The sequence below is a fragment of the Pseudomonas sp. xss_2 genome, assembly GCF_043104195.1.
GTDB lineage: Bacteria > Pseudomonadota > Gammaproteobacteria > Pseudomonadales > Pseudomonadaceae > Aquipseudomonas > Aquipseudomonas urmiensis.
This window is the reverse complement of record NZ_JBICKL010000032.1, coordinates 56,226-97,647: the sequence shown is the minus strand read 5'-3', so window position 1 is coordinate 97,647 and position 41,422 is coordinate 56,226. Positions and strand designations below refer to the sequence as shown.

Below are 41,422 nucleotides of genomic sequence, written 5' to 3'. Positions count from 1 at the left end.
GTCCCACTAAGCCAGTCCCACTAAGCCAGTCCCACTAAGCCAGTCCCACTAAGCCAGTCCCACTAAGCCAGTCCCACACAGCCAGCTCACGCAGTTCGTGCATGCAGCCCGCTCCCACGTAGCTCGCGCACATGTCGCCCACTACCAGGCAAATCCGTTGCGGGGCGTGCCACCGTTACTTGGCAACCACCGTCATCCACCAGGGCGTATGCCGCTCGACCTTGACCGGCAGCGCCGGCAGCAACGAGGCCAGCGCCAGGTCGATGTCGGTCAAGGGGAAGCTGCCGGTCACGCGCAGGTTGGCCACTTCATCGGCTACGCCCAAGTGCCCGCTGCGATAGCGGCCAAGCTCGGCGACCAGGTCGCCCAGGCGCACGTTGTCCACCACCAGCATGCCGCGGGTCCAGGCATCGGCCCCAGCGGCCACTGGGCTGATCTGGCCCAGGCCATTGGCATTCATCAGCACCTGCTGACCTTCGCGCAAAACGCGCTCATCGCCACTGTTCGACGGCATCGCTGCCACCTGCGACTGCAACACCTCAAGGCGCGTGCCGTGTTGTTCACGCTTGACCAAAAAGCGCGTGCCTAGGGGCCGCAGCCGACCATCGTCGGTGCGCACCAGCAGTGGCCGCAGGTCCTGATGGCCGGTTTCTACGGAAATCTCGCCCTGATGCAAGACGATCAGCCGTTCGTCGCCCTCAAAATCGATATCCACTGCGGTGTGGGTATTGAGGCTCAGCAGGGTGCCGTCTTCCAGGCGCAGGGTGCGCAGTTCGCCGGTAGCGGTGCGCTGGTCTGCCAGCCAGTAGCCGGGCGACAGTGACGGTGCGCCGATTTGCAACAGCAGCGCGCCGACCAGCAGCATCCCTGCCAAGCCGCCGCCCAGCTTGCCAACCCGTCGGCGCAGGCTGACCCGTGACTGCAGCAGGGCTTTACGCGCAGGCCCAGCCGCGGCGCTGACGCGCTGATCGAGCATGCCTAGCTGGCGCCAGGCGCGGGCGTGCTCTTCGCTGGCGGCATGCCAGCGGATGAATTCGCTGCGCTCATCGGGCGAACCGCTGCCTTCGTCCAGGCACAGCTTCCAAGCGATTGCGGCGTCCAGCACCTGGTTCGAAACCGGTGCGGCGCTCACGTCGGCTCCCCATACAGGGCGATGTAGCACTGGCGCAGGCCTTGGGCCAGGTACTGGCGTACCCGCGAGACCGAAACTCCCAGGCGCTCGGCAATCTCGGCATGGCCCATGCCATCGAGGCGGTTGTGCAGGAACGCGGCGCGAGCCTTGCTCGACAGCTTGCTGAGCAATCGGTCGATGGCCTTGAGGTCTTCAAGAATCAGGTGTTGGATTTCCGGGGAAGGGTGTTCGGCCTCGGGCATCAGCGACAGCTCGGCCAGGTAGGCCTGCTCCAACGCGGCGCGGCGAAAGTGGTCGAACAACAGGCCCTTGGCCACTGCCACCAGAAATGCACGTGGCTCACGCGGAGTGCTTAGCTGATCGCGGCCGAGCAGGCGCACGAAGGTGTCCTGGCTCAGGTCTTCGGCGCGTTGACGGCAGGCGGTGCTGCGTTGCAGCCAGGCCAGCAGCCAGCTGCGATGATCGCGATACAGCGCTCCGACCAGCTCGGCGTGTGGGCTCTGCGCAGACGACAAGAAACGTTCCCCGGAAACAATGCGTTAACTAACGATAATTATTCGCGATTGTTGCAGAGGCGGGGGGCGTGGCGCAATCGACGCTTATCGGATTGCCATTACAAACCGTGACTGTGGGCCTTGCGCCGGCGCCACTGTTGCAGGCGCAGGTTGAGCTGCAAGGGGCTGTCGAGCTGCTGACGGCGGGCCTGGCTGAGCAGGATCAGCGCGAGTTCTGCGGTGACCTGGGCATCAGCGCTGGCGTTGTGGCGCTCATCGACCTGCAAGCCGAAGCGTGCCACCCAGTCGTCCAGGCTGGCTTCGCGCAACACCGTGTCGGGGTTGAGCATTGGCGCCAGCTCAGCGACGTCGAAGAACGGATGCTGGAGGCGGTAGCCGAGGCTGTCTTTCAGCGCCCTGGCCAGCATGCGCTGGTCGAAGGGGGCGTGGAAGGCCAGCACCGGGCTGTCGCCGATGAACTCCATCAAGTCCAGCAGCGCCCCGGCCGGATCGCAGCCTGCGGCCAGGGCGTCTGGTCCCAGGCCATGGATCAGCACGCTGGGGGTGGTCTTCTGTGCAGGGCGGTGCAGGGTACGTTCGAACTGCTGGCTGAAATCGATCGCGCCATCCTCGATGGCTACAGCGCCGATCGACAACACCTGGTCGCGGTTGAGGTTCAGGCCACTGGTTTCCAGGTCGAGCACTACCCAGCGCTGTTCGCGCAGCGACAGCACACTCAGGGCGCTGGGTTTGGCCAGGTTGGCCAAACGCAGGCGCAGGTCGTCGTCCAGTGCCGGCAGGGCTGGGCGTAACCAGGCGAACAGGCTCATAGTTGATACCGCAGGGCCAGGCTGCTTTGCAGACGCTGAGCCTGGCGCAGCGACTCGCGCAGGATGCGTCGGTCCAGGTGATTGAGGCTGTCGGGGTCAACCCGGTTGGAGTAGGGCAAGTTATCTCGGCTCTGGCGCTGGTGCTGCTGCATGCGGGTCTGCTGGATGAAGTGGTAGGCCTCTTCGAACGCTGCGCCATCGAGTTCATCGATGATGCCCTTGGCCACCAGCTGGCGCAGACGCTCGAGGGTGTTGCAGGCGCCAATGCCATTGGCCAGGGCCAGCAGCCGTGCGCCGTCGACGAAGGGCGTCAGGCCCTGGACCTTGAGGTCGAGGGTGGCAGCCTTGTCGTTGCCCTGGCGCGTCAGGACGAACTCACGCAGGCGGCCCACGGGCGGGCGTTGGCGCAGGGCGTTATCGGCCATCATGCGCTGGAAGATGCGGTTGTCCTGAACCTGGGCGAGTATGCCCTGGCGCAATTGCTCGCAGGCCTGTTCATCGCCCCACACCACGCGCAGGTCGAAGTAGATGGTCGAGCCCAGCAGATTCTCCGGGCTGGCCTCCCTTACGAAGCCGGCGAAGCGGCGCGCCCACTCACTGCGCGACAGGCACAGCTCAGGGTTGCCGGCCATGATGTTGCCCTTGCACAGGCTGAAGCCACATTGCGCCAGGCACTGATTGATGTACTGGGCCAGGGGCAGCAGCTTCTGGCGGATCGCCTCGGCTTCTGCGCTGTCGGCAGCTTCGAACAGGATGCCGTTGTCCTGGTCGGTGTGCAGGGTCTGTTCGCGGCGGCCCTCGCTGCCAAAGCACAGCCAGCTGAACGCCACCCCCGGATCGCCGCGCTCGGCCAGGGCCAGTTCGATCACCCGGCATACGGTGTGGTCGTTGAGCAGGGTGATGATTTGGGTGATCTGGGTCGAGGAGGCGCCATGGGCGAGCATGCGTTCGACCAGTTGGCCGATTTCGCCGCGCAGAGATACCAGCGTTTCCAGGCGCGGCGCGTGGCGGATCGTCCGTGCCAGATGCACCAGGTCGACGCGTTGCAGGGAGAACAGGTCGCGCTCGGAGACCACCCCACACAAGCGCTGGTTGTCCACCAGGCAGACGTGGGCGATGTGCCGCTCGGTCATGGCCATGGCCGCATCGAAGGCGCTCGCCTCGGGCGCCAGGTAGAACGGCGCAGGGGTCATGTACTGCGCGATCGGCGCGCTCAGCTCAGCGCTGGCATCGGCCACCACCTGGCGCAGGTCGCGCAGGGTGAAGATGCCGATCGGAAAGCGCTGTGGGTCGATGATGACAATGCTACCGACTTGCTGGTCGTGCATCAGTCGCACGGCATCACGTAATGGCGTGTCGGCGGTGCAGACCACAGGGTGGCGCATGGCCAACTCACCCAGGGGCGTGTTCAGCGAGTATTGGGTGCCCAGGGTTTCCACCGCGCGCTGGCGCACCTGCTGGTTGACCTGATCGAGCAGGCTGCTGACCCCGCGCAGGGCGAAGTCACGAAACGCTTCGGACATCGAGAACAGGCGGATGAACGCGGCCTTGTTCAGTTGCAGGCAGAAGGTGTCTTCGCCGGCCACGTGTTCAGTGCGGGTGGCCCGCTCACCGAGCAGGGCAGCCAGTGGGAAGCACTCGCCGCTGGTAATTTCGAAAGTAGTCTCCACCCCAGGCTTGGTGACGTGCTGGCGCTCGCCGACCACCCGCCCTTGCTTGACGATGTAGAAGTGCTCGACCGGGCCATCGGCGGGCTTGATGATGCTCTCGCCGCTGGCGTGGAAGCGCAGCTGACACTGCTCCACCAGGTAGGCCAGATGGCTGTGTTCCATCTGGTTGAACGGTGGGAAGCGCTGCAGGAACTGCAGGGTGCCTTGGATATTCTGCAGAACCGCAGTTCTGCCAGCCTGGCTGTAGGCGTCCTTTTTACTCATGAACTGACCGCATCGCTATGCCGATCTATATATCTCTATCTATATATAGTGATATCGGACTTTGTTGTTCTCGGTCCCCATGGTCGGCTGGCGGCCAGGTTGTGCCCATTGGACGTAAGTCTATGAGGGCATTGGGCCGTTGATACGTGTCAAGAATCCGACGAAAGGCAGGCTGCATGGCGGCGGTTTTGCGGTCCTATCCGGGGCATGAGATTTTTTTGACGAGATGACCATGGCTGAGCATGACGAGATCCTGAGTGACGCCGAGAAAGAGGCGTTGGCCATGGTGACTGCACCCCCGGCTGAAGCGCAGTTGGTGCTGGTAGTGGATGACGACCCGCTGAACAGTGAGGCGTTGGCGCTTTACTTGAAAACCAAGGGGATCGAATGCGTTATCGCTGATGGCGCGCAGGCGGCGATAGAGGGACTCAAGAAAGAGCCACGTATCGGCCTGATGATTACTGATCTGCGCATGGAGCCCAAGGGGGGGCTGGAGTTGATCCAGGAGATTCGTGGTTGGGCGGATCGGGCAGCGCTGTCGATCATCGTCGTGTCCGGCGACACCGATGTGAACGAGGCCGTGAAAGCTATGCACCTTTCGGTGGTGGATGTTCTGCTCAAGCCGGTGGATTTGGGGCGCTTGCTGAAGCTTGTGCGCAAGGAGTTGCGGATCGAGTGATGGGGGTGTTTGTTTTGACGCTATCGCGGGGCAAGCCTGCTCCCACGCTGGCCGATATAGGCTGGCCTACATCGGTAGCGTGGGAGCGGGCTTACCCCGCGATTTTACGGCTTACAGCCCGTTACGCGCCTTGAACTCGCGGCGACGACGGTGCAGTACCGGCTCGGTGTAGCCGTTCGGCTGCTGGGCGCCTTCGACCACCAACTCCACCGCCGCCTGGAAGGCGACGTTGTCGTCGAAGTTCGGCGCCATTGGGCGGTACTGGGCATCGCTGGCGTTCTGCTTGTCGACCACCGCCGCCATGCGCTTGAGGCTTTCTACCACCTGCTCCTGGCTGACAATGCCATGGCGCAGCCAGTTGGCCAGCAACTGGGCAGAAATACGCAGGGTGGCGCGGTCTTCCATCAGGCCGACGTTGTTGATGTCCGGCACCTTCGAGCAGCCCACGCCGTGGTCGATCCAGCGCACAACGTAGCCGAGGATGCCCTGGGCGTTGTTGTCCAGCTCGTTGCGGATCTCTTCGGCAGACCAGTTGGTATCAGCCGCCAGCGGGATGGTCAGGATGTCGTCCACCGAAGCCGGGGTGCGCTTGGCCAGCTCTGCCTGACGCGCTTGCACGTCGACTTTGTGGTAGTGCAGCGCGTGCAGCACGGCGGCGGTCGGCGACGGTACCCAGGCGGTGTTGGCGCCGGCCAGTGGGTGGGCGATCTTCTGTTCGAGCATTGCCGCCATCAGGTCGGGCATGGCCCACATGCCTTTGCCGATCTGCGCCCGGCCTTGCAGGCCAGTGGCAAGGCCGACGTCGACGTTGTTGTTCTCGTAGGCGCCGATCCACTTCTCGTTCTTCATGGCGCCTTTGCGCACAACGGCGCCGGCTTCCATCGAGGTGTGGATTTCATCGCCGGTGCGGTCGAGGAAGCCGGTGTTGATGAACACCACGCGCTCGGCGGCAGCCTTGATGCAGGACTTGAGGTTGACCGTGGTGCGGCGTTCCTCGTCCATGATGCCGACCTTCATGGTATTGCGCGGCATGTTCAGCACGTCTTCGACGCGGCTGAAGATTTCTGCGGCGAACGCCACTTCTTCAGGGCCGTGCATTTTCGGCTTGACGATGTACAGGCTGCCGGTGCGGCTGTTCTTGCGGCTGGTGTTGCCGTTGAGGTTGTGCAGGGCGATCAGGCCGGTGAACAGGCCATCCTGGATACCTTCCGGGATTTCGTTGCCTTGGGCATCGAGGATCGCCGGGTTGGTCATCAGGTGACCAACGTTACGCACGAACAGCAACGAACGACCGTGCAGGGTTACGCTGCCGCCGTTAGGCGCGGCGTATTCGCGGTCTGGGTTCATGGTGCGAGTGAAGGTCTTGCCGCCCTTGCTCACGCTTTCGGCCAGATCGCCCTTCATCAGGCCCAGCCAGTTGCGGTAGACCACGACTTTGTCGTCGGCATCGACCGCGGCGACCGAGTCTTCACAGTCCATGATGGTGGTCAGCGCCGACTCCATCAGGATGTCTTTGACGCCAGCGGCGTCGGTGCTGCCGACTGGGGTGCTGGCATCGACCTGGATTTCGAAGTGCAGGCCGTTGTGCTTGAGCAGCACGGCGGTCGGCGCCTTGGCGTCGCCCTGGAAGCCGATCAGTTGCGCGTCGTCACGCAGGCCGCTGTTGCTGCCGCCCTTGAGCGCGACCACAAGCTTGCCGGCTTCGATGCGGTAGGCGGTGGAGTCGACGTGGGAGCCAGCGGCCAGTGGCGCGGCTTCGTCGAGGAAGGCGCGGGCGAAGGCAATGACCTTGTCGCCGCGGACTTTGTTGTAGCCCTGGCCTTTCTCGGCGCCGCCTTCTTCACTGATGGCGTCGGTGCCATACAGCGCGTCATACAGCGAGCCCCAGCGGGCGTTGGCGGCGTTCAGGGCGAAGCGGGCGTTCATCACCGGCACCACCAGCTGCGGGCCGGCCATGCGGGCGATTTCTTCGTCCACGTTCTGCGTGGTGGCCTGGAAATCGTCCGCTTGTGGCAGCAGGTAACCGATTTCCTGGAGGAATGCTTTGTAGGCTGCGGCGTCGTGGGCCTGGCCTTGGCGCGCCTGGTGCCAGGCGTCGATCTTGGCTTGCAACTCGTCGCGCTTGGCGAGCAGGTTTTTGTTCTTTGGAGCGAGGTCGTTGATGATCTTCTCTGCACCGGCCCAGAACTGCTCGGCGACGATGCCGGTCCCCGGAATGGCTTCGTTGTTGACGAAGTCGTACAGGACCTTGGCGACCTGAAGGCCACCGACTTGAACGTGTTCAGTCATTGCTTGCCTCACTCTGCTCAGCTATTTCGCTCATCGTATTAAGCCTGTAGCGCTTCTCTAAACACGCACCAGTACATGCCCGAGGGCGGCTGGGTGCGGCCTGCCAGACCAGCCGGCGGGCAATTTGCGTATTTTCACAGGCGCCATGGCAGACATCCAAACGACGTTTTGTAGTCCGCGTCGGGGCATACTACATGAAGCAGCAGGCGAGTGAACATCAGACCAAAAGCGTCGCTGCGCGACCAATTGGTCGCATAGGGTCACGCTGGGAGCCTGTATGTTCGCAAATTATCGGTAGATTGTTCCAGATAAATCTTGAAACAGTACACGATTGGTCATGCGTATTGCCCTGCGGCAGGTTGCCGCGCCTTGCCTATACTGATTCGATCCCCAGGTTTCACGCCGCGCGCGGCGTGGCATTCAGCAGAGGAACGCGCAGTGGACCACCTCGTATTGACAGTGATCGCCCCCGACAAGGCTGGGCAGGTCGAGCGCATCGCCCAGTGCATCGCCGAACATAATGGCAACTGGTTGGAGAGTCGCATGTCGCGCATGGCAGGGCAATTCGCCGGCATTCTGCGCGTGGCGGTGCCGGCAGAATCCTACGACGAGTTGGTCGAGTCGCTGCAAGCGCTGGGCAAGTACGACATTCGCGTGCTGATTGCCGAGAGCGGCATCGAGCCATCGTGCACCTGGAAGCCGATTGCCATGGAGTTGGTGGGTAATGATCGGCCTGGGATCGTGCGTGACATTACCCGATTGCTGGCCGAGCTTGGGGTGAACCTGGAGCGTTTCACCACTGAAGTGCGACCAGCGCCGATGAGTAGCGAGCCGTTGTTTCATGCCGATGCGTTGCTGGCGTTGCCATTGACCTTGTCCCTGGATGATTTGCAGGGTCGCTTGGAGGCGCTGGCGGATGACTTGATGGTGGAGCTTGAGCTGCGGCCTGAGGATTAGTGCTCATTGGGGTCGCTGCTAAGCGGCCTCGGCGATCAGAGGTTATCCCTGATTTAAGGGGACGGCCCTGTGGATAACCTGGGGGTTCACCCCGCCAGCCCACGAGCGTCGCAGCCTCCAGCCATCTGCACAAAAAACATCCAGAAATCAGACGCTTGTGCACAAACCACGGGGACGAGAGTGTGGATAACCTCTGGAGATGTCTCTGTAGGCCACGCCAAACCTGGCCTACAGAGATTCGATCAATAATTGATCAGCTGCGTTTGCGCAGCGACAGCCAGGCATCAACGCTGTACAGCGCCAACCCTGCCCAAATAAATACGAACGCCAGCAAGCTGCTCGACGACAAATGCTCATCGAACAGCAGTACTGCCTGTAGTAACACCAGGGTCGGCGCCAGATACTGCAGGAAGCCCAAGGTGGTGTACGGCAGATGGCGGGCTGCAGCGTTGAAGCACACCAGCGGCACCAGCGTCACCGGGCCTGCGGCAATCAACCAGAGCGCTTGGCTGGTGCTGAAGAAGTCGCCTTGCACACTGCTCGCAGCCGGGTGCAGGAGCAGCCAGCCAATCGCCAACGGCACCAGCATCCAGGTTTCCACCACCAGGCCAGGCAGCGCCGCTACCGGCGCCTGCTTGCGGATCAGGCCATAGAAACCGAACGACAGCGCCAGAACCAGCGACACCCACGGCAGGCTACCGACCTGCCATACCTGCTGCGCCACCCCCACCGCAGCCAGCCCAACCGCCAGCCATTGCAGGCGGCGCAGGCGCTCGCCCAGGAGCAGCATGCCGAGCAATACGTTGACCAGCGGGTTGATGTAATAACCCAGGCTGGCTTCGAGCATGCGGCCGTTGTTCACCGACCAGACGTAGGTCAGCCAGTTACCGGCGATCAACGCGCCGCTGAGCGCCAGGATCGCCAGCCGGCGGGGGTTGTCGCGCAGCTCGCGCCACCAGCCTGGATGTTTCCACACCAGTAGCAACAGCGAGCCGAACAGCGCCGACCAGAGCACGCGGTGGACGATGATCTCGACCGCCGGCACGCTCTGGATAGCTTTGAAGTACAGGGGGAACAGCCCCCAGATGATGTAGGCGGTGAGGCCCAGGATGTACCCGCGGCGCGGGTTGGCGGCGTGCATGCAGAATCCTTGCTTAGGTAGCTAAATAAAGCGACGCCTATTGTAGACAGACCCTCGCAGGGTTCTAGAACAATTTCAGTGGTTGTTCATCCAGGGCGGCGATCTGCTCACGCAAGGCCAGAATCTGATCGCCCCAATAACGCGGCTGGCCAAACCAAGGGAAGCTGCGTGGGAACGCCGGGTCGTCCCAGCGCCGTGCCAGCCACGCACTGTGGTGTAGTTGGCGCAGGGCGCGCAGCGGTTCGATCAGCGGCAGTTCGCGGGGGTCGAAGTCGTGGAATTCGTTGTAGCCGTCGATCAGCTCGGCCAACTGCCCCAGGCGCTCCTCGCGGCTGCCGGCGAGCATCATCCACAGATCTTGCACGGCGGGGCCCATGCGGCAGTCGTCCAGATCGACTACATGGTAGGCCTCGTCGCGGTGCATCAGGTTGCCTGGGTGGCAGTCTCCATGCAGGCGGATCAGCTGATGGGGAGTACGCGCGTAGATCGCTTCGACGCGCTTGAGCAGGTCGCGGGCGACCGATTCGAAGGCGGGCAGCAGTTCCTTGGGGACGAAGTTGCCTTCGAGCAGGGTGTTCAGCGAGGCATGGCCGAAGTTGTCCACAGCCAGGGTTTCGCGGTGCTCGAAGGGCCGGGTGGCGCCAACCTTGTGCAAGCGGCCGAGCAACTGCCCGAGGCGATAGAGTTGGTCGAGATTGCCCGGCTCCGGGGCATGGCCGCCACGCCGCGGGAACAGTGCAAAGCGAAAACCACCGTGCTCGAACAGGCTACGGCCATCGTGCTCGATGGGGGCGACCACAGGCACTTCGCAATCGGCCAGTTCCGCGGTGAAGCTGTGCTCCTCATGAATCTGCGCATCGCTCCAGCGCCCTGGGCGGTAGAACTTGGCGATCAGCGGCTGCTGGTCTTCGATACCCACCTGATAGACACGGTTCTCGTAGCTGTTGAGCGCCAGTACCCGCGCGTCGCTGAGAAAACCGAGGCTCTCTACGGCATCCAGGACCAGGTCGGGGGTGAGGGTGTCGAAAGGGTGGGACATTGGAGCTCCAGAGGGGCGGCGTCGTGGCGACCATGGTATCGCATTCACCTGCGACACATGGGTAATCAGCGCCGGCCCCATCGCGGGGCAAACCCGCTCCCACGCTGCTGTGTAGAGTGTAGGAGCGGGCTTGCCCCGCGAACCGGGCGCGCAGCGCCCGGCCAGGCTACACCGGCACTCCGAGCAAAACGAAGGAGGGATGAAACTGCACCTGCAGCTCACTGCCCGGCCCAACCTTGCGCTGCTGCAGCCAATCAGCCTCAGCAAACGCACACAGCGTCTGCCCATTGCCCAATGCCAAGCGCACTTCACTGCTGCCGCCCTCGTCGACCAGCACTTCCTCAATCCTGGCGCGCAGGCAATTACTCCCTGGCTCCGGCGGTTCTTCATCGCCAAGCAGCTGCACCCAACCGGCCTTGAGCAACGCCACCACCATGCTGCCCAAGGCCAATTCCAGGCGCTCAGTGCTGTCGCGGGTAATCAATGCCTCGATCTCCAGCCCGCCGCCCAAGGCCAGGCTGACGCGATCGTGCCGGCCTTCTCGGCGTAACCCGCTGACTTCGCCTTGCAACTGATTGCGCGCACTGGTGCGCAGCATCAGCCGGCCAAGCAAGTCGAGGTCGCTGGTTTGTTCGGCCGCTTCCAGGATTTGCGACTGCAAGCCTTGCAGGCGTTGGTACAAGCGCAGCACCCGCTCGCCTTCCTCGGACAACCGAGCGCCGCCACCGCCGCGTCCGCCCGTGCTGCGTTCGACCAGTGGCCGACTGGCGAGGTTATTGAGCTCGTCGATGGCATCCCAGGCCGCCTTGTAGCTGATCCCAGCGGCCTTGGCCGCGCGAGTGATCGAGCCCTGTTCGGCGACATGCTGCAACAGCGCGATACGTTGCGGCCGACGGGCGATGTGTTGGGTGAGCACGGTGGGTAAAGACATGGGGGCTGCCAGAGGTACACAAAGTTGCTGCGACGTTGCCGCCCACGCCTTGCCGAGTCAAGCCTGGCCAGGTTTGGGAGTACGCGCCAAGCAGTAGATATCCACCTGCCGCGCTCCGGCCTGGCGCAATAGCTGGGCCAGCGCTTGGGCGGTGGCGCCGGTGGTCAACACATCATCGATCACCGCCAGGTGTTGGCCTTCGACGTCTGCCTTTGCTGCCAGGCAGAACGCCTGGCGCAGATTGCGCCGGCGCACGCGCGCGCTGAGTAGCTGTTGCGCTGGAGTATCCCGCGTTCGTTGCAGGAGTCGTTCATCGCAAGGGATACCCAACTGCTTCGACAGCCAGCGCGCCAACATCCCCGCCTGATTGAACCCCCGCTGGCGCAGTCGACGTGCGGCAAGTGGTACGGGCAACAATTGGTCAGGCTTCGCCAACCCTTCGGCGTAGCGATGCTGTAGCTCATGCCCCAGCAGTTGCGCCATTAGTCGCCCCAGTGGCCATTGGCTGCGGTGCTTGAATCGGCTGATCAGCGTGTCGATCGGAAAGCCGAAGTGCCAAGGCGCCACGACTTGGCTAAAGGCGGGCGCGCGCCGGCTGCACTGGGCGCAGGTCAAGTCCGCCATCGCTAGCGGCAAGGCGCAGCGCAGACACTGTTCCTCCAACCAAGGCAGCTCGCGCTCGCAGCTGGTGCACAGCGGATAGGCTTGATGCGCCGGTTCATCGCACAGCAAACAGCTATGATCAATATTTGTACACTTGTAAACCAGCTGCCTCATGAGTGGTTGACAGTCCATAGGCCTTCCGTAACTATTGCCGCTATCCGTGATGCGCTGGCGGCTTTGCTGTCCCCGCGCCAGTCAGAGCCTAGATAAGGAAACGCCGATGAGCGCCAGCACAACTGCAACAACACGTCACGACTGGGCCTTGGCCGAAGTGAAGGCACTGTTCCAGCAACCGTTCAATGACCTGCTGTTCCAGGCGCAGACCGTACACCGCGCGCACTTCGACCCAAACCGCGTGCAAGTCTCGACGTTGCTGTCGATCAAAACCGGCGCCTGCCCGGAAGATTGCAAATATTGTCCGCAGTCCGGTCACTACAACACCGGCCTGGAAAAACAGAAGCTGATGGAAGTGCAGAAGGTGCTGGAGGAGGCCGCCCGCGCCAAAGCTATCGGCTCGACCCGCTTCTGCATGGGCGCGGCCTGGAAGCATCCGTCGGCCAAGGACATGCCGTATGTGCTGGAGATGGTCAAAGGGGTCAAGGCCATGGGCCTGGAAACCTGCATGACCCTCGGTCGCCTCGATCAGGAGCAGACCGCAGCGCTGGCCCAGGCGGGCCTGGACTACTACAACCACAACCTCGACACTTCGCCTGAGTTCTACACCAGCATCATCACCACCCGTACCTACAGCGAGCGCTTGCAGACTTTGGCCTACGTGCGTGACGCCGGGATGAAGATCTGCTCGGGCGGCATCCTCGGCATGGGCGAGTCGCTCGACGATCGCGCCGGCCTGCTGATCCAGCTGGCCAACCTGCCAGAGCACCCGGAGTCGGTGCCGATCAACATGCTGGTCAAAGTCGCCGGGACCCCGCTGGCCGAAGAAGAAGATGTCGACCCGTTCGACTTCATCCGCATGCTGGCGGTGGCGCGCATCCTCATGCCTAAATCCCATGTGCGTCTGTCGGCTGGCCGCGAGCAGATGAACGAGCAGATGCAGGCCCTGGCCTTCATGGCGGGTGCCAACTCGATCTTCTATGGCGAGAAGCTGTTGACCACTGCCAACCCGCAGGCCGACAAAGACATGCAACTGTTCGCCCGCCTGGGGATCAAGCCCGAAGCGCGCGAAGAGCACGCCGACGAAGTGCACCAGGCGGCCATCGAACAGGCCCTGGTCGAGCAGCGCAGCAGCGAGATGTTCTACGACGCAGCGTCTGCCTGAACATGGCCTTCGACCTGACGGCGCGCCTGGCCGAACGGCGCGCCGCCGACCTGTATCGGCAACGCCCGCTGCTGCAAAGCCCGCAGGGGCCGGAGGTGGTGGTCGATGGCCAACCGCTGCTGGCCTTCTGTAACAATGACTACCTGGGCCTGGCCAATCACCCGGAGGTGATCGCCGCCTGGCGCGCCGGTGCCGAGCGCTGGGGTGTCGGCGGCGGTGCTTCGCACTTGGTCATTGGCCACAGTACCCCGCACCACCAGCTCGAAGAAGCCTTGGCCGAACTCACCGGGCGCCCGCGCGCGCTGCTGTTTTCCACCGGCTACATGGCCAACCTCGGTGCGATTACCGCGCTGGTAGGGCAGGGCGATACCATTTTGCAAGACCGCCTCAACCACGCCTCGCTGCTCGATGGCGGGCTGCTCAGTGGGGCGCGCTTCAATCGCTATCTGCACAACGACCCTGACAGCCTGGCCAAGCGCCTGGACAAAGCGACCGGCAGCACCCTGGTGGTCACCGATGGCGTGTTCAGCATGGATGGCGACCTCGCCGACCTGCCTGCACTGGCCGAGACCGCTCGGGCGCGCGGCGCCTGGTTGATGGTCGATGATGCCCATGGCCTGGGCACGCTGGGCGCCACCGGTGCCGGCATCGTCGAGCACTTCGGTCTGGGCCTGGACGACGTGCCGGTGCTGATCGGAACCCTGGGCAAGGCCTGCGGCACGGCTGGGGCTTTTGTCGCTGGCAGTGAAGAACTGGTCGAGGCGCTGGTGCAGTTCGCCCGACCCTACATCTATACCACCAGCCAACCGCCCGCCCTGGCCTGCGCCACGCTCAAGAGCCTGGAGTTGCTGCGCCGCGAAAGCTGGCGCCGGGAGCATCTGGCTGCGCTGATCCGCCAGTTCCGTCAAGGCGCCGAGCAGATCGGCCTGCAACTGATGGACAGCCCCACCCCGATCCAGCCGATCCTGATTGGCGACAGCGCGCGGGCCTTGCGCCTGTCGCGCATGCTGCGTGAGCGCGGGTTGCTGGTGACGGCCATTCGTCCGCCGACCGTGCCGGCCGGCAGCGCGCGTCTGCGCGTTACCTTGAGCGCCGCGCACAGTGAGGCCCAGGTCCAGCTATTGTTGAATGCATTGGCCGAGTGTTATCCACAGCTGGAGTCCGCCGATGCGTAACCGACTGATCCTCTTGCCCGGCTGGGGCCTGGGCACTGCTGCACTGGAGCCGCTGGCTGCCAGCCTGCGCGCCCAAGACTCACGCCTACAGGTCGAGTTGATGCCGTTGCCGGAGTTGCCCGAGGGCGATGTGCAGGCGTGGATCGACTACCTGGACCGCAAACTGCCCACTGACACCTGGCTGGGCGGCTGGTCGCTCGGCGGCATGCTCGCCAGCGAGCTGGCGCACAAGCGCGGCGACCACTGCTGCGGGTTGCTGACCCTGGCCAGCAACCCCAGCTTCATCAGCCGAGCGGACTGGCCCCACGGCATGGCGCCAGACACCTTCGGTACTTTTCTCGATGGCTGCCGCAGCCATCACCAGGTGACCCTGAAACGCTTTCGCAGCCTGTGCAGTGAGGGAGCGCAGATGCCGCGCACCCTGTTGCGCCAACTCGGCGTCGGAGTGCCGGACACCGACCCGCTGTACCTGGCCAGCGGCCTTGAGGTGTTGACCAAGCTCGATACCCGTGCGGCCCTGGAGCAGTACGCCGGCCCACAGCTGCACCTGTTCGCCGGGAGCGATGCGCTAGTGCCGGCAGAGGCGGCCAAAGCCTTGAGCGAGTTGTTGCCGGATGTCGAGGTGGGGTTGGTCGAAGAAAGCTCCCACGCCTTCCTGCTGGAATACCCGCAGGAGCTTGCGGCGGGCATCAAGAGTTTTTTGCATGAGAGTGGTGATGACTGATCTTTCCCAGCCAAGCCTGCCCGGCAGCTTGCCCGACAAGCGCCAGGTGGCGGCATCGTTTTCCAAGGCGGCAGCCAGCTATGACAGTGTCGCCGCGTTGCAGCGGGCGGTCGGCGAGGCGTTGCTCGAACAGCTGCCTGCTGATCTGACGCCGTCGAGCTGGCTCGACCTGGGCAGCGGCACCGGCTACTTCAGCCGCGCCCTGGCCGAGCGTTTTGCCGCAGCACTGGGGGTAGCGGTGGACATCGCCGAAGGCATGCTTGGCCACGCGCGCGGCCACGGTGGTGCTCATTTTCATGTAGCCGGCGATGCCGAGCGCCTGCCCTTGCAGGCAGAAAGCGTCGACCTGGTGTTCACCAGCCTGGCGGTGCAGTGGTGCAGCCAGTTCTCCAGTGTGCTCAGCGAAGCGCAGCGGGTATTGCGCCCAGGCGGTGTGCTGGCGTTCAGCAGTCTATGCGTGGGCACCCTGGAGGAGCTGCGCACCAGCTGGCAGGCCGTCGATGGCATGGTCCACGTCAACCGCTTCCGCCATTTTGAGGACTACCAGCGCTTGTGCGGCGAGAGTGGCCTGCACCTGCTTGGCCTTGAGCGCCGCGCCCATGTCCTGCATTACCCGGATGTACGCAGTTTGACCCATGAGCTCAAAGCCCTCGGCGCGCACAATCTCAACCCTGGCCGCCCCTCGGGATTGACTGGGCGGGCGCGCATGCAGGGTTTGTTGCAGGCCTACGAGCAGTTCCGCCAGGCACAGGGCCTGCCTGCCACCTATCAAGTGGTTTATGGTGTGCTGCGCAAGCCATTGCAGCCTGGGGAGTGACATGAGCAAGGCCTATTTCATTGCCGGAACCGACACCGACGTCGGCAAGACCACCATCGCCGCCGGCCTTTTGCATGCGGCTCGGTTGCAAGGGCTGAGTACCCTGGGTGCCAAGCCGGTGGCGTCCGGGTGTGCGGTGACTGCCAAGGGGTTGCGCAATGCCGATGCGCAGGCGCTGATCGACGAAAGCACGTTCAAGCTGGCCTATGAGCTGGTCAACCCGTTTGCTTTCGAGCCGGCCATTGCTCCTCACCTGGCGGCACGGGAAGCTGGAATCGCGCTTGGCGTACCTGCGCTGCTAGCGCCTATGCAAACGGTGCTCAAGCAGGGTGCAGACTTCACCCTGATCGAGGGCGCGGGCGGCTGGCGAGTGCCATTGTCTGATCACGCCAATCTGTCCGACCTGGCGATTGCCCTGAAGCTGCCAGTGATTTTGGTGGTGGGGGTGCGTTTGGGCTGCATCAACCATGCGCTGCTCAGTGCCGAGGCGATTGCTCGGGATGGGCTGCAACTGGCCGGGTGGGTGGCCAACATCATCGAGCCGCGGACTTCACGCTTGGAAGAGAATCTTGCCAGCCTGGCCGAGCGGTTGCCGGCGCCTTGTCTGGGGCGGGTGCCCAAGCTTAAGCAGGCCAGTGGTGCTGCGGTGGCTGAATACCTGCAGTTGGATTTGCTGGATTAGCTTGGGCAAGGCTAGGCTGCGGAGTTTGGCGGATATGCCTCGGGTCTATCAGCTGGCACTAGGCTATTAGGGATTTAAACGGGCCTTTTCGCCCTAGGGCTGCTTTAATGAAGCCTGTTCGTTATCCAGCGTCATTGGAGTTTTGACATGGAAATCACCGGTAGCTCTGCCTACTACGCGGGTCTCGGCGCCATCCAGGCCGGGCAGAACCGCGTCGATCAGGCCGCCAGCCAAATCGCCAACCAAAGCGTTGAGCGCAACGCCACCAGCCAGTCCAGCGACTATCAGGCCGAGCGCCTGCGCGCTGTCGATCGCAGTCAGCAAATGGATCTGGCCACCAGCACTGTGCAATTGGCGCTGGGCAAAAACGAAGTCGAACTGGGCGTCAAAGTCGCCAAGGCTTCCGATGAAATGCTCGGCAGGTTCATCGACACCTACGCCTGATTGCAGGTACCACAACTTTCTCGTGGGAAACGTTCTCGTGGGAGCGGGCTTGCCCCGCGATTGCGCCAGCCCTGATCACGTGGTCGAAGGCTCGGATGTCATCGCGAGCCAAGCCCGCTCCCATGTTTGTTTGGCCGTGGCATAAATGCCCTGTTTAGCGACGTAAATGGCACCATAGTCCCTCCTTGACATTACCGGCCCCTAAACGTAAGTTTCAAACAACTGTTTGACCGAAAGCCACCAAGAGCTGGTCGGTATCAGCGGTCACCCCACCGGACTCCTCAAGAGGTTCATCGCAATGCCTGAATACAAAGCCCCCTTGCGTGATATTCGCTTCGTTCGCGACGAGCTGCTCGGCTATGAAGCGCACTATCAAAGCCTGCCGGGTTGCGAGGACGCCACGCCCGATATGGTCAACGCGATTCTTGAGGAAGGCGCGAAATTCTGTGAGCAGGTGCTGGCCCCGCTGAACCGCGTTGGTGACCTGGAAGGCTGCACCTGGAGCGAGTCGGGCGTTAAAACCCCCACCGGCTTCAAGGAAGCCTACAAGCAGTTCGTCGAAGGTGGCTGGCCGAGCCTGGCCCATGACGTCGACCACGGCGGCCAAGGCTTGCCTGAGTCGCTGGGCCTGGCGGTGAGCGAGATGGTCGGTGAGTCGAACTGGTCGTGGGGCATGTACCCAGGCCTGTCGCACGGCGCCATGAACACCATCTCCGAGCACGGCACCGCCGAGCAGCAAGAGACCTACCTGACCAAGCTGGTGACTGGCGAATGGACCGGCACCATGTGCCTGACCGAGCCGCACTGCGGCACCGACCTGGGCATGCTGCGGACCAAGGCCGAACCACAGGCTGATGGCTCCTACAAAGTGTCCGGCACCAAGATCTTCATTTCCGCTGGCGAGCACGACATGGCCGATAACATCGTCCACATCGTCCTGGCTCGCCTGCCCGATGCCCCAGCGGGCACCAAAGGTATCTCGCTGTTCATCGTGCCCAAGTTCCTGCCGACCGCCGATGGCGGCGTGGGCGAGCGCAATGGCGTCAGCTGTGGTTCGCTCGAGCACAAGATGGGCATCCACGGTAACGCCACCTGCGTAATGAACTTCGACAGCGCCACCGGCTACCTGATCGGCCCCGCCAACAAGGGCCTCAATTGCATGTTCACCTTCATGAACACCGCTCGCCTGGGTACCGCGCTGCAAGGCCTGGCCCACGCTGAAGTGGCGTTCCAGGGTGGCTTGAAGTACGCCCGTGATCGCCTGCAAATGCGCTCGCTGACTGGCCCCAAAGCACCGGACAAGGCCGCTGACCCGATCATCGTCCACCCCGACGTGCGGCGTATGCTGCTGACCATGAAGGCCTTCGCCGAAGGCAACCGCGCGATGGTCTACTTCACCGCCCAGCAGGTCGATATCGTCAAGTACAGCCAGGATGAAGAGGCCAAGAAAAAGGCCGACGCCCTGCTGGCGTTCCTGACCCCGATCGCCAAGGCGTTCATGACCGAAGTCGGTTTCGAAGCCGCCAACCACGGTGTGCAGATCTACGGTGGCCATGGCTTCATCGCCGAGTGGGGCATGGAGCAGAACGTGCGCGACAGCCGTATCTCGATGCTGTACGAAGGCACCACCGGCATCCAGGCCCTGGACCTGCTCGGGCGTAAGGTGCTGATGACTCAAGGCGAAGCGCTCAAGGGCTTCACCAAGATCGTCCACAAGTTCTGCCAGGCTCAGGAAGGCAATGAGTCGGTCAAGGAGTTCGTCGAGCCACTGGCGGCGATCAACAAGGAATGGGGCGAGCTGACCATGAAGATCGGCATGGCCGCCATGAAGGACCGTGAGGAAGTCGGCGCCGCTTCGGTCGACTACCTGATGTACTCCGGCTATGCCTGCCTTGCGTACTTCTGGGCCGACATCGCCCGCCTGGCCGCTGAGAAACTGGCTGCTGGCACCAGCGAAGAGGCGTTCTACACCGCCAAGCTGCAGACTGCGCGCTTCTACTTCCAGCGCATCCTGCCACGTACCCGCACCCACGTCGCAGCCATGCTGTCCGGCGCTGACAACCTGATGGCGATGGACGAAGAGCATTTCGGCCTGTCGATCTAAGCCCAGCGGCTGTACGAAAAACCGCCTGCCCTCACCGGCAGGCGGTTTTTTGCTTTTAGCGCTACAAAAATCCTGTGGGAGCGGGCTCGTCCCGCGATGGCGCTTGCCCAGACAGCATCGTTGAACCTGCTGACGCTATCGCGGGCAAGCCCGCTCCTACAGGCGCTGTTGTATCTGGTAACGAGAAAACCTCAAGGAGCAGGGCCAATCTGCCGTTAAACACCCGGTGTATTCATCTATTCATGTGCGCTGCCGATGAACTAAAGGCACAATGCCATTATTGATCTGCCGGGTCGGAGATTACCCTTGTTTCAACTATCCGCTGTACGCGTGAGCCATTTCCTGCCGTCGCTGGTGTTGCTGGTGTCGGGGCTCGCGGCGGCTTACGTGCGAGACCTCAGCGTCTTCTTCACGTCGCTGTTCAATGTTCTGCCCACCTTGGTCCTGTTGCTGGGCGGTGCCTACTGTGCGGTGTACCGCCGCCAGCGGGAACTGTTCCTGATGGTCACGGTGTACATCGCCTACTTCTTGCTCGATACCCAGACCGACTTCTACCGCGATAACGGTCGGGTACGTGAAGACGCCGCCGTCATCTTCCATCTTGTGTGCCTACTGTTGCCGGCATTGTTCGGCTTATTCGCGGCTTGGCAGGAGCGCACCCATCTGGCCCAGGACATGCTGGCCCGGTTTGCCGTGCTGTTCGCGGTCGGCAGCGTAGCGGTGGCGCTTGAGCAGAGCTTTCCGGACGCCCTGCTGGCCTGGCTGGCAGAGATTCGCTGGCCCTCGCTGCATGGTCAGTGGATGAGTCTGATCCAGTTGGCCTACCCACTGTTCTTCGGCGTGTTCATCTTGTTGGTGGTGCAGTACCTGCGCCAGCCACGGCCACTGCATGCGGCGCAGATCATTGGTCTGATCGGTATTTTCTGGATGCTGCCCAAAACCTTCATCCTGCCGTTCACCCTGAACATCATGTGCAGTCAGGTGATGCTGATGATCGCGGCGGCGGTTTCCCACGAGGCCTACCAGATGGCTTTTCGTGACGAGCTGACCGGCCTGCCGGGGCGTCGCGCCCTGAACGAGCGGATGCAGCGCCTTGGCCGCAACTATGTGATCGCCATGACCGACGTCGACCACTTCAAGAAATTCAACGACACCCATGGCCACGATGTCGGTGACCAGGTGCTGCGCCTGGTCGCCAGCCGTTTGTCGAAAGTCACCGGTGGCGGTAGGGCTTATCGCTACGGGGGCGAGGAGTTTGCCTTGGTGTTCGCCGGCAAGACCGCCGAGGAGTGCATGCCGCATCTGGAAGCGGTGCGCGAGATGATCGCCAACTATGCTATCCAGCTGCGTGACCAGAACAGTCGCCCGCAGGATGATTCGGCAGGGCGCCAGCGCCGTGCTGGTGGGGCCAACAGCACGGTGTCGGTGACCATCAGTATTGGTGTCGCCGAACGCCTGGTCGATCACCGCAACCCAGAAGCGGTGCTCAAATCGGCGGATGAAGCGCTCTACAGCGCTAAAGGTGCAGGGCGCAATTGCGTGATGATGTACGGTCAGCAATCGCGGCGCGGGGCCGTGCGAATGGCGTGACTACGGCTGACTTATGGGTCATGTGATGACCCTATGTCTCGCAAAAGTTGTTCGGTTACACTGCCGTCAACCCAGTGCCGCGGTCCTGCGTGACCGCCCCGACCCTACTAGCGAGAGGTTGTCATGGCTGACTATAAAGCGCCCCTGCGCGATATGCGCTTCGTTCTCAATGAAGTCTTCGACGTGGCCACGCTCTGGTCGCAGCTGCCCGAACTTGCCGAGGCGGTCGACCAAGACACGGCCATGGCCGTGTTGGAAGAAGCGGGCAAGGTCACCAGCAAGTCCATCGCGCCCTTGAGCCGCTCTGGCGATGAAGAGGGCTGTCATTGGGACAACGGCGCAGTGCGCACTCCAGCCGGTTTCATCGATGCCTACAAGACCTACGCTGAAGGCGGTTGGGTCGGCGTTGGCGGCGACCCGCAGTTCGGCGGCATGGGCATGCCCAAGGCGATCTCGGCTCAGGTCGAGGAAATGGTCAACGCCTCCAGCCTGGCCTTCGGCTTGTACCCGATGCTGACGGCTGGCGCTTGCCTGTCGATCAATGCTCACGCCAGTGAAGCGCTGAAAGAGCAGTACCTGCCGAGCATGTATGCCGGGGTTTGGGCCGGCTCCATGTGCCTGACCGAGCCCCATGCGGGCACCGATCTGGGGATTATCCGCACCAAGGCCGAGCCCCAGGCCGACGGCAGCTACAAGGTCAGCGGCACCAAGATCTTCATCACCGGCGGTGAGCACGACCTGACCGAGAACATCATTCACCTGGTGCTGGCCAAGTTGCCAGATGCCCCGGCTGGGCCCAAGGGCATCTCGCTGTTCCTGGTGCCGAAGTTCCTGGTCAATGCGGATGGTAGCCTGGGCGCGCGCAACCCGGCCACCTGCGGCTCGATCGAGCACAAGATGGGTATCCAGGGCTCGGCTACCTGTGTGATGAACTTCGACGAGGCGGTCGGTTACCTGGTGGGTGAGCCCAACAAAGGCCTGGCGGCGATGTTCACCATGATGAACTACGAGCGCCTGGGTGTGGGCATTCAGGGCCTGGCTTCGGCCGAGCGCTCTTACCAGAACGCCGTCGAGTACGCCCGCGACCGCCTGCAAAGCCGCTCGCCCACTGGCCCGCAGGCCAAGGACAAGGTGGCCGACCCGATCATCGTCCATCCGGATGTGCGGCGCATGCTGCTGACCATGAAGGCACAGATCGAAGGTGGCCGAGCGTTCTCCACCTATGTCGCGATGCAGTTGGACAGCGCCAAATACAGTGAAGACCCAGTCACCCGCAAACGCAGCGAGGAGCTGGTTGCGCTGCTGACCCCGGTGGCCAAGGCCTTCCTCACCGACCTGGGCCTGGAGTGCACTGTGCACGGCCAGCAGGTGTTCGGCGGCCACGGCTACATCCGTGAATGGGGGCAGGAGCAGCTGGTGCGCGATGTGCGCATCACGCAGATCTACGAAGGTACCAATGGCATTCAGGCGCTCGACCTGATGGGGCGCAAGGTGGTGGGCAGCGGTGGCGCGTTCTATCGCCTGTTCGCTGACGAGATTCGTCAATTCATCGGTACTGCCGGGGCAGATCTGGGCGAGTTCACTCAGCCGTTGGGCGCTGCCTTGGAGAAGCTCGATGGGCTGACTGAGTGGGTACTGGAGCAGGCCAAGGCTAATCCGAACGAGATTGGTTCGGCGTCGGTGGAGTACCTGCACGCCTTTGGTTACGTCGCTTACGCCTACATGTGGGCGTTGATGGCGCGGGCTGCCAAAGCGGGTGAGGGGGATGAAGCGTTCTATGGCGCCAAGCTTGGCACTGCGCGGTTCTACTTTGCCCGATTGCTGCCGCGGGTTGATTCGCTGGTGGCTTCGGTGAAGGCCGGGAGTGAGTCGCTGTACCTGCTGGATGCTGCGCAGTTTTAGTTGTTTTTGGGAGCGCTGTGCGGCCCTTCGCGGGGCAAGCCCGCTCCCACAGTTACGGCACCGACCGTTAGAGCGGCGCAGCGGACCCCAAGCCAGGACTGACAATAAATGACTCACATTTGTAAGCATTCTCTTACGCAACGTGGTGACTTTTCGCCTCTTTCATAAGATTGGATCCACGGTTAATCTTTCTTACATGGACGGAGCGTAGGAAGCGCAAAGGACAGAACAGGGACACGTAGGAATTCCTGCCAGGGTGGCGGGACGATAGGGATGTCAGGGAAACAGTCTGGAAAACCCCGCTTCGGCGGGGTTTTCTTTGTGCGCGTGTTTTTATCCCAACACGTCCAATGGCGAAACGCCCAGCGCACGGGCGTCGGTTTCTTCTTCCAGCAGCGTGCGCAGCAGCTCCACAGACGCCTGCTGGCGCTGGGCATCGCGAAACACCAAACCCACCTTGAGCGGTACTCGTGGCTCGCTCAGCGGCTTCCACAGCAGCTCCTGATCGTCTTCGGCAGCATCCTTGGCCCGCCCCGGCAGAATGGTCGCCAGCGAAGTGTGCGCCAGGCTGTCGAGAATCCCGCCCATGTTATTCATCTCGGCCTGCACCTGCGGCCGCCGCCCTTGGTTGGCCAACTGTTCTTTCCAGATCTGCCGGATCTGGAACTCCTCGCCCAGCATCAGCATGGGCAATTCGGCGGCTTGTCTGATCGAGACCTTCTTGAAGTCTTTCAAGGGATGGGTATTGGGGATGACCAGCTGCAGCTCATCTTCGTACAGCATCAAACCATGCAAGCCGGGCTGTCGTGGCGGCAGGTAGCTGATGCCGATGTCCAGGTTGCCATTGAGCAGCCGCCGTTCGATCTCCAGCCCCGACAGTTCATAGATCTGCACGACCAAATGCGGCTGGGCCTTGCGTACCCGCTCGAGCAACTGCGGCACCAGGCTTGGCCGCACGGTCTGCAGCACGCCGATGGCCAGGGTGCGCAGCGACTGGCCCTTGAAGTTGCGCATGGCCTCATGCGCCCGCTGCAAGCCATCGAGCAGCGGCTGCGCATGGTTGTACAGGGTGTGCGCGGCAAGGGTCGGCAACAGGCGCTTGTTACTGCGCTCGAACAGGCTCAGGTCGAGGCTGTGTTCCAGCTGCCGGATCTGTTGCGACAGGGCGGGTTGCGACAGCGACAGGCGCTCGGCGGCACGGCCTACGTGGCCTTCCTCATACACCGCGACGAAATAGCGCAGTTGGCGAAAATCCATAAGTAACACTTATCGAAAAAGCTGGAAAAATGAAATGGCCGCTTGGCCGCTAAGCCCCTAGTCTATCGCCGTATTCAAGCGCTACACAGCGGTCTTTTGATCGATTGTTACCGCTGATGAAAAACACTTTTGATAGGCAAGGCTAAAAGATCGGTTTTGACCTGATCAATACTCTCCGGCACATGACCGGACCTTGACCGCCATCTTGCGTGATGAGTTGGAGCCCTGATGAACCTGTTCAACCTGCGCCGCTCGGCCGCTGTCGTTGCCGAGCCCAAGCGTGCAGCGGCAATCGAGCCGCAGGCGGCAGCGTTGTCTCGCGAGCGGTTGATGCCGAGCGCCGAGCGCGCGCCGCAGGTGTTCGTGCGTGGCCAGGGTTCCTGGCTGTGGGACGACGACGGCCATGCTTATCTGGATTTCACCCAGGGCTGCGCGGTCAACAGCCTCGGCCATAGCCCCAGCGTGTTGGTCAAGGCACTGGGTAACCAGGCCCAGGCGTTGATCAACCCCGGTGCGGGCTTTCACAGCCGAGGGTTGCTGGAACTGGTCAATCGCCTGTGCCAGAGCACCGGCAGCGATCAGGCGTACTTGCTCAACAGTGGCGCCGAGGCCTGCGAGGGTGCGATCAAGCTGGCGCGCAAGTGGGGCCAGCTCCATCGTAACGGCGCCTACCACATCATCACTGCCAGCCAGGGCTGTCATGGTCGCAGTCTGGGCGCGCTGTCGGCGTCCGACCCGCTGCCTTGCAACCGCTGCGAACCCGGTCTGCCGGGCTTTAGCAAGGTGCCGTTCAACGACCTGGCAGCGCTGCATGCTGCCGTCGACTCGCGCACCGTGGCGATCATGTTGGAGCCGATCCAGGGCGAGGCCGGGGTCATCCCAGCCACCCGTGAGTACCTCAAGGGGGTCGAGCAGCTGTGCCGCGAGCTGGGCATCCTGCTGATCCTCGACGAAGTGCAGACCGGCATTGGCCGCTGCGGCGCCTTGTTGGCCGAGCAAACCTACGACGTGCGTGCCGACATCATCACCCTTGGCAAAGGCCTGGGTGGCGGCGTGCCGCTGGCGGCCTTGCTGGCCCGGGGCACTGCCTGCTGCGCCGAACCTGGCGAGCTGGAAGGCAGTCATCATGGCAATGCGCTGATGAGCGCCGCGGGGCTGGCGGTATTGCGCACGGTGCTCGAACCGGGGTTCTTCGAGCACGTCCAGGACAGTGGCCGGCACTTGCGCGAGGGCTTGAGCCGCCTGGCCGGCCGCTATGGCCAGGGCGAGGTACGCGGGCAAGGCTTGCTGTGGGCGTTGCAGCTGCAAGAAGACCTGGCTCAGGAGCTGGTCGAGGCGGCGCTGCACGAAGGCTTGTTGCTCAATGCGCCGCAGGCGGATGTGGTGCGCTTCTCTCCGGCGCTAACCGTGAGCAAAGGCAATATTGACGAGATGCTGCTACGCCTGGCTCGGGCTTTCGCCCGCCTGCATGCGCAGCAGCATAACCGCCGCGAGGTGCCGGCCTGACCGGCCACCCGGGCATACAGAATTTCAACGAACCGTCTCGCGTTCCTGCGCATCGCCCTTGGCCTGCTTCATTTGGCCCGGGGCGTTTTTTTTGCCTGTCGATTGTGTGTGGAACCTCTGGGCAGGGCGGCTAGTCTCTGTTTAAACCCTTTCACGGAGAGACCTGCATGGACTTCATTCGCATCATCATCGCGATTCTTCTGCCGCCGCTGGGGGTGTTCCTTCAGGTTGGGTTTGCCGGGGCGTTCTGGCTGAATATCTTGCTGACCCTGTTGGGCTACATTCCCGGTATCGTGCACGCGGTGTACATCATCGCCAAGCGCTGAGTCAGCACGCGTGACTTCGCAGGCACAGTGCGGTTCCCGTAGGGGCTGGCTTGCCTGCGAGCAGCTGCGCAGCAGCCGCAACACCTACCAGCCCAACACCCGGCAATAAAACTTCCACTCCTCTTCCAAGGCATGCGCCAGGTTCTCGGCCTTACGAAACCCATGCCGCTCCCCAGCATAAAAATGCCCTTCAGCCTCAACCCCATTGGCCTTGAGCGCCGTCAACATATCCCGGGTTTGGGCGGGCACCACGACCGCATCCAGCTCGCCCTGGAAGAAGATCACCGGCGCCTTGATCTGATCGGCATGCAACAAAGGCGTGCGTTGCCGGTAGCGCTCGGCATCGATTTCAGGGTCACCAATCAGCCAGTCCAGATAATCTCCTTCGAACTTGTGTGTCGCCCGCCCCAATGCCAAGGGATCGCTGACCCCGTACAGGCTGGCACCGGCGCGGAATACATCGTGGAAGGCCAGGGCGCACAAGGTCGTGTAGCCCCCGGCGCTGCCACCACGAATGAACGCCTTGTGCGGATCGATCAGGCCTAACCCTGCAAGGTGCGCCACCGCCGCACAGGCATCCTCCACATCGATCTCGCCCCAGCGCAGGTGCAGCGCCTGGCGGTACGCCCGCCCATAGCCACTGCTACCGCGATAGTTGAGGTCGGCCACGGCAAAGCCGCGCTGGGTCCAGTACTGGATGCGCGCATCCAGCACGGGGTAGCACGCTGAGGTCGGGCCGCCGTGGATGAACAGCACCAGCGGCGCGGCGCCTTGGCCACGCATGGCGGGATAGAAAAATCCATGGGACTGGCCATCGCCACTGGGATAGCGGATTGGCTGAGGACGGCTGACCCGCTCGGCGGGCAGGGGTAGGCCGCCACCGGCCAGAACGCGAATCTGTTGGCTAGCCCGCTCGATCGCGATGACCGCAGGCGGGCTGATTGGCGATGCCGCGATGGCATAAAGATAATTCTCATCCATCGCCAGGCTGCGAAAGCGTGTGTAGTCGCTGGCGTAGCGCTGTACCTGATGGCCCTCTGTGCGCAACCCAAGGTGACCGAAGCCTTCCTCGAACCAGGTAGCCAGGTAGGCCTCAGGACCGAGCGCTATCCAGGTGCTGGCGCCCAGTTGCCAGGGCGCGGCGGCGTGGTCGGCAGCCGTTGCGGGCAAGGCTTGCCATTGGCCGTCGAGCTCAGCCCAGGGTTGCCAGAAACCATTGCGATCGCACAGGCAATAGAGCCGGCCTTGCCCATCGAAACGCGGTTGCTGCAGTGACTGGTCCTGGTCGCCATCACCGGCTACGCAACGAGTCAAACCCCAGCCGCCCTGGCTATCGCGCTCACGGCACATAAGCCGGGTGCGAGTCCAGGGCTGCGCGGGGCGATCCCATTCAATCCAGGCCAGGCGCTGGCCGTCGTCGCTCAAGGTCGGCGAGGCGTAGAAGTCGGCGCCTTCTGCCAACACTTCGCGGTCTTCGCCTTCGAGGCTGACCAGGCGATGCTCGACGCTTGCGGCATACAACTCCTCTACTGCCAGCAGGCGATCATCGCGCCACAGCACATCACCATAGCGACGGTCAGCCGCTTGAGTGAGTGCTCTGGGCGCCGAGCCATCGAGCGCCTGGGTATAGACCTGTTGATCGGCCTCGTTGACGAACACCAGCCCATCGCCACCCAGGCAGAAGCTGCCGCCGCCGTACTCGTAGACCCGGCTGCGCACGCTGAAACCCTCTGGAGTCAGGCAGTGGGCCTGTTGATTGCGCCAGTGCCATAGCCGGCACGCGCCATCGGCGGGGCGAAACTCGTTCCAGAACAAACCAGCGGCGCCGACCTTGAGGTCAGCGAAATCGGTACCGGCCGCTACGGCCTGGGCGGCGCTGAAGTCAGCCGCGGACGATGACACGTGAGTTGCGCTCATTGCGGAAAGTCAGCTCTTCAATGGCCAATTGGGCATGCTCGGCGTCTTCGCGTGCCTTGAGGATGATGCCGTGATCAGGCGACTTGGCGCACACCGGGTCAGCGTTGCTGGCATCCCCTGTGAGCATGAAGGCCTGGCAGCGGCAGCCGCCGAAGTCCTGTTCCTTTTCATCGCACGAGCGGCACGGTTCGGGCATCCAGTCGTAGCCGCGAAAGCGGTTGAAGCCGAACGAGTCGTACCAGATGTGCCTGAGGTCATGATCGCGCACGTTGGGGAACTGCACCGGCAATTGGCGCGCGCCGTGACAGGGCAGGGCGGTGCCGTCCGGGGTGACGGTGAGGAAGATGCTACCCCAGCCGTTCATGCAGCCCTTGGGGCGTTCTTCGTAGTAATCGGGGGTGACGAAGATCAGCTTGCACGGGTTGCCGGCAGCCTTGAGCTGGTCGCGGTATTGATTGGTGATGCGCTCGGCCCGCTCCAGCTGTGCGCGCGTTGGCAGCAGGCCAACCCGGTTGAGGTGGGCCCAGCCGTAGAACTGGCAGGTGGCGAGCTCGACGAAGTCGGCCTCCAGGGCGATGCACAGCTCGATGATGCGGTCGATCTTGTCGATGTTATGCCGATGGGTGACGAAGTTGAGCACCATCGGATAGCCGTGGGCTTTGACTGCCCGGGCCATCTCCAGCTTTTGCGCGAAGGCCTTCTTCGAGCCGGCGAGCAGGTTGTTCACCTGTTCGTCGCTGGCCTGGAAACTGATCTGGATATGGTCCAGCCCGGCTTGCTTGAAGTCAGCGATGCGCTGCTCGGTCAGGCCGATGCCGGAGGTGATCAGGTTGGTGTAGTAGCCCAGGCGCCGCGCCTCGCCGATCAGTTCGGCCAGATCCTGGCGCACCAGCGGCTCACCGCCGGAAAAGCCCAGCTGAGCGGCGCCCATTTCGCGCGCCTCGGCCATCACCTTGAACCACTGCTCGGTGCTCAGCTCCTGGCCCTGGGCAGCGAAGTCCAGGGGGTTGGAGCAGTACGGGCATTGCAGCGGGCAGCGGTAGGTCAGCTCGGCCAGCAGCCACAGCGGCAGGCCGACGGGCGGTTTCGCCGGCACCTCAGGCGAGGACGATCCAGTGTTCGGCACGGGCCACCTCCATGAACTGCTCGATGTCATCGGCGACTTCGGGCACGTCGGGGAACTGCTGCGAAAGCTCGGCGATGATCGCCGCCACATCCCGCTGGCCATCGATCAGCCCGCCGATCAGCGCGGCGCTTTCGTTGAGCTTGATCATGCCCTCGGGGTATAGCAGTACATGGCCTTTTTGCGCCGGCTCGTACTGATAACGATAGCCAGGGCGCCAGTTGGGAACCAGTTGGCGATTGAAGCTCATAGGGCAATCCCCTTGTGCCAGACCCGCTCGCGGGTGACGGAGTGATAAGGCGGACGGTGCAGTTCGTAGGCCATGCTCATGGCATCGAGCATGCTCCAGAGGATATCCAGCTTGAACTGCAGGATCTCCAGCATGCGCTCCTGACCCTCGCGGGTGGTGTAGTGCTGCAAGGTGATCGCCAAGCCGTGCTCGACATCGCGGCGCGCCTGGCCCAGGCGCGTGCGGAAGTACTCGTAGCCGGCAGGATCGATCCACGGGTAGTGCTGTGGCCAGCTGTCCAGCCGTGACTGGTGGATCTGCGGGGCGAACAGCTCGGTCAGCGAGCTGCTGGCCGCTTCCTGCCAGCTGGCGCGGCGGGCAAAGTTGACATAGGCGTCGACGGCGAAGCGCACGCCCGGCAGCACCAGCTCCTGGGAGCGCAACTGATCCGGGTCGAGCCCGACCGCCTGGCCTAGTCGCAGCCAGGCCTCGATGCCACCGTCTTCACCCGGGGCGCCGTCGTGGTCGAGCAGGCGCTGGATCCACTCGCGGCGTACTTCGCGGTCTGGGCAGTTGGCCAGGATCGCCGCATCCTTCATCGGGATGTTGACCTGGTAGTAGAAGCGATTGGCCACCCAGCCCTGGATCTGCTCGCGGCTGGCGCGGCCTTCATACATCGCCACGTGGTAGGGGTGATGAATGTGGTAGAAGGCGCCCTTGGCGCGCAGGGCCTGCTCGAACTCGGCAGGGGACATCGGCGTTGCGTCGCTCATCAGGGCCTCCTACAGCTCGATGCTCATGCCGTCGAAGGCGACTTCCACGCCCCGGCGGACCACCTCGGCCCGCTCGGGCGAGTCTTCATCGAGAATCGGGTTGGTGTTGTTGATGTGGATAAGTACCTTGCGCTGGCGGGCGAAGCCATCGAGCACCTCGAGCATGCCGCCGGGGCCGTTCTGTGCCAGGTGGCCCATCTCGCGACCGGTGCGGGTGCCGACACCGCGCCGCTGCATTTCATCATCCTCCCACAGCGTGCCGTCGACCAGCAGGCAGTCGGCGCCGTGCATCATCTCCAGCAGCTTGGCGTCGACCTGGCCCAGCCCCGGGGCGTAGAACAGCTTGCCGCCGGTGCGCAGGTCTTCGACCAGCAGGCCGAGGTTGTCGCCTGGGTGCGGGTCGAAGCGGTGCGGCGAGTAGGGCGGGGCGGCGCTGCGCAGCGGGAACGGGGTGAACTTGAGGTTGGGGCAGGCGTCGATGACGAAGCTGCCTTCGAGCTCGATGCGGTTCCACACCAGGCCGCCGTTCCAGTGGCTGAGCATGTTGAACAGCGGGAAGCCGGTGGTCAGGTCCTGGTGGACCATGTCGGTGCACCAGACCTGATGCGGGCAACCTTCGCGCAGGCTGAGCAGGCCGGTGGTGTGGTCGATCTGGCTGTCGAGCAGGACGATCGCGTTGATCCCGGTGTCGCGCAGGGCGCGCGCCGGTTGCATCGGGGCGAAGGCTTGCAACTGGGCGCGGATGTCCGGCGAGGCGTTGCACAGGATCCAGTGCTCGCCGTCATCGGACAGGGCAATCGATGACTGGGTGCGCGCCGTGGCACGCAGCGAGCCGTCACGAAAACCCTTGCAGTTGACGCAGTTGCAGTTCCACTGGGGGAATCCGCCACCGGCGGCGGAGCCGAGAATCTGGATGTACATGGCTGCTCTCTATCCGAACTAGCGGAAAAACCTGTAGTGAAAAAACGCGAACGCCCCGGCGGACCGAGGCGTCGAACCGCAAGCAGGGCTTAGCGGTTGGCGAAGTACATGGTCACTTCGAAGCCGATACGCAGGTCAGTGTAAGCAGGTTTGGTCCACATGGGATTACTCCTTCCGGATGGGTCTGGGGGTTGTCAGCTACTTATTTGGTGCCGCCTTGCGCAGGAGGTTCCATTGGCTGGGATTGCGCTATCTTACAAGAAAAATTTGTACCGAAAGGTTAATTCTTTGAAAAGCGCCCTTGCACCTCAGGTAACAATCGACCTGCACTTAGTGCCACTGCGCGCTCGGCGCCGCAGCGTTGGCCAGGCACAACCAGCCGTGATCAGCCGCAAGTAGCGCTTGGCGCAACTCATCCAGTTGCGCTTGAGTGGTGCTGAGAATAGACCTGCGGATTGCACAAAGCTCGTGCGCTTCTGTCGCCAGATAGGTCTGCCATGCCCAGTGCGCGACATCGGCGTTGGGCATGGCAGTTTCTGCGAAACTGTCGGCCAAGGCCTGCTGCGCAGGGCCATCGAGTTTCACCTCTTGATTCAGCAGTGCTAGCAGGTGCTCGAGTATCTGCGTTGGCTTGGCGTGGGGAGATTGCACGCCGAACAGAAGCCCGCCGACCCCATCGATCTGACGAAAGGCACTGAATACGGCATAACCCAGCTGCAACTCGACGCGCAGACGCTGGTACACCGGGCCTTGCAGCAATTGCCCAAGTAGTCGCCCAACACCTTGCAAGGCAGCGGGCAACGGGCAGAACAGCAGCAATGCGTGTTCAGTCCCGGCAACCTCGACCGGCACCCAACGCCGGCCACGCACGCCTCCGGCAGGCGCGGACGCAGGGCGGCACCAGGATGTGTGCTGCAGCACCGCGCCCAACGCCGCCTGCTCAGCAACGCCAAACCCTACTGCCAAACCCTGCCACTGCGCCGAATGCCAAATCTGTTCGAGCATGGCCTGATTCGGTGCACAGGCGGGTATCGGCTCCGGCTGCGCTAGCGTCAAGGCATCAGGCAGTCGCTTGAGCAGGGCCCTGATCGGTATCAAGGCGGGCTCATCCGGGTCTGGCGCTTGCCAGCTGCTTTGAGCTGGGCGGTGCAACACCTGCAACGCCTCGCCAACGGTTCGAATCACCGCCGCTGGCAGCCCGGCGCAGCGCAGTTGCCAGTAGCGTTGACTGATGCTGAAATCCAGCTGCACAGATGCGCGCTCGGCGCGTTCCGTCAAAGGCCGCAAGGCGTGTTCGAGTACTGCATGCAAGCGTGTTCGCACCGGCGAGACGATCTGCCAGCGCAGATACAGCGCTGCGAATTGGCGATCGCTTGGCAGGCTGTCACTGACGCTCAGGCCTTCAGGCAGAGGCGCGCTGGCGGCGGGAAGTTCGTCTTGCAGGAGTGGATCGGCGCCCGGCAGTTGCCAGTCTGCGTGGCTGTGCAAGGGCAGGCTATCGAGTAGTGCGGCGAAGGCTTTCAGGCCTTGCCCATCGAGTGCCTGGAAAGCGCGGCCGGTACTGTCTCGGCGTGCCAGTTCTAGGGCACCGGCGGCTTGTTCTCGGCTGCGTTGCAAGTGAGCGAACGCTTCGTTCAATGGCTGCGTTTCGGCCTCGCGCAGGAACTTCAACCAGCCATAGAGTAAGGCTCGCGCCTCATCCTGATCAGCGTCCTCGCTTAGGTGCAGACGCACATGCCACAGTAGTTGCCCGGCGAAGGCATGCAGGCTGTCGGCTTTGCATGTCTGTAACCAGCCGCGCTTACGCAGCTGCGCTAGCCAGCCGCCCTCCCGACTATCGGTCAGGCAGGCGAGTAATAGCTCAAGTGCGGGTTCCGCGCCCGCAGGCAGATTCTGGTGAGCAAATAGCAGGTCCATTTGGCCTGAGCTGGGGCGCGGCTGTCGCAGAGGTCCATTGAGCAAGGGTGGCGGCAGGGCTTGGGCGACCCGCTGGCCGCTGGCAAATATGCTGCCGAACTGCCGGCCGAGCGCTTCCAGCTCATCCAGCGGCTGCGGGCCGCTCAGGCTCAAGACAATCTGGCCAGCCTGATAGAAGGTCGCGTGAAAATCGCTGAGTGCCTGCTGAAAGGCCGGATCCTGCAAGGCCAGGCTATGCCGGTTGCCTGCGTGGAAACCACTAAGGGGATGCTGCGCAGACACTGCCTGGAGCAGGGCGAATTGCTGCTGAGCTTCAGGGTTGCGTGACCAGGCAATGAACTCGGCATGGATCACCTCGCGCTCACGGCGCTGGCGATCAATGCTCAGGTCGGGCTCGGCGAGCATCTGGCACAGACGCTCCAGGCCGCCAGACAGTGCAGCGGGCGGCACCTCGAAGAAGAAGTCGGTGGTGCGCTCACGGGTACTGGCGTTGACCTGGCCGCTGACACGCTGGACGTAGCGCATCAAGCCGTCTTGCAGCGCAAAGCGGGCGGTGCCGAGAAAGAACAAGTGTTCGAGAAAGTGCGCCAAACCAGGCCATCGTGAAGGTGCGTCATGGCTGCCCGCATGCACCCGCACCGCAGCGGCCGCGCGCTTGAGGCGCGGGGCGTGGCGCAGGGTCAGCTGCAGGCCGTTGGTGAGGTTGAGGTGGCGGGTGGCGTCAGGCATGAGGGCTCCGGTGGCGAAGCATCATGCTAGCGCATATCCATGTCATTGATCAGCAGAGGGCCGGGGGCGAGGCCCTGTGGGAGCTGGCGCAGCCTGCGATGGGCAGGGTGATTTCCCATTCAGCCCTGTCGAGGCAGATGCAACTCCCGACGCAGATCGGCCAGGTAGGGAAACGCCTCGCGTCCCTGCGCCACTCGCTCGCGCTCCAGATCCGCCAGCAGCTGGCACTCATCGCGCCCGGCCATCGCCAGCAAGCTGCCATCGGGGCCAATGATGCTGCTCTGTCCACAGTAGTGGATTTCATCCTCGGCACCGCAGTAGTTGGCGTACACCAGATAGCACTGGTTCTCCTGCGCACGCGAACGCACGGTCACCTGGCAGACGAAATCGTAAGGCGTCATGTTGGCTGTCGGCACCAGGATCAATTCGGCGCCTTCGAGCGCCAAGCGCCGGGCATTCTCCGGAAACTCGATGTCGTAGCAGATCAGCATGCCGATCTTCCAGCCGTCGAGCTCGACCACCGGAAAATGATCCGCACCGGGGCTGAACATGGTCCGATCCAGCTCACCGAACAGGTGAGTCTTGCGGTAGTTGCACAGGCTGCTGCCATGGGCGTTGATCAACTGCACGCTGTTGTAGATCGCGCCGTCTTCGCCGCGCTCTGGGTAGCCATAGGCGATGGCGATGCGATGGGCCTGGGCGATCTCGACCACGGCCATGGCCGATGGGCCGTCATCGGCCTCAGCCAGGCGTTCGACGTGCTCGCTGCCGATGTTGTAGCCGGTCAGGTACATCTCCGGGCACACCAACAACTGCGCGCCACGAGCTGCTGCCAGTTGCGCCTGGTGTTGCAGGCGCTGCAGGTTGCCGGGCACGTCCAGTGGTCTGGGAGGCCCCTGGAACAGAGCGATGCGCATGCTGCCTCCTTGTCTCAGTCGGCCAGGGCGATCGGCCCGATTTCATCGAACACGTCGCCAGGACCGGGGTTGTCCGCGTGGGTCTTGCCACCAAAGTGATTCATGATACCCCACACGGCATTGAGCGAGGTCTGCACCGCGCCTTCCACCCAGGCCGGGGTCCACGACACGTCGTCGCCAGCAATGAAAATGCCACGCTGCTCGACTGGCATCTGCGCCTGCATGAAGTGCGCGTACATCCGCTGGTTGTAGCGATAGTGGCCCGGCAGCGCGCCTTTGAACGCACCGAGGAAGTGCGGGTCGGCTTCCCAGGAAATGGTGATAGGGTCGCCGATGATATGCCCAGCGATATCGGTTTTCGGGTAGATCTTTTTCAATGCATCGAGTGCCAGTTGCACGCGTTTTTCCACCGGGTGCGGGAGCATCTTCAGCGCATCGCTCATCCACGCATAGGACAGGCAGATCACCCCTGGTTTGTCGTCGCCGTTATCGAACAGGTAGGTGCCACGGGTCAGCCGGTCGGTGAGGGTCATGCTCATCAGGTCGCGACCGGTTTCTGGGTCTTTGTCTTTCCAGAACGGCCGGTCGACCATGACGAAGGTTTTCGACGACTGCATGTAGCGGGTGCGGTCCAGGGCCATCCACATCTTCTGCGAGAACAACGACTCTTCACAGTCGATCTGGGTGGTCAGCAGCCAACTCTGGCAGGTCGTCAGCACCGCCGCGTAATGGCGGCAGTCGCCCCAGTTGTCGGTGACTGCCAGGCGGCCGTCGCTGGCGCGGGCTATGCGCTTGACGCCGGTGCGCGGAGCACCGCCGTGCAGCGAGCTCAGGCTGGTACCTTCAGGCCAGTGCGCACAACGCTCCGGCACATGGCGCCAGATGCCCTGCGGCACTTGCTCGACGCCGCCGACCACCAGGTGTTGGTGGTCGTCGCAGTTGGTCATCACCACACGGAAGATTTCCAGCATCGAGTTAGGGAAGTCCGAGTCCCAACCACCGGTGCCGAAGCCCACCTGGCCGAACACTTCGCGGTGCTGGAAACTCAGTTTGGCGAAGGCTTTGGAGGTGGCGACGAAGTCGTAGAAAGTACGGTCGTCCCACAGCGGCACCAGGGTGTTCCACAGTTCTTTCAAGCGAGGCACGTCGCGGTCACGGATGGCCTGCTGGATGTCACCGAAGCGCGCACCGCTTTCCAGGGCGTCGGCCCAGGCATCGGCAACTTCCTGGAATAGGGCCGGCAAGTCGGCGGCTTTTTCCGCGTAGTAGGTCTGGCCTTCCAGATCGATCACGGTGCTACGTGAGGCAGGGGTGAGCGGGTTGGGGAAGGGTTTGGTTTCCAGGCCCAGCTTGTCGACGTAGTGGTAGAACGCCGTGGATGACACCGGAAAGCGCATTCCGCCCAACTCGGCGATGATCCCGTCGGTGCCGTTGAAGGCCTGCGAGCGCAGCCGCCCGCCCATCTTCGACGCCTCGTAGACCACCGGTTTGAGGCCCAGCTTCATCAGCTCGTAGGCCGCCACCAGCCCGGCGATGCCGGCGCCCACGATCGCCACTTCTTCACCATGACGCGCGGCCGGGATGCTACCCAGGCCAGCCGGGTGTTCCAGCCAATCATCGAAGGCAAAAGGGAAGTCCGGGCCGAAGATGGTGATCGGTTTTTTACCGTCGGCGGGGTGGCGATTGTTGTTGTTCATGTAATGACCTTGCCAGGGGCTGCGCGAGGGGCGGAGCCTGAGTATAGGAAATGCCTGGAGGTGATTTTAGAGGGGAGGTAGTTCGTAATTAAGACTCAACATGATGTCGATATGATTGATTTATCGTCATTTAGACGTGGAATTGGTTTTAATGACGAATGTGGATGAGGGCCTTGATGGGGAGGGTTTACCTTTGGATTGCACCTTCTCTTTGCGATTCGCATTGCTACGTCCTCGTGTGCAGAGGGGGCAGGCGTAACGGCAAAATGGCCTCGAAAAATTTCCTGTTGCCCAGCTGTGCCTAGTGGTGAAACGCACTCACCTAGGAAGCGTCTTACAGACTGCAAAAAATTCAGGACGTATCCTACGCGCGCTATCGCCTCGGTCTGGCTGTGCGGGAAATGGTTCATCGCTAACTTCCTGCAGTCACCGCAAATTCGGTGACTGGGCGTGAGAAACCCATCCCCCAACTTCGCACCAGGCTTGTTTCATGGCAGCTGTGCGCGGGCAGGCTTTTGCCTGGCCGGATTTCCAAGTTGGCCGGTTTCTCACCCCGCCCATGGCTGCCACCCTTTTCCTGTGAGAAAGAAAATAGGGGCAGTTTTCCAGAACCAACTTGGAAGCTGAATAGTGAAAAAGATCGTTCCCGATCCACCCCTCAAACTCAACCCGACCACCGAACAACCTTTCAGCACCTGCGAATCCAGCCATCCGCCAGTGTTCCACGTAAGCTCGGGTATCGACGCCGCTGACGCCTTGGTCCACGCCAGTCTGTTGGCCAACGGTATCCGCCAGATCGCCGATGATTACGCCCAACACCATGCTTCCGAATCACACAGCGGCCTGATCTGGACGATCCATCATTCAGCCGAGGCGATCAAAGCCCTGACTGACGCGGTGCTCGACGCGATGGAGCGTTGATGCCCAGGCGCAATTAGTCAGCCCGGCTGCCCGCGGTCCACTTTGCTGCTGAGGATGATCGAGGTGGTGGTTTTCTCCACGCCCTCAAGGCTGCCGATCTGATCGAGCAGTTGGTCCAGTTGCTCTGGAGAATCGCTGTGCAGCCACGCCACATAGTCGAACTCACCGCTCACCGCGCACAGCTGTTGCACCTGGCCCATGGCACTCATGCGCCGCACCACATCCTTGCCCGAACGCGGCTGCACCTTGATCCCGACATAGGCCTGCAGACCACCGCCTATCAGGCGCTGGCCCAAGCGCACGCCATAACCGGTTATAACCTTGCTCTTCTCCAGTCGCGCCAGGCGCGAATTGACCGTGGTGCGGGCAATGCCCAGGTGGCGAGCGAGGGTGGCGACGCTTTCACGGGCGTTGATTTGCAATAGCGCGATGAGCTGGCGATCGATTTCATCGAGGGCGATTTGACGGGAGTCTGGCATGACGGCTCTCTGTTCAGGAGGCCATAGACTAGTCAGCCCTTTGCACCTAGAGCAAGGCGGTTGAACAGCGCTTATTGCGCATGAGTTGGCCTATCCAACGAGAAAAGTTGCTTTCAGGTCTAAGCTCAGAGGGTAGGCCTGTTTGCCACACAGGTCTTTGCCAGGGAAATCGTCGCAATGTTGCAGGCGTCACAGATGGAGTAGAACGACGCCGGCAGGCCTGAAGTTAAGCAATAAAGTGAGCAGGTCGGCTGGAGCAAACCGTGGCCCGAGGCGCTTTAGCGTCGGTAAAGATTCACCTGTTCGAGAGATGGAAGGGATGACCAAACACAAGGACCTGAGCCGTCTGCAGATCGACGGCGTTTTCTGCATCAGCCTCAAGGAACGCAGCGACCGTCGCGAGTTATTGCAACGAGAGTTTGCTGCAAGTGGGCTGGATATCGAGTTCATGCTGGTGGATCGCGACCAATACAGTCCCGAGCGCGGCTGTTTCGACTCTCACATGAAATGCGCCAGAGCGGCGCTCGACCGCGGCTACCGGCGCATCCTGATTCTTGAAGATGACGCCACCCTGCTTACCTTCGACCCGATTCAGGTCGAGCAGATCAACAGGTTTTTCCAGCGCCGCGACCCTGAGCTGTTCTACCTCGGCGCCAACCTGGGCAAGGTCTGGCTAACCTGGACCCGCGGCATCGCCCGCGTACGCGCCAGGGGCACCCACGCCTACATCCTCTCTGCCCGTGGCTGCCAGCGTCTACTTGAAGAGGCGCCGTTCAATAACGTCGCTATCGACCGGGTGCTGTCCAAACGCTTCAAAGCCTATATGGCCTTCCCCATGCTCAGCCAGCAGCAGCCTGAAGAAATCGCCTCTAGCGACATCATTGCGGTGCGCTGTCTGGATGGGAAATACCCCGATGCGGCGTACTGGCGGGATAACTGGCGCCGCCAGTACAGCCAGGCACTGCGTAACTTTGGCAAGACGCTGTTGTTGCGCGATCTTTGAGGGGGTATCAGGCACTCAAATGGCAGCCATGTTTAATCAGTCTTGCCGTTTGGAGTGGCTCGCTCAGGCCACTTGATTTGATAGCGAGTGCTGCGTCCGCCACTGGGCAGGCGGACGATGTAGCCCTTTTCCAGGAGGTCGCTTAAATGACGGGTAGCGGTGGCCTTTGAGACTTTGGCGACAGCTTGGTACTGGCCAGCGTTGATACCTCCCGCGAAGCCACCTCGTTCGTTGAACAGATCGCCATCGAGCATGCGGTTGAGCACTTTGATCTGTTCGCTGGAAAGCACTTGCTGGCGATGCTGTTGCCAGAACCGCGCTTTGCCAAGTACCCGATCTATCCGTGCCAGGGCCTGCTCTAGGCTGCGCAGCAACGTTTGCAGGAACCAAGTCAGCCACGGCGTAATATCGAGCCCATCTTTTTGGCTGTTTTCCAGTACCTCGTAGTAGCCGCGACGGTCTTCCAGGATGCTCGCTGACATGGCGTAAAAACGAATAGCCTGCTGCTCCGCCTGGGCCAATGCCAAGTCGGTAATGGCGCGAGTAAGGCGACCATTGCCGTCATCGAAAGGGTGAAGCGTGACGAACCAGAAGTGAGCAATACCTGCACGTATAAGCGGGTCGAGGCCAGGGTCTTGTGCGCTTTCTGCAAACCAGGTCAGGAAGGCCAACAGCTGTGCTTCCAGTCCCTGGCGAGGGGGCGCCTCGAAGTGCACCCTGGGGCGGTCGATGCGACCGGACACAACTTGCATAGGTTCATCGCCGCGCAAACGACCAATCCGAATCGGGGTCGCTAGGCCATGTGCATTGGCGGGAAACAGCAGTTGATGCCAATACAACAGCCGCTCCAGCGTTAGCGGTTTGGCATGTTCTTGGGTGGCGTCAAGCATGAGTTCAGCCAAGCCATCACTGCGCACGCTGCTGCGACCTTGTACATCCAGCCCCAGCCTACGCGCCAGGGACGAGCGAACAGATTCCACATTAAGCTGCTCACCTTCGATCGCCGAACTAGTGACGATGTTCTGCAGGAGTGCATCGAGGGTGTTTTGGGCTTGAGTATCGCTATCCACTACACCAGCCATCCCAACCAAACGACCTTGAGCGTTGGAGCAGGCGCGCAGGAGCGGAGCTAAAGACGCGGCTTGCCAGTGGAAGTGTGGCCAGTTGGCGTGTTGCCATATCCAGAAAGGTAGGTTCATCAGGCAGCTCCTGCTAGGTGAGCCGATTACCTATGCTAATCGGCTCATTATTTGAGCCGATTGTGTGCGTTATTCGGCTCATCGTCCATCAGTGAAGGATCAATGGGCGCTTGTGAGGAGATTGATTGATCGCAACAAACGACAAAGCCGCGCATTTGCGCGGCTTTGTCGTTTGTTTGGTGGGCCCACACGGACTCGAACCGTGGACCAAAGGATTATGAGTCCTCTGCTCTAACCAACTGAGCTATAGGCCCCAGAAGGTGCCGGGATTATAGCGAGGGATTTGAATGGGTGCCATCCGAAAGATCCGATAGTGCTATACGAAGAAAGGTCTCGGCGAACTTCTCTGGCGGTAGCGGCAGGCTGACGATGTAGCCCTGGATTTGCTCGCAACCTTCGGCTGCAAGGAAGTACTGCTGGGCTTGGTTCTCCACGCCTTCGGCAATGATGGTCAGCTGCATGCTGCGGCCCAGGGCGATGATGGCCCGGGCGATTGCGGCGTCGTGTGGGTCTTCCGGCAGGCCGCGGATGAACGACTGGTCGATTTTGAGGATATCCAGGGGCAAGCGCTTGAGGTAACTGAGCGAGGAGTAGCCGGTACCGAAGTCGTCGATTGCCAATTGCACACCCAGTTGCTTGAGCTGATGCAGCACGCTCAGGGCTTCTTCGGCCTGGCTCATGATGAAGTTTTCGGTGATTTCCAGTTGCAAGTCTCCCGCTTGCAGCTGATAGGTCTTGAGCAGGCTTTCGATGCGCTTGGCCAGGTTGGGTTGGCGCAGCTGCGCGCCAGCCAGGTTGATCGACAGGGGGCCAAAGGGCTGGTAGGTGGTCTTCCAGGTGTGCATCTGCCGGCAGGCCTGTTCCAGCACCCAATCGCCAAGCTGGAGGATGGTGCCATTCTCTTCGGCCAGGTGAATGAAGTGCTCGGGCGGGACTTCGCCCAGAGTCGGGTGGCTCCAGCGGATCAGCGCTTCGGCACCGACCAGGTTCTGGGTCTTGAGGCTGAACTTGGGTTGGTAATACAGGCTGAGCTCGTTGCGTTCGATGGCCCGGCGCAGTTCGTGCTCCAGGGCAATGCGTTCACTGGCCTGGGCGGTGAGATCGCGGGTGTAGGCTTCGACCCGATTGCGGCCTTTGGCTTTTGAGCGGTACATGGCGGCATCGGCATTGCGGATCAGGCTGGCGACGTCGCTGCCATCTTGCGGATAGAGGCTGATGCCGATGCTGGCGCTGGTGAAAAACTCATGTTCGCCGGCCTGGAAGGGGGCGTGGAAGCAGGCCAGCAGCTTGTTGGCAATGCTGCTGGCGTCACTGGGTTTGTGCAGGCCCGGCAGGAGAATGATGAACTCGTCGCCGCCCAGGCGGGCCACGGTGTCGACATCGCGCACTTGTTCCTTGAGGCGCTGGGCGATGCCTTTGAGCAGCAGATCGCCCACCGGGTGACCGAGGCTGTCGTTGATGTGCTTGAAGCGGTCCAGGTCGAGGAACAGCACCGCCCCCTGGCGGCTGGAGATCTGCGCGCAGGTGAGGGCGGCCTGCAAGCGGTTCTCGAACAGGGCGCGGTTGGGCAGGCCGGTCAATGGATCGTGGTGGGCTTGATAGTCGAGCTTGGCCTGAGCGTGCTTGAGGCTGGAGATATCGGCAAAGACGGCAACGAAATGGGTTATTTCCCTGTCGCTATTGCGTACCGCGCTGATGGTCA

General features: G+C 62.4%; 37 protein-coding genes and 1 tRNA gene (1 of these 38 running past the window's edge). 15 read left to right on the top strand and 23 right to left on the bottom strand.

The genetic code is table 11. From position 1 onward, the window contains the following. Positions 1 to 175: 175 nt before the first annotated feature. From ACF8K2_RS04780 to ACF8K2_RS04765, 4 genes are all read right to left on the bottom strand, one after another. Entirely contained in the window at positions 176 to 1,132 is a 957-nt protein-coding gene (locus ACF8K2_RS04780; RefSeq protein ID WP_392463702.1) for a FecR domain-containing protein, read from the bottom strand. Further along, entirely contained in the window at positions 1,129 to 1,647 is a 519-nt protein-coding gene (locus tag ACF8K2_RS04775; protein WP_186552727.1) for an RNA polymerase sigma factor, read from the bottom strand. The genes ACF8K2_RS04780 and ACF8K2_RS04775 overlap by 4 nt, the downstream gene beginning before the upstream one ends. Before the next feature lie 98 nt (positions 1,648 to 1,745). Further along, positions 1,746 to 2,456 (bottom strand): PolC-type DNA polymerase III, encoded by a 711-nt coding sequence (locus tag ACF8K2_RS04770; protein WP_186552726.1) that lies wholly within the window; start codon positions 2,454 to 2,456, stop codon positions 1,746 to 1,748. Then, entirely contained in the window at positions 2,453 to 4,390 is a 1,938-nt protein-coding gene (locus tag ACF8K2_RS04765) for a putative nucleotidyltransferase substrate binding domain-containing protein (protein WP_392463701.1), read from the bottom strand. Before ACF8K2_RS04765 ends, ACF8K2_RS04770 begins: the two co-directional genes overlap by 4 nt. A 232-nt stretch (positions 4,391 to 4,622) precedes the next feature. Between ACF8K2_RS04765 and ACF8K2_RS04760 the strand changes: the two genes are divergently transcribed. Beyond that, positions 4,623 to 5,069, top strand: coding sequence for a response regulator (locus ACF8K2_RS04760; protein ID WP_392463699.1), 447 nt, complete (start codon positions 4,623 to 4,625; stop codon positions 5,067 to 5,069). 111 nt (positions 5,070 to 5,180) lie between these two features. Here the strand turns inward: ACF8K2_RS04760 and ACF8K2_RS04755 are convergent, their stop codons facing one another. Beyond that, complete coding sequence (locus tag ACF8K2_RS04755; protein WP_392463698.1) at positions 5,181 to 7,358, bottom strand: malate synthase G; 2,178 nt, start codon at positions 7,356 to 7,358, stop codon at positions 5,181 to 5,183. 438 nt (positions 7,359 to 7,796) lie between these two features. Between ACF8K2_RS04755 and ACF8K2_RS04750 the strand changes: the two genes are divergently transcribed. Further along, entirely contained in the window at positions 7,797 to 8,315 is a 519-nt protein-coding gene (locus tag ACF8K2_RS04750; RefSeq protein ID WP_392463697.1) for a glycine cleavage system protein R, read from the top strand. A gap of 253 nt (positions 8,316 to 8,568) precedes the next feature. On the opposite strand, the gene rarD is transcribed toward ACF8K2_RS04750, so the two are convergent. The 4 genes from rarD to ACF8K2_RS04730 form a co-directional block, all read right to left on the bottom strand. After that, positions 8,569 to 9,456 (bottom strand): EamA family transporter RarD, encoded by an 888-nt coding sequence (rarD, locus tag ACF8K2_RS04745; RefSeq protein ID WP_186552721.1) that lies wholly within the window; start codon positions 9,454 to 9,456, stop codon positions 8,569 to 8,571. A gap of 64 nt (positions 9,457 to 9,520) precedes the next feature. Further along, positions 9,521 to 10,495: a serine/threonine protein kinase gene (locus ACF8K2_RS04740; RefSeq protein WP_186552720.1), complete on the bottom strand. Its 975-nt coding sequence runs from the start codon at positions 10,493 to 10,495 to the stop codon at positions 9,521 to 9,523. 166 nt (positions 10,496 to 10,661) lie between these two features. Next, the gene (locus ACF8K2_RS04735) at positions 10,662 to 11,426 is read right to left on the bottom strand and encodes a TOBE domain-containing protein (RefSeq protein ID WP_392463696.1); all 765 of its coding nucleotides are present in this window, start codon (positions 11,424 to 11,426) and stop codon (positions 10,662 to 10,664) included. A 57-nt stretch (positions 11,427 to 11,483) separates the two neighbouring features. Continuing rightward, positions 11,484 to 12,221: a phosphoribosyltransferase family protein gene (locus ACF8K2_RS04730; protein WP_392463695.1), complete on the bottom strand. Its 738-nt coding sequence runs from the start codon at positions 12,219 to 12,221 to the stop codon at positions 11,484 to 11,486. Positions 12,222 to 12,309: 88 nt separating this feature from the next. On the opposite strand from ACF8K2_RS04730, the gene bioB reads away from it, so the two are divergent. From bioB to ACF8K2_RS04685, 9 genes are all read left to right on the top strand, one after another. Then, positions 12,310 to 13,368 carry a biotin synthase BioB gene (gene bioB, locus ACF8K2_RS04725; RefSeq protein ID WP_186552717.1) on the top strand — a complete coding sequence of 353 codons (1,059 nt, stop codon included), beginning with the start codon at positions 12,310 to 12,312 and terminating at the stop codon, positions 13,366 to 13,368. A gap of 2 nt (positions 13,369 to 13,370) precedes the next feature. Further along, positions 13,371 to 14,543: an 8-amino-7-oxononanoate synthase gene (gene bioF, locus ACF8K2_RS04720; RefSeq protein WP_392463694.1), complete on the top strand. Its 1,173-nt coding sequence runs from the start codon at positions 13,371 to 13,373 to the stop codon at positions 14,541 to 14,543. After that, entirely contained in the window at positions 14,536 to 15,267 is a 732-nt protein-coding gene (locus ACF8K2_RS04715) for an alpha/beta fold hydrolase (protein WP_392463693.1), read from the top strand. Before bioF ends, ACF8K2_RS04715 begins: the two co-directional genes overlap by 8 nt. Further along, entirely contained in the window at positions 15,260 to 16,084 is an 825-nt protein-coding gene (gene bioC, locus ACF8K2_RS04710) for a malonyl-ACP O-methyltransferase BioC (RefSeq protein WP_392463692.1), read from the top strand. The genes ACF8K2_RS04715 and bioC overlap by 8 nt, the downstream gene beginning before the upstream one ends. Position 16,085: 1 nt before the next feature. Next, positions 16,086 to 16,766, top strand: coding sequence for a dethiobiotin synthase (gene bioD, locus ACF8K2_RS04705; RefSeq protein ID WP_264235329.1), 681 nt, complete (start codon positions 16,086 to 16,088; stop codon positions 16,764 to 16,766). Positions 16,767 to 16,913: 147 nt separating this feature from the next. After that, the gene (locus tag ACF8K2_RS04700) at positions 16,914 to 17,210 is read left to right on the top strand and encodes a pyrroloquinoline quinone biosynthesis protein PqqE (RefSeq protein WP_186552712.1); all 297 of its coding nucleotides are present in this window, start codon (positions 16,914 to 16,916) and stop codon (positions 17,208 to 17,210) included. A gap of 298 nt (positions 17,211 to 17,508) precedes the next feature. After that, on the top strand, positions 17,509 to 19,314 hold the full coding sequence (locus ACF8K2_RS04695) for a phenylacyl-CoA dehydrogenase (RefSeq protein WP_392463691.1): 1,806 nt from the start codon (positions 17,509 to 17,511) through the stop codon (positions 19,312 to 19,314). Between the two features lie 306 nt (positions 19,315 to 19,620). Further along, complete coding sequence (locus tag ACF8K2_RS04690) at positions 19,621 to 20,904, top strand: diguanylate cyclase (protein WP_392463690.1); 1,284 nt, start codon at positions 19,621 to 19,623, stop codon at positions 20,902 to 20,904. Positions 20,905 to 21,027: 123 nt separating this feature from the next. After that, positions 21,028 to 22,806, top strand: coding sequence for an acyl-CoA dehydrogenase C-terminal domain-containing protein (locus tag ACF8K2_RS04685; RefSeq protein ID WP_392463689.1), 1,779 nt, complete (start codon positions 21,028 to 21,030; stop codon positions 22,804 to 22,806). Between the two features lie 333 nt (positions 22,807 to 23,139). Here ACF8K2_RS04685 and ACF8K2_RS04680 read toward each other — a convergent pair whose 3' ends face one another. Continuing rightward, positions 23,140 to 24,063, bottom strand: a complete 924-nt coding sequence (locus tag ACF8K2_RS04680) for a LysR family transcriptional regulator (protein ID WP_264235332.1) — start codon at positions 24,061 to 24,063, stop codon at positions 23,140 to 23,142. A gap of 228 nt (positions 24,064 to 24,291) precedes the next feature. Between ACF8K2_RS04680 and ACF8K2_RS04675 the strand changes: the two genes are divergently transcribed. Together ACF8K2_RS04675 and ACF8K2_RS04670 are read left to right on the top strand one after the other, a co-directional pair. After that, on the top strand, positions 24,292 to 25,569 hold the full coding sequence (locus tag ACF8K2_RS04675) for an aspartate aminotransferase family protein (protein ID WP_392463687.1): 1,278 nt from the start codon (positions 24,292 to 24,294) through the stop codon (positions 25,567 to 25,569). A gap of 167 nt (positions 25,570 to 25,736) precedes the next feature. Then, on the top strand, positions 25,737 to 25,895 hold the full coding sequence (locus ACF8K2_RS04670; RefSeq protein WP_033727371.1) for a YqaE/Pmp3 family membrane protein: 159 nt from the start codon (positions 25,737 to 25,739) through the stop codon (positions 25,893 to 25,895). A gap of 84 nt (positions 25,896 to 25,979) precedes the next feature. On the opposite strand, the gene ACF8K2_RS04665 is transcribed toward ACF8K2_RS04670, so the two are convergent. From ACF8K2_RS04665 to ACF8K2_RS04625, 9 genes are all read right to left on the bottom strand, one after another. Next, on the bottom strand, positions 25,980 to 27,812 hold the full coding sequence (locus ACF8K2_RS04665) for a prolyl oligopeptidase family serine peptidase (protein WP_392463686.1): 1,833 nt from the start codon (positions 27,810 to 27,812) through the stop codon (positions 25,980 to 25,982). Continuing rightward, positions 27,778 to 28,938 (bottom strand): pyrroloquinoline quinone biosynthesis protein PqqE, encoded by a 1,161-nt coding sequence (pqqE, locus tag ACF8K2_RS04660; RefSeq protein ID WP_392463685.1) that lies wholly within the window; start codon positions 28,936 to 28,938, stop codon positions 27,778 to 27,780. Before pqqE ends, ACF8K2_RS04665 begins: the two co-directional genes overlap by 35 nt. Then, positions 28,910 to 29,185: a pyrroloquinoline quinone biosynthesis peptide chaperone PqqD gene (gene pqqD, locus ACF8K2_RS04655; protein ID WP_186552704.1), complete on the bottom strand. Its 276-nt coding sequence runs from the start codon at positions 29,183 to 29,185 to the stop codon at positions 28,910 to 28,912. Before pqqD ends, pqqE begins: the two co-directional genes overlap by 29 nt. Next, positions 29,182 to 29,937 (bottom strand): pyrroloquinoline-quinone synthase PqqC, encoded by a 756-nt coding sequence (pqqC, locus tag ACF8K2_RS04650; protein ID WP_186552703.1) that lies wholly within the window; start codon positions 29,935 to 29,937, stop codon positions 29,182 to 29,184. Before pqqC ends, pqqD begins: the two co-directional genes overlap by 4 nt. Before the next feature lie 9 nt (positions 29,938 to 29,946). Beyond that, the gene (gene pqqB / locus ACF8K2_RS04645) at positions 29,947 to 30,858 is read right to left on the bottom strand and encodes a pyrroloquinoline quinone biosynthesis protein PqqB (RefSeq protein ID WP_392463684.1); all 912 of its coding nucleotides are present in this window, start codon (positions 30,856 to 30,858) and stop codon (positions 29,947 to 29,949) included. An 89-nt stretch (positions 30,859 to 30,947) separates the two neighbouring features. After that, entirely contained in the window at positions 30,948 to 31,019 is a 72-nt protein-coding gene (gene pqqA, locus ACF8K2_RS04640; protein ID WP_003243383.1) for a pyrroloquinoline quinone precursor peptide PqqA, read from the bottom strand. Positions 31,020 to 31,188: 169 nt separating this feature from the next. After that, positions 31,189 to 33,504: a pyrroloquinoline quinone biosynthesis protein PqqF gene (gene pqqF, locus ACF8K2_RS04635; protein ID WP_392463682.1), complete on the bottom strand. Its 2,316-nt coding sequence runs from the start codon at positions 33,502 to 33,504 to the stop codon at positions 31,189 to 31,191. Between the two features lie 119 nt (positions 33,505 to 33,623). Continuing rightward, positions 33,624 to 34,421: a carbon-nitrogen hydrolase family protein gene (locus tag ACF8K2_RS04630; RefSeq protein WP_392463681.1), complete on the bottom strand. Its 798-nt coding sequence runs from the start codon at positions 34,419 to 34,421 to the stop codon at positions 33,624 to 33,626. Positions 34,422 to 34,435: 14 nt separating this feature from the next. Next, complete coding sequence (locus tag ACF8K2_RS04625) at positions 34,436 to 36,118, bottom strand: NAD(P)/FAD-dependent oxidoreductase (protein WP_186552699.1); 1,683 nt, start codon at positions 36,116 to 36,118, stop codon at positions 34,436 to 34,438. 630 nt (positions 36,119 to 36,748) lie between these two features. On the opposite strand from ACF8K2_RS04625, the gene ACF8K2_RS04620 reads away from it, so the two are divergent. Further along, on the top strand, positions 36,749 to 37,039 hold the full coding sequence (locus tag ACF8K2_RS04620; RefSeq protein WP_186552698.1) for a DUF3077 domain-containing protein: 291 nt from the start codon (positions 36,749 to 36,751) through the stop codon (positions 37,037 to 37,039). Between the two features lie 17 nt (positions 37,040 to 37,056). Here the strand turns inward: ACF8K2_RS04620 and ACF8K2_RS04615 are convergent, their stop codons facing one another. Continuing rightward, positions 37,057 to 37,518 carry an Lrp/AsnC family transcriptional regulator gene (locus tag ACF8K2_RS04615; protein ID WP_186552697.1) on the bottom strand — a complete coding sequence of 154 codons (462 nt, stop codon included), beginning with the start codon at positions 37,516 to 37,518 and terminating at the stop codon, positions 37,057 to 37,059. 319 nt (positions 37,519 to 37,837) lie between these two features. Between ACF8K2_RS04615 and ACF8K2_RS04610 the strand changes: the two genes are divergently transcribed. Continuing rightward, positions 37,838 to 38,521: a glycosyltransferase family 25 protein gene (locus tag ACF8K2_RS04610; protein ID WP_392463680.1), complete on the top strand. Its 684-nt coding sequence runs from the start codon at positions 37,838 to 37,840 to the stop codon at positions 38,519 to 38,521. A 32-nt stretch (positions 38,522 to 38,553) separates the two neighbouring features. Here the strand turns inward: ACF8K2_RS04610 and ACF8K2_RS04605 are convergent, their stop codons facing one another. From ACF8K2_RS04605 to ACF8K2_RS04595, 3 genes are all read right to left on the bottom strand, one after another. Next, complete coding sequence (locus tag ACF8K2_RS04605) at positions 38,554 to 39,720, bottom strand: Fic family protein (protein ID WP_392463679.1); 1,167 nt, start codon at positions 39,718 to 39,720, stop codon at positions 38,554 to 38,556. 177 nt (positions 39,721 to 39,897) lie between these two features. After that, a tRNA-Ile gene (locus ACF8K2_RS04600) sits at positions 39,898 to 39,974 on the bottom strand. 15 nt (positions 39,975 to 39,989) lie between these two features. Then, positions 39,990 to 41,422 carry the 3' portion of a bifunctional diguanylate cyclase/phosphodiesterase gene (locus tag ACF8K2_RS04595; protein WP_392463678.1) on the bottom strand. Its footprint extends 2,311 nt past the window's final position, so only the last 1,433 of its 3,744 coding nucleotides appear in the window; its start codon lies beyond the right edge, outside the window; it ends in the stop codon at positions 39,990 to 39,992.

Bases quoted from the DNA above. Each gene is read 5' to 3' on its own strand.
- ACF8K2_RS04770 (WP_186552726.1), bottom strand. From the start codon at position 2,456: ATGAGCCTGTTCGCCTGGTTACGCCCAGCCCTGCCGGCACTGGACGAC.
- ACF8K2_RS04765 (WP_392463701.1), bottom strand. From the start codon at position 4,390: ATGAGTAAAAAGGACGCCTACAGCCAGGCTGGCAGAACTGCGGTTCTG.
- ACF8K2_RS04760 (WP_392463699.1), top strand. From the start codon at position 4,623: ATGGCTGAGCATGACGAGATCCTGAGTGACGCCGAGAAAGAGGCGTTG.
- ACF8K2_RS04755 (WP_392463698.1), bottom strand. From the start codon at position 7,358: ATGACTGAACACGTTCAAGTCGGTGGCCTTCAGGTCGCCAAGGTCCTG.
- rarD (WP_186552721.1), bottom strand. From the start codon at position 9,456: ATGCACGCCGCCAACCCGCGCCGCGGGTACATCCTGGGCCTCACCGCC.
- ACF8K2_RS04740 (WP_186552720.1), bottom strand. From the start codon at position 10,495: ATGTCCCACCCTTTCGACACCCTCACCCCCGACCTGGTCCTGGATGCC.
- ACF8K2_RS04735 (WP_392463696.1), bottom strand. From the start codon at position 11,426: ATGTCTTTACCCACCGTGCTCACCCAACACATCGCCCGTCGGCCGCAA.
- ACF8K2_RS04730 (WP_392463695.1), bottom strand. From the start codon at position 12,221: ATGGACTGTCAACCACTCATGAGGCAGCTGGTTTACAAGTGTACAAAT.
- bioB (WP_186552717.1), top strand. From the start codon at position 12,310: ATGAGCGCCAGCACAACTGCAACAACACGTCACGACTGGGCCTTGGCC.
- bioF (WP_392463694.1), top strand. From the start codon at position 13,371: ATGGCCTTCGACCTGACGGCGCGCCTGGCCGAACGGCGCGCCGCCGAC.
- ACF8K2_RS04715 (WP_392463693.1), top strand. From the start codon at position 14,536: ATGCGTAACCGACTGATCCTCTTGCCCGGCTGGGGCCTGGGCACTGCT.
- bioC (WP_392463692.1), top strand. From the start codon at position 15,260: ATGACTGATCTTTCCCAGCCAAGCCTGCCCGGCAGCTTGCCCGACAAG.
- bioD (WP_264235329.1), top strand. From the start codon at position 16,086: ATGAGCAAGGCCTATTTCATTGCCGGAACCGACACCGACGTCGGCAAG.
- ACF8K2_RS04700 (WP_186552712.1), top strand. From the start codon at position 16,914: ATGGAAATCACCGGTAGCTCTGCCTACTACGCGGGTCTCGGCGCCATC.
- ACF8K2_RS04695 (WP_392463691.1), top strand. From the start codon at position 17,509: ATGCCTGAATACAAAGCCCCCTTGCGTGATATTCGCTTCGTTCGCGAC.
- ACF8K2_RS04685 (WP_392463689.1), top strand. From the start codon at position 21,028: ATGGCTGACTATAAAGCGCCCCTGCGCGATATGCGCTTCGTTCTCAAT.
- ACF8K2_RS04680 (WP_264235332.1), bottom strand. From the start codon at position 24,063: ATGGATTTTCGCCAACTGCGCTATTTCGTCGCGGTGTATGAGGAAGGC.
- ACF8K2_RS04675 (WP_392463687.1), top strand. From the start codon at position 24,292: ATGAACCTGTTCAACCTGCGCCGCTCGGCCGCTGTCGTTGCCGAGCCC.
- ACF8K2_RS04670 (WP_033727371.1), top strand. From the start codon at position 25,737: ATGGACTTCATTCGCATCATCATCGCGATTCTTCTGCCGCCGCTGGGG.
- ACF8K2_RS04665 (WP_392463686.1), bottom strand. From the start codon at position 27,812: ATGAGCGCAACTCACGTGTCATCGTCCGCGGCTGACTTCAGCGCCGCC.
- pqqD (WP_186552704.1), bottom strand. From the start codon at position 29,185: ATGAGCTTCAATCGCCAACTGGTTCCCAACTGGCGCCCTGGCTATCGT.
- pqqC (WP_186552703.1), bottom strand. From the start codon at position 29,937: ATGAGCGACGCAACGCCGATGTCCCCTGCCGAGTTCGAGCAGGCCCTG.
- pqqB (WP_392463684.1), bottom strand. From the start codon at position 30,858: ATGTACATCCAGATTCTCGGCTCCGCCGCCGGTGGCGGATTCCCCCAG.
- pqqF (WP_392463682.1), bottom strand. From the start codon at position 33,504: ATGCCTGACGCCACCCGCCACCTCAACCTCACCAACGGCCTGCAGCTG.
- ACF8K2_RS04630 (WP_392463681.1), bottom strand. From the start codon at position 34,421: ATGCGCATCGCTCTGTTCCAGGGGCCTCCCAGACCACTGGACGTGCCC.
- ACF8K2_RS04625 (WP_186552699.1), bottom strand. From the start codon at position 36,118: ATGAACAACAACAATCGCCACCCCGCCGACGGTAAAAAACCGATCACC.
- ACF8K2_RS04615 (WP_186552697.1), bottom strand. From the start codon at position 37,518: ATGCCAGACTCCCGTCAAATCGCCCTCGATGAAATCGATCGCCAGCTC.
- ACF8K2_RS04610 (WP_392463680.1), top strand. From the start codon at position 37,838: ATGACCAAACACAAGGACCTGAGCCGTCTGCAGATCGACGGCGTTTTC.
- ACF8K2_RS04605 (WP_392463679.1), bottom strand. From the start codon at position 39,720: ATGAACCTACCTTTCTGGATATGGCAACACGCCAACTGGCCACACTTC.